At 69.7% G+C, this 57671-nt stretch carries 48 protein-coding genes, 1 tRNA gene and 3 pseudogenes (2 of these 52 cut by a window edge); 35 read left to right on the top strand and 17 right to left on the bottom strand.

Features of this window, described 5'->3' with window-relative positions:
* The 3 genes in view from MID12_RS13150 to MID12_RS13140 are tightly spaced (each overlapping or abutting the next) and all read left to right on the top strand, a layout consistent with a single transcriptional unit that may run on beyond the window.
* Positions 1-640: the 3' end of a type I restriction-modification system subunit M gene (locus tag MID12_RS13150; RefSeq protein WP_263167203.1), read on the top strand. The gene continues 1001 nt to the left of window position 1, outside the view; the window shows 640 of its 1641 coding nt (coding positions 1002-1641); the start codon falls outside the window, past its left edge; it ends in the stop codon at positions 638-640.
* The gene (locus tag MID12_RS13145) at positions 633-1835 is read left to right on the top strand and encodes a restriction endonuclease subunit S (RefSeq protein ID WP_263167200.1); all 1203 of its coding nucleotides are present in this window, start codon (positions 633-635) and stop codon (positions 1833-1835) included. The genes MID12_RS13150 and MID12_RS13145 overlap by 8 nt, the downstream gene beginning before the upstream one ends.
* Positions 1832-5092, top strand: a complete 3261-nt coding sequence (locus tag MID12_RS13140; RefSeq protein WP_263167198.1) for a type I restriction endonuclease subunit R — start codon at positions 1832-1834, stop codon at positions 5090-5092. Before MID12_RS13145 ends, MID12_RS13140 begins: the two co-directional genes overlap by 4 nt.
* A gap of 40 nt (positions 5093-5132) precedes the next feature.
* Here the strand turns inward: MID12_RS13140 and MID12_RS13135 are convergent, their stop codons facing one another.
* Positions 5133-5519 carry a toxin-antitoxin system, toxin component, PIN family protein gene (locus MID12_RS13135; protein ID WP_263167195.1) on the bottom strand — a complete coding sequence of 129 codons (387 nt, stop codon included), beginning with the start codon at positions 5517-5519 and terminating at the stop codon, positions 5133-5135.
* Positions 5509-5688: a DUF433 domain-containing protein gene (locus tag MID12_RS13130; protein ID WP_263167192.1), complete on the bottom strand. Its 180-nt coding sequence runs from the start codon at positions 5686-5688 to the stop codon at positions 5509-5511. Before MID12_RS13130 ends, MID12_RS13135 begins: the two co-directional genes overlap by 11 nt.
* A gap of 257 nt (positions 5689-5945) precedes the next feature.
* Here MID12_RS13130 and MID12_RS13125 point away from each other — a divergent pair, with 257 nt between their 5' ends.
* The 3 genes from MID12_RS13125 to MID12_RS13115 all read left to right on the top strand — a co-directional run bounded on the left by MID12_RS13125 (position 5946) and on the right by MID12_RS13115 (position 10598).
* Positions 5946-8399 (top strand): AAA family ATPase, encoded by a 2454-nt coding sequence (locus MID12_RS13125; protein WP_263167190.1) that lies wholly within the window; start codon positions 5946-5948, stop codon positions 8397-8399.
* Entirely contained in the window at positions 8396-8803 is a 408-nt protein-coding gene (locus MID12_RS13120; protein ID WP_263167189.1) for a hypothetical protein, read from the top strand. The genes MID12_RS13125 and MID12_RS13120 overlap by 4 nt, the downstream gene beginning before the upstream one ends.
* A gap of 94 nt (positions 8804-8897) precedes the next feature.
* Complete coding sequence (locus MID12_RS13115) at positions 8898-10598, top strand: TIGR04141 family sporadically distributed protein (protein ID WP_263167187.1); 1701 nt, start codon at positions 8898-8900, stop codon at positions 10596-10598.
* Positions 10599-10676: 78 nt separating this feature from the next.
* Here MID12_RS13115 and MID12_RS13110 read toward each other — a convergent pair whose 3' ends face one another.
* Positions 10677-11849 (bottom strand): serine hydrolase domain-containing protein, encoded by a 1173-nt coding sequence (locus MID12_RS13110; protein WP_263167185.1) that lies wholly within the window; start codon positions 11847-11849, stop codon positions 10677-10679.
* A gap of 72 nt (positions 11850-11921) precedes the next feature.
* Positions 11922-12446: pseudogene (locus MID12_RS13105) on the bottom strand (transcriptional regulator); the annotation flags it as partial.
* An 87-nt stretch (positions 12447-12533) separates the two neighbouring features.
* Between MID12_RS13105 and MID12_RS13100 the strand changes: the two are divergent.
* The 3 genes and pseudogenes from MID12_RS13100 (at position 12534) to MID12_RS13090 (ending at position 14224) form a co-directional block, all read left to right on the top strand.
* On the top strand, positions 12534-13421 hold the full coding sequence (locus MID12_RS13100; RefSeq protein ID WP_263167184.1) for a hypothetical protein: 888 nt from the start codon (positions 12534-12536) through the stop codon (positions 13419-13421).
* Between the two features lie 43 nt (positions 13422-13464).
* Positions 13465-13842 (top strand): annotated as a pseudogene (locus MID12_RS13095) (class I SAM-dependent methyltransferase); the annotation flags it as partial.
* A 169-nt stretch (positions 13843-14011) separates the two neighbouring features.
* On the top strand, positions 14012-14224 hold the full coding sequence (locus MID12_RS13090) for a glycosyltransferase (RefSeq protein ID WP_263173593.1): 213 nt from the start codon (positions 14012-14014) through the stop codon (positions 14222-14224).
* A 64-nt stretch (positions 14225-14288) separates the two neighbouring features.
* Here the strand turns inward: MID12_RS13090 and MID12_RS13085 are convergent, their stop codons facing one another.
* Positions 14289-16919 carry a valine--tRNA ligase gene (locus tag MID12_RS13085; RefSeq protein ID WP_263167182.1) on the bottom strand — a complete coding sequence of 877 codons (2631 nt, stop codon included), beginning with the start codon at positions 16917-16919 and terminating at the stop codon, positions 14289-14291.
* Positions 16920-17975: 1056 nt separating this feature from the next.
* Here MID12_RS13085 and MID12_RS13080 point away from each other — a divergent pair.
* From MID12_RS13080 to MID12_RS13070, 3 genes and pseudogenes are all read left to right on the top strand, one after another.
* A pseudogene (locus MID12_RS13080) lies at positions 17976-18662 on the top strand (DUF317 domain-containing protein).
* Positions 18663-19945: 1283 nt separating this feature from the next.
* Positions 19946-20398: a GntR family transcriptional regulator gene (locus tag MID12_RS13075; protein ID WP_263167180.1), complete on the top strand. Its 453-nt coding sequence runs from the start codon at positions 19946-19948 to the stop codon at positions 20396-20398.
* A complete protein-coding gene (locus MID12_RS13070) occupies positions 20395-21297 on the top strand; it encodes a phosphotransferase enzyme family protein (protein ID WP_263167178.1) in 903 nt (300 codons plus the stop codon). The genes MID12_RS13075 and MID12_RS13070 overlap by 4 nt, the downstream gene beginning before the upstream one ends.
* 5 nt (positions 21298-21302) lie before the next feature.
* On the opposite strand, the gene MID12_RS13065 is transcribed toward MID12_RS13070, so the two are convergent.
* A complete protein-coding gene (locus tag MID12_RS13065) occupies positions 21303-22643 on the bottom strand; it encodes a hypothetical protein (RefSeq protein ID WP_263167175.1) in 1341 nt (446 codons plus the stop codon).
* 804 nt (positions 22644-23447) lie between these two features.
* Here MID12_RS13065 and MID12_RS13060 point away from each other — a divergent pair.
* From MID12_RS13060 to MID12_RS13000, 14 genes are all read left to right on the top strand, one after another.
* Positions 23448-23798, top strand: coding sequence for a hypothetical protein (locus MID12_RS13060; protein ID WP_263167174.1), 351 nt, complete (start codon positions 23448-23450; stop codon positions 23796-23798).
* Positions 23798-24112: a hypothetical protein gene (locus MID12_RS13055; protein ID WP_263167171.1), complete on the top strand. Its 315-nt coding sequence runs from the start codon at positions 23798-23800 to the stop codon at positions 24110-24112. Before MID12_RS13060 ends, MID12_RS13055 begins: the two co-directional genes overlap by 1 nt.
* A complete protein-coding gene (locus MID12_RS13050; protein WP_263167170.1) occupies positions 24112-24495 on the top strand; it encodes an RRQRL motif-containing zinc-binding protein in 384 nt (127 codons plus the stop codon). The genes MID12_RS13055 and MID12_RS13050 overlap by 1 nt, the downstream gene beginning before the upstream one ends.
* Before the next feature lie 4 nt (positions 24496-24499).
* The gene (locus MID12_RS13045) at positions 24500-25510 is read left to right on the top strand and encodes a hypothetical protein (RefSeq protein ID WP_263167167.1); all 1011 of its coding nucleotides are present in this window, start codon (positions 24500-24502) and stop codon (positions 25508-25510) included.
* 236 nt (positions 25511-25746) lie between these two features.
* Positions 25747-25995: a hypothetical protein gene (locus MID12_RS13040; protein ID WP_263167164.1), complete on the top strand. Its 249-nt coding sequence runs from the start codon at positions 25747-25749 to the stop codon at positions 25993-25995.
* A 90-nt stretch (positions 25996-26085) separates the two neighbouring features.
* Entirely contained in the window at positions 26086-27630 is a 1545-nt protein-coding gene (locus MID12_RS13035; RefSeq protein WP_263167163.1) for a hypothetical protein, read from the top strand.
* Position 27631: 1 nt separating this feature from the next.
* Complete coding sequence (locus MID12_RS13030; RefSeq protein WP_411576949.1) at positions 27632-29779, top strand: hypothetical protein; 2148 nt, start codon at positions 27632-27634, stop codon at positions 29777-29779.
* A 225-nt stretch (positions 29780-30004) separates the two neighbouring features.
* The gene (locus tag MID12_RS13025) at positions 30005-30310 is read left to right on the top strand and encodes a hypothetical protein (RefSeq protein WP_263167160.1); all 306 of its coding nucleotides are present in this window, start codon (positions 30005-30007) and stop codon (positions 30308-30310) included.
* 22 nt (positions 30311-30332) lie between these two features.
* The gene (gene ssb / locus MID12_RS13020) at positions 30333-30782 is read left to right on the top strand and encodes a single-stranded DNA-binding protein (protein WP_263167158.1); all 450 of its coding nucleotides are present in this window, start codon (positions 30333-30335) and stop codon (positions 30780-30782) included.
* Between the two features lie 145 nt (positions 30783-30927).
* Positions 30928-31830, top strand: coding sequence for a bifunctional DNA primase/polymerase (locus MID12_RS13015; RefSeq protein ID WP_263167155.1), 903 nt, complete (start codon positions 30928-30930; stop codon positions 31828-31830).
* Positions 31831-31904: 74 nt separating this feature from the next.
* Positions 31905-32192 (top strand): hypothetical protein, encoded by a 288-nt coding sequence (locus tag MID12_RS13010; protein WP_263167152.1) that lies wholly within the window; start codon positions 31905-31907, stop codon positions 32190-32192.
* Positions 32189-33451, top strand: a complete 1263-nt coding sequence (locus tag MID12_RS13005) for a DUF3631 domain-containing protein (protein WP_263167151.1) — start codon at positions 32189-32191, stop codon at positions 33449-33451. The genes MID12_RS13010 and MID12_RS13005 overlap by 4 nt, the downstream gene beginning before the upstream one ends.
* A 97-nt stretch (positions 33452-33548) precedes the next feature.
* Positions 33549-33914 carry a helix-turn-helix domain-containing protein gene (locus MID12_RS32450; RefSeq protein WP_411576948.1) on the top strand — a complete coding sequence of 122 codons (366 nt, stop codon included), beginning with the start codon at positions 33549-33551 and terminating at the stop codon, positions 33912-33914.
* A gap of 70 nt (positions 33915-33984) precedes the next feature.
* A complete protein-coding gene (locus MID12_RS13000) occupies positions 33985-35496 on the top strand; it encodes a LacI family DNA-binding transcriptional regulator (protein WP_263173115.1) in 1512 nt (503 codons plus the stop codon).
* A gap of 118 nt (positions 35497-35614) precedes the next feature.
* Here the strand turns inward: MID12_RS13000 and MID12_RS12995 are convergent.
* Both MID12_RS12995 and MID12_RS12990 read right to left on the bottom strand, forming a co-directional pair.
* Positions 35615-35688, bottom strand: a tRNA-Pro gene (locus tag MID12_RS12995).
* A gap of 208 nt (positions 35689-35896) precedes the next feature.
* Entirely contained in the window at positions 35897-36838 is a 942-nt protein-coding gene (locus MID12_RS12990; RefSeq protein ID WP_263167148.1) for a metallophosphoesterase, read from the bottom strand.
* Between the two features lie 616 nt (positions 36839-37454).
* Here MID12_RS12990 and MID12_RS12985 point away from each other — a divergent pair.
* Positions 37455-37922, top strand: coding sequence for a GatB/YqeY domain-containing protein (locus tag MID12_RS12985; RefSeq protein WP_168538064.1), 468 nt, complete (start codon positions 37455-37457; stop codon positions 37920-37922).
* A 472-nt stretch (positions 37923-38394) separates the two neighbouring features.
* Here MID12_RS12985 and MID12_RS12980 read toward each other — a convergent pair whose 3' ends face one another.
* Positions 38395-40665: a transglycosylase domain-containing protein gene (locus MID12_RS12980; protein WP_263167145.1), complete on the bottom strand. Its 2271-nt coding sequence runs from the start codon at positions 40663-40665 to the stop codon at positions 38395-38397.
* Between the two features lie 386 nt (positions 40666-41051).
* On the opposite strand from MID12_RS12980, the gene MID12_RS12975 reads away from it, so the two are divergent.
* Positions 41052-41393 carry a WhiB family transcriptional regulator gene (locus tag MID12_RS12975; RefSeq protein WP_040250196.1) on the top strand — a complete coding sequence of 114 codons (342 nt, stop codon included), beginning with the start codon at positions 41052-41054 and terminating at the stop codon, positions 41391-41393.
* 202 nt (positions 41394-41595) lie between these two features.
* Here the strand turns inward: MID12_RS12975 and MID12_RS12970 are convergent, their stop codons facing one another.
* Positions 41596-42933 (bottom strand): ArsA family ATPase, encoded by a 1338-nt coding sequence (locus MID12_RS12970; RefSeq protein WP_263167142.1) that lies wholly within the window; start codon positions 42931-42933, stop codon positions 41596-41598.
* Positions 42930-43910: an ArsA-related P-loop ATPase gene (locus tag MID12_RS12965; RefSeq protein ID WP_040250190.1), complete on the bottom strand. Its 981-nt coding sequence runs from the start codon at positions 43908-43910 to the stop codon at positions 42930-42932. Before MID12_RS12965 ends, MID12_RS12970 begins: the two co-directional genes overlap by 4 nt.
* A 133-nt stretch (positions 43911-44043) precedes the next feature.
* On the opposite strand from MID12_RS12965, the gene MID12_RS12960 reads away from it, so the two are divergent.
* The 4 genes from MID12_RS12960 (at position 44044) to MID12_RS12945 (ending at position 46774) form a co-directional block, all read left to right on the top strand.
* The gene (locus tag MID12_RS12960) at positions 44044-44199 is read left to right on the top strand and encodes a DUF4177 domain-containing protein (protein ID WP_121791750.1); all 156 of its coding nucleotides are present in this window, start codon (positions 44044-44046) and stop codon (positions 44197-44199) included.
* Entirely contained in the window at positions 44199-44669 is a 471-nt protein-coding gene (locus MID12_RS12955) for a RidA family protein (protein ID WP_040250187.1), read from the top strand. Before MID12_RS12960 ends, MID12_RS12955 begins: the two co-directional genes overlap by 1 nt.
* 163 nt (positions 44670-44832) lie before the next feature.
* Positions 44833-45753, top strand: coding sequence for an NUDIX hydrolase (locus tag MID12_RS12950; RefSeq protein ID WP_263167133.1), 921 nt, complete (start codon positions 44833-44835; stop codon positions 45751-45753).
* A gap of 187 nt (positions 45754-45940) precedes the next feature.
* Positions 45941-46774 (top strand): MBL fold metallo-hydrolase, encoded by an 834-nt coding sequence (locus tag MID12_RS12945; protein ID WP_040250182.1) that lies wholly within the window; start codon positions 45941-45943, stop codon positions 46772-46774.
* Positions 46775-46858: 84 nt separating this feature from the next.
* On the opposite strand, the gene MID12_RS12940 is transcribed toward MID12_RS12945, so the two are convergent.
* Together MID12_RS12940 and MID12_RS12935 are read right to left on the bottom strand one after the other, a co-directional pair.
* Positions 46859-47674 (bottom strand): nucleotidyltransferase domain-containing protein, encoded by an 816-nt coding sequence (locus tag MID12_RS12940; protein ID WP_040250179.1) that lies wholly within the window; start codon positions 47672-47674, stop codon positions 46859-46861.
* A 113-nt stretch (positions 47675-47787) separates the two neighbouring features.
* On the bottom strand, positions 47788-48462 hold the full coding sequence (locus tag MID12_RS12935; protein ID WP_040250176.1) for a Crp/Fnr family transcriptional regulator: 675 nt from the start codon (positions 48460-48462) through the stop codon (positions 47788-47790).
* A gap of 456 nt (positions 48463-48918) precedes the next feature.
* Here MID12_RS12935 and nth point away from each other — a divergent pair, with 456 nt between their 5' ends.
* The 3 genes from nth (at position 48919) to MID12_RS12920 (ending at position 52246) form a co-directional block, all read left to right on the top strand.
* Positions 48919-49977 (top strand): endonuclease III, encoded by a 1059-nt coding sequence (nth, locus tag MID12_RS12930; protein WP_263167124.1) that lies wholly within the window; start codon positions 48919-48921, stop codon positions 49975-49977.
* A 170-nt stretch (positions 49978-50147) separates the two neighbouring features.
* Positions 50148-50897 (top strand): NUDIX hydrolase, encoded by a 750-nt coding sequence (locus MID12_RS12925; RefSeq protein ID WP_263167122.1) that lies wholly within the window; start codon positions 50148-50150, stop codon positions 50895-50897.
* Positions 50898-51046: 149 nt separating this feature from the next.
* Complete coding sequence (locus MID12_RS12920; protein ID WP_040250167.1) at positions 51047-52246, top strand: MarP family serine protease; 1200 nt, start codon at positions 51047-51049, stop codon at positions 52244-52246.
* A gap of 653 nt (positions 52247-52899) precedes the next feature.
* Here MID12_RS12920 and MID12_RS12910 read toward each other — a convergent pair.
* From MID12_RS12910 to acs, 4 genes are all read right to left on the bottom strand, one after another.
* Positions 52900-53838, bottom strand: coding sequence for an alpha/beta fold hydrolase (locus MID12_RS12910; RefSeq protein ID WP_040250164.1), 939 nt, complete (start codon positions 53836-53838; stop codon positions 52900-52902).
* Positions 53835-54332, bottom strand: coding sequence for a phage holin family protein (locus tag MID12_RS12905; protein ID WP_263167114.1), 498 nt, complete (start codon positions 54330-54332; stop codon positions 53835-53837). The genes MID12_RS12910 and MID12_RS12905 overlap by 4 nt, the downstream gene beginning before the upstream one ends.
* 133 nt (positions 54333-54465) lie before the next feature.
* The gene (nhaA, locus tag MID12_RS12900; protein ID WP_263167112.1) at positions 54466-55860 is read right to left on the bottom strand and encodes a Na+/H+ antiporter NhaA; all 1395 of its coding nucleotides are present in this window, start codon (positions 55858-55860) and stop codon (positions 54466-54468) included.
* Between the two features lie 571 nt (positions 55861-56431).
* On the bottom strand, positions 56432-57671 hold the 3' portion of the coding sequence (gene acs / locus MID12_RS12895) for an acetate--CoA ligase (RefSeq protein ID WP_040250155.1). Its footprint extends 719 nt past the window's final position; the window shows 1240 of its 1959 coding nt (coding positions 720-1959); the start codon falls outside the window, past its right edge — the gene reads right to left on this strand; it ends in the stop codon at positions 56432-56434.

Below are 57671 nucleotides of genomic sequence, written 5' to 3'. Positions count from 1 at the left end.
CAACTACGCCTGGCTCCAGCACATCGTCTCCAAGCTGGGGGACAGGGGTAGCGCGGGCGTGGTCCTGTCCAACGGCTCGATGTCCTCAAAGCAGTCGGGCGAGGGCGAGATCCGCGCGGCGATGGTCGAGGCGGACCTGGTCTCCTGCATGATCGCCCTTCCGGGCAACCTCTTCCGTACGACGGCGATCCCGGCCTGCCTGTGGTTCCTGACGAAGGACAAGTCACCGCAGGGCGCGAAGGCGCTGGAGGACCGGCGGAGCCGGGTGCTGTTCATCGACGCGCGCGCAATGGGCACGATGGTCGACCGTACGGAGCGCCTCCTCACGGAAAAGGACCTGGAGAAGATCTCCGACACGTATCACGCGTGGCGGGGCACGAAGTCGGCGAGAGACAAGGGCCTTACCTACGAGAACGTTCCGGGCTACTGCTACAGCGCAACGCTGGAGGAGATCGAGAAGCACGACTATGTGCTGACGCCGGGGCGGTATGTGGGGGCGGCGGAGGTTGAGGAGGACCCGGACGCGGAGCTGGTGGGGGAGCGGATCGCCCGGTTGACGAAGGAGCTGCTTGCTCAGCTAGATGAGTCGGTGCGACTTGGCGCGGTCGTGCGCGAGCAGTTGGAGAAGCTTGATGACTGAATGGACGATGATTCGGTTGCGAGACGCTTGCAATTCCGTTGACTATGGGCTGACTGCAAGTGCTTCGTCAAAGGAAACTGGTACCCGATTCCTGCGGATCACGGACATTGTAGGGGATTCTTTTTCCTGGAATGATGTTCCTTTCGTAGCTGTGTCAGAGGGGCAGGTTGAGAGGTATCGTGTCTCGCCCGGAGACATCGTGATTGCCCGAACGGGGGCGACCACAGGTGTGAGTAGGTGGCTGGACACAGTTCCCAGTGATGCTGTTTTCGCTTCGTATCTCGTCCGGCTGAAAATCTCGGACAGGTATGATTCGCGCTTCATCGGTTATGCACTCAAGGGTGGTCAGTTCTGGGATTACGTGCGCGGTGTGCTCGGTGACAAGTCGGCGCAGCCCAACGCCAGCGCAACCACACTGGTCGCCGCTCCGCTCAGTGTGCCTAGTGATATCGCGGAGCAGCGGAGGATCGCGGGTGTACTCGGGGCGCTGGACGACAAGATCGCGGCCAATGAGCGCATCGCCGTCACCGCGCTCGACCTTGCCGAATCGCGTTACCGAGCCGCAGCTGATTCCGACAGCTGGCGCGCTGTCACACTCGGTTCCGCCGCGCGTTGGCTCTCTGGAGGAACGCCGAAGACGAGCGAGTCATCCTATTGGGGTGGAGGCATCCCTTGGATTTCGGCACTCAGCCTCAAGTCCCCATGGATCGACGACTCGGATCGCAAATTGACTGATCTGGGGTCGGTTTCTGGAACCCGGATGGTTCCCGCAGAAACCATCATCTTTGTGGTACGTGGCTCAAGTTTGAAAAGTGAGTTTCGCGTTGGCATTACGCAGTGCGAAGTTGCCTTTGGGCAAGACTGTAAGGCGCTGATCCCGGACGCATCAATTGACCCAAACCTGCTGTTCCATGCCGTTCGGTCAAATACATCGAAAATCATGGAAATGGTCGATGAGACCAGTATTGGTGCTGGTCGCCTCTCGACCGATCTCATCTCAAAACTTGAGGTCCGGGTACCGGAGATGCGCGACGATCCTACAGCGGCCGAGCTTCGTATGCTCAATGAACTGGCCGCTGGACGGCAGAGAGAGTCCCGCGCCCTTGCCCTCCTCCGAGACGCCCTCCTCCCCCAACTAATGTCCGGCAAGCTCCGAGTCCGAGACGCCGAGAAGATCGTGGAGGACGCCGTATGACCACCGAAGGCAACAGCGACCCCACCCCCGCCCACCTCGACGCCAAAATGACCGAGTCCACCTGGGAGCACCTGGCCCTGGACGAACTCGCCCAACTCTCCTGGGGGACCAAGCCCGGCAAAGACCTGGCCCCCGGTACCGGCCACCGCCGCGACTGGGACGACCTGATCCTCCACGACGAGCTCCAGGCAGCCATCGAGAAGCTGAACCCGGAGCTGACGGCCGCCGCCGTACACGAAGCCCTTCGCATCGCCACCGACCCCACCTCCCGAGAGGCGTACCCGGAGAACAAGCAGGCGCACGAGTATCTGACTACCGGCATCCGCCTCACCTACACCGACGAGTTCGGTGCCGAGCAGACTCCCACCGTCCGCCTCGTCGACTTCACGGACCCTGAAGCGAACAGCTACCTCGCTGTCAACCAGGTCACAGTCAGAGACAGGGACGGCAGTCACCGCCGCTTCGACATCGTCCTGTACGTCAACGGCCTCCCCCTCGCCGTCATCGAACTCAAGAGCGCCTCCGACGAGAACGCGACCCTCAAGTCGGCGCACGCCCAACTCCAGGCGTACGTATCGGAGTTCCCGATCGCGTTCCGCTACAACGTCCTGTGCCTGGCCTCGGACGGCATAACCGCCAAGTACGGCACAGCGTTCACGCCGTACGAGCACTACGCGCCCTGGAACGTCAACCACGCGGGCAAGCCCGTCGACACCAACGAGCCCGGCTACGACGGCCTCGACGCGCTGAACCTGGCCCTCCATGGCCTGTTCACGCAGGACCGGTTCCTCTCCCTCACCCGCAACTTCGTCAACTTCCCCCCGCCCAAGCCGGGCGAGCCCCTGACCGGCAAGCGCATCGCGAAGCCGCACCAGTACTTCGCCGTGAACAAGGCCGTGGACGCCGTCGTCGAGGCGGCACGGACAAACGGTCAGGCCGGCGTCGTCTGGCACACGCAGGGCGCGGGCAAGTCGGAAGAGATGGTGGAGACGGCCGCGCTCGTCCTCCGCCACCCGGCGCTCAACAACCCCACCATCGTCGTCATCACCGACCGCAACGACCTCGACGATCAGCTCTACGACACTTTCCTCGACAGCGAGTCCCTGCTGGAGGCGAAAGCTCAACAGATCGACACCCGCGAGGAACTGCGCGCCGAGCTGACGGGGCGCAACGTCGGTGGGATCGTGTTCACCACCCTCCAGAAGTTCGGCCTGAGCCAGGAGGAGAAGGCGGCTGGCAAGTCCCACCCCCTTCTCTCCGAGCGCCGCAACATCCTGGTGATCGTCGACGAGGCCCACCGCTCGCACTACGACAGCCTCGACGGCTACGCCCGCCACCTGCGGGACGCCCTGCCGTACGCCACCCTGCTCGCCTTCACCGGTACGCCGATCTCGAAGGCCGAGGCCGACACCCGTGCCGTCTTCGGCGAGTACATCGACATCTACGACCTGAAGCGCGCCGTCGACGACGGGGCCACGGTCCGTGTGTTCCACGAGCCGCGTGTCATCAAGGTCGACCTGCCCAAGGACGTCGACCCGAACACGCTCGACGAGCAGGCCAACACCCTCACCGAGGGCATGGACGACGCCGAGCGCCGCCGAGCCATCCAGTACGCCACGACGATGAACACGCTCTACGGCGCCGAGGATCGCATAGCCAAGCTCGCCGACGACCTCATCGCCCACTGGGAGCAGCGCCGCGAGCTGGTCAAGCCCGACATCGGCTCCTCCGGCAAGGCGATGATCGTGTGTGCGACCCGCGAGATCTGCGTACGGGTCTTCGACGCTCTGGCCGAGCGGCGGCCCGGCTGGGTCAGTGACGAGGTCGACAAGGGTGTCATGAAGATCGTCTTCCATGGCGACCGCTCCGACCCCGAGCACCTGCGCGAGCACTCGCTGCGCAAGTCCCAGCAGAAGGTCGTCCAGAAGCGCGCCAAGGACCCCGACGACGAGCTGGAACTGCTCATCGTCCACTCGATGCTGCTGACCGGCTACGACGCCCCGCCCATCCACACCCTGTACATGGACCGCCCGATGCAGGGCGCCAACCTGATGCAGGCGCTCGCCCGCGTCAACCGCCGCTTCCGGGGCAAGCAGGACGGCCTCCTCGTCGGCTACGCGCCCCTCACCGACAACCTCACCAAGGCCCTGCGCGAGTACTCGGACCAGGACCGCAAGGACCAGACCCTCGGCGCGGACATCGAACGGGCCGTCACCGAGGTCAAGAACGAGATCGCCACCATCAAGGGCCTGCTGGCCGGGAGCCGTTGGAAGGAGTGGCTGGCCGACACCGGCCGCCCCGACACCCGCAAGCGTGCGCTGCGCCTGACCGCCGATTTCCTGCGCGACCCGAAGAACCCGGGGAACAAGGTCGAGCCCCCCGCCAAGCCGCTCTCCGTCCGCTTCAAGGACAGCGCCGCCCGGCTGGATCGCTTCTACCGGGTCTGCGCGATGAGTAAGGAGATCGCCGAGCGCTGCGAGGACCTGGACGGCTGGCGCCGCGACATCGCCTTCTTCAGCGAGGTCCGCGCCTGGATGATCAAGCTCGACGCCGCCCAGCGCGAGGCGAACGGAGAGCCGCTCAGCGCCGAGGTCCAGCGCTACCTGCAAGCCCTCGCCGCCTCGGTCGTCGACGCCGACGGGATCACCGACCTGTACGCGGAGGCTGGCATCGGCCGGCTGGACATCACCCGTCTCAACGAGGCGCAGCTGCGACAGCTGGAGAACTCCGAGACCCCGCACCTGGTCACCGAAGCCCTGCGCCGCATGATCCAGCAGAAGATGCGCGAAGTGACCAAGCACAACGTCGTCCGCAACGAGAGCTTCACCGAGCGCCTGAACGACCTGATGCGGCGTTACATGCTCCAGCAGCTCACCAGTGCCCAGGTCATCGCCGAACTCGCCGCCCTGGCACGGGAGGTGTCGGCGGAGGCCCGCCGCGGCGAGCGGTTCGACCCGCCGCTGAGCCACGCCGAGCTGGCCTTCTACGACGCCGTCGCCCACCGCGACATGGCCGAGGTGATGGAGGGCGGCGACGACAGCCTCGCCGAGATCGCCCGTGCCCTCGTCAAGGACATCCAGAAGAACCTCTCCGTCGACTGGCTCTCCCGCGAACCCGTCCGGGCCAAGCTCCGCACCCGCATCCGCCGCGTGCTGGCGATGTTCGACTACCCGCCGGAGGAGGAGCGCGAGGCGGTCGACCTGGTCCTCAAGCAGATGGAGATCGTGGCCGCCCTCTGGGCGCCCTCGGCGAAGTAGCAACGCACATGGGAGGGCGGTCACCAGGAGCACCCTCCCGTCACGGCCAGGTGCGCTCGACACGGCCGTGCCGTACGGCGTATGCCGCCGGGCCGCCCTTCTCGACGGCCCGGTGGATGGCGTCACGGCACACGACGAGACGCTCGACCACCTCGACGGTGCGAAGCTGCTGGTTGTCCAGGTAGAACAGCACCGCCTCGCGCTCCAGGGCGGGCTGGATCTCCAGATTCCGGGTCTTGATCCGCCCGTCCTCCGACAGCGGGACCCAGGACCGGCCGAGACCGTAAGTGATCCACTCCTCGTCCGGAACGTCCTGCCCGTCGTCAGGAAAGACGTCCCCGATGCGGTGAACCGTCCACCCGCAGGCTCTCAGTCCTTCCGCGACACGGCGACCGAGGTTCCGGTCGAGGAAGAACTCAGGCGGCAAGGTGCACCACGGCCCGGCAGAGCGCGTCCACCTGCTCAGGCGTCATGTCGTCGTCGTACGCGGTGTCCTCGACCGTTTCCCCGGCCTCCCACAGGTCGGTGATGGCCTGGACCGCGACGCGGTTGGCGGCCACCACGGGGAGACCGTGGCCGAATCGCGGGTCGATCACGATGGGACGGAGGCCGGGTACTGCCTCAGCCCCAGCCGCGCGGAGTTGGTCTTTGGCTCGGAACTCCTGGAAACGGCCTATCGTCAATGGTGTGGCTAACTCGATAACCCTGGTTATCAGTGAAAACATGGATTGACTAACTTCCCCGCCTCTAACGTCTGTTCCGTCACACCGGGCTCGCACAAAGCCGGAGGCTCACCCTCTCGCTCACCGCAGGAGGCCGGACCCGGAACCGACCGCGGAGGGCGGAGAGCACTATGACGGAACACCCCGCACAGAACGAGCCGAACGGAACGGACGACCAGGGCCGAGGCGCCTCCTCGACGCTCTCGCGCCTGACCGCCCGTCTCGAAAGCTCGGCGCTTGCCGAGGAACCTCGGGCACTCCTGCGCGAGGCTCTGGGCGCCACGGCGACGGAGTCCTCCGGCACCCCCGCCGCTCCGCACCCGGACCAGCGGGTGTTCCTCGACTCCATCAGCGTCAACGGCTTTCGCGGCATCGGCCGCAAGGCGCGTCTTCCGCTGACCGCGAAGCCCGGCGTCACCCTCGTCGTGGGACGCAACGGTTCGGGGAAGTCCAGCTTCGCCGAGGGCGCCGAGACGGCGCTCACGGGCCGGACCGCCCGCCTGGACAAGCAGCGGGGCGAGGTGTGGCGTCGGCACTGGCGCAACCTGCACGACGGGGCCGACCCGAAGGTCGAGGTCCGCCTCGCTCTCGCGGGTGACCCCCGGCTGTCCGCTCTGACGTGCACCTGGCCCGGCGACGACGTCACTGCCCCCGAGGTCGAGTTCAGACGGCCGGGCCACGGCCGTCGGCCCTTCGCCGGCATTGGGTGGGAGCGGGCCCTGAAGGACTACAGCCCCTTCCTGTCGTACGCGGATCTCGACAAGGTTCTCAACGGCAGGCCCAGCGAGCAGTACGACTCGGTCGCCGCCATCCTCGGACTGCGCGAACTGACCGACGCGGACGAGCGGCTCCAGGGCATCGAGAAGACGCTCGACTCCGCGCTGAAGCAGGTCGCGGCCGAACGGCCCGCACTCGCCGAGGCGTTGTCCACACTGGACGACCCGCGGGCGGTACGCGCGCTCGCGGTCGTCGGCAAGGCGGGCGACCCCGACTTCGCCGAGCTGGACGCCCTCGTGACCGCGCTGCCCGACGCGGACGAGGGCCGTCTGAGGGAACTGCGCGCGACCGCCGCGCTGGCCGGACCGGACCTCGGCGCGGTCGGCGCGGCCGTGGACCGGCTGCGCGAGGCCGTCGCCGTACTCGACGACGTACGTGCCTCGGGTGCCGAGGACGCGCACCAGCGTGCGGAACTGCTGTCGAAGGCCCTGGAGCACAGCCGTCGGCACCAGGACGAGGGCACCTGCCCGGTGTGCGGGTCCGACCAGGCGCTCGACGAGGCGTGGGCCGAGCGGGCCGCCGAGCAGGTGGCCGGTCTGTGGCAGGAGGCCGCGACCGCGCGGGAGGCCCGCACCGAACTGCGGGACGCGGTGGACGCCCTCCGCTACCTCGTCACGCCGGTCCCCGCGTGGCTGCCCGCCCCGCTCGTGGACCCGTGGGAGGAGTGGCAGGCGTGCCGGGTGCTCGACGACGCCGAGCGGCTCGCCGCCCGTGCCGAGACCGCCGCGCTCGTCCTCGCCGACGCCTGCGCCGCGCTGCGGGAGGAGGCGCTGCGGGAGCTGGAGAAGCTCGACGAGGAGTGGCGCACCTGTGTCACCTGCCTCGACCGGGCCCGGCCCGCGTACGCCGGAAGGCCCCGGCTGCGCCAGGTCAGGGCGGCCCGTAAGTGGCTCAAGGAGGCGCGTGCCGAGCTGCGCGAGGAGCGGCTGCGGCCGTTCGAGGACCTCTCGCAGCGGATCTGGGAGGAGCTGCGCCAGCAGAGCAACGTGGACCTGCGTTCCGTACGCCTGACCGGCAGCGAGAAGGCCACCGTGCGCAAGCTGGTGATGGACGTGTCCGTCGACGGCACCGAGGCGGCGGCCCTCGGTGTGATGAGCCAGGGCGAACTGCACTCCCTCGCGCTCTCGCTCTTCCTGCCGCGCGCCGCCGCGCCGGACAGCCCCTTCGGGTTCGTCGTCATCGACGACCCCGTGCAGTCCATGGATCCCGCCAAGGTCCACGGCCTCGCGAAGGTGCTGCACGACCTCGGGGAGACCCGGCAGGTCGTGGTCTTCACCCACGACACGCGGCTCCAGCGAGCCTTCACCAACCAGGAACTCCCGGTGACGGTACTGGAGGTGGAGCGGACGGGCCGGTCCGTGGTGACCGTGAACCGGGTGACCGATCCGGTCGGTCAGGCACTGGCCGACGCACGCGCCCTCATCCGCACGCGAAACCTCCCGCCGGTCGCGATGACCCATGTACTGCCCAGCCTCTGCCGCGCTGTCCTGGAACGGGCCTTCTCTGAGGCTGCGTGGCTGCGGCTGCACCGGGCGGGGCTGGCCGAACACGAGGCGGAGAAGACCGTCGCGGGGGCCGTCACGCTGATGGACATCGCCGCCCTGGGGCTCTTCGGGGACCCGGCGAAGAGGGCCAGTGACGTCTACCGCGAGCTGCGCAGGCGGTGTGGCCCCAGGGCAGTGGACGTTGTCCGGCAGTGCCAGGAAGGTGCCCACCCGTCGGGCACCTCGATGCCGGACCCCCACCGCTTCGTGGACGACATCAAGGCCGTCGCCCTGACGGTACGCAAGCCCGAGGAGGGGCCGTGAACCAGACGATCCGCCAGCTGCTCGACACCGCCGACCTGCTCCTCACGGACACTAGCGAGCCCGCCACGCCCGCTGCCACGACCGTACCCGCCGCGTCCGCTGCCACTACGGCGAGCCGGTGTCGAGGTGCCGCCTTCGCCCTCCGTGTCGCGCTGGAGAGCGCGGTCGCCGACCGCCTCACCGTCCACCGGGCGCCGTGCGCGATCCGGGAGGGCACCCAGCGGGCCGCGTTCCTCTGGCTCCGCGGTTGCGCCGAAGCAGGAACGGCCCGCCGCGCGAAGGCCGTGTGGAGCCAGCTCTGCCTGGGATGCCACTACCACCAGTACGAGATCGGTCCGACGGAGGACCAGGTCCGCGACTGGCGTACCGAAGTCGCGGCGATCATCGCCCTGTTGGCCCTCTGACCCGCATCGGCGCCAGGAGAGTCGCTGCCGGGAGGAGACACACGTGAGAACGACACCACGAGGACGGCTATCGCGGCCGTCCACAAAGACCAGAATGAGGAGCAGCACCATGACGGCCCGTACGTCCAAGCGAACCCTGTACCGGCTCAGAGGCGTGCCTCCCACTGTCGACGCGATGTTCGACGCCCTGGACGCGGACCAGTTGGAAAGGGTCCACGCGGACTTCGACGTCCCCGAGAACCTCGGTGTACCGGCGATCCTGGTCACCGGCAGCTTCGAGCAGCCTGTGGCGAGCTGGTGCGACGAGATCTTCCGAACGACGGGTATCGAGGTGTCACGGCCCGTCAACCGCTCGGCCGGCCTGCTGATGCTGGCCGTCGACGGTGAGGTGTACGCGATCGGTTACGACCAGGGCTTTCGCCTGGTGCCCGACTACCTGAAGGACCACCGCTTCGGGCTGAGTTTCGCGTCCCGCCGGGTGGACCCCGCGAAGATCCGGGACCTGGTATCGCACACCCCGGGCGGAGGGCGCACCGACATCACCCTGATCCCGAGCGGAGCCTCGGTGTGGAGCCTGGGCATCGTCGAGCACGCGCAGATCGTGCGCCGCCTCGGCGGCCACCTGGACAACATCCCGCTCACCATCTCCCGGGACAACCCGGGGAAGATCTCCAGTGCCGAGGGCGGCGCCGGCCTGCGCATGCGGCTCGGTGTGGAGGGCGCCGACCTGATCGCCGACATCCGTGCGATCGCCCGCGTCCTGCGTGAGGAGAAGCCGAGTCCGGAGCTGGAGTTCGTCGAACACGTCGTGCCCGTCGACGACCCCAGCCTTGTCACCCGCCTGGAAGCCATGCTCGACGACCTTCTGGGTCAGGAACCCGACGGGAGAATCAGCCTCGCCGTCCCCGCCGACCATTGGGACGACTACATGGCCGCCCGGGCGTTCAGGGCCAGGATCAACAGCTCCTCGGCCGGCCGGTCGACCGACGACTTCGACCTTGAGTACGTCCTCTGCCGTGCCCGCATCCAGCGTGCAGGCAGCCGCGTGGCCGCGCTCCGGGAAGGAACCGTCACGCTCTATCGGCACAACCGCGTCGACCGGGCCGACGAAATCTGGACGTCCAGCGCGCTCCGCTGGATCGAGGCGGAAGTGTTTCTCGACTCTCGCCGGTTCTTTCTGATGGACGAGCACTGGTACGAGATCGACCAGGAGTACCTGAAGGCGATCCGCTCGCACGCCGAACGGCTGATCACCGACACCCCGTCTGTCGACCTGCCCCCGTGGGTCCTGGGAGAGAAGGAGCGCACCTACAACGCGTCCGTGCCGGACCAGCGGCCCGGGTATGTCTGCTTCGACCGCGACAACGTGCAGACCGAGCTGCACCGTGGGAACGGTGTGGAGATCTGCGACCTGCTGAGCCCGGACAATGTCCTGGTCATGGTGAAGCGTGCCAAGGGCTCCGACGCGCTGAGCCATCTCTTCGGTCAGGCGCTCGTCGCCGTACAGACGCTGCGGAACTCCCCGGAGGGGAGGGAACGGTTCGCCGAGAAGGTGGCCGCCGCCCGGCAAGGGCGCGGTCTACCAATTGACTTCCGGCCTTCGAAGGTCGTCTTCGCAATCCTGCTGAAGGACGGCGCCGACCTCACTGCCGACACCCTGTTCCCGTTCTCACAGGCCACATTGATACAGACGGCCAGGACGCTCGAAACATGGGGTGTCCAGGTCGAGGTCGTCGGCATCGCCTCCACCCCGTCGGCCGCCACCTCGACTGGCACTCGGCGGTTGGCGGCGTAGCCGCCGCGCACCGTAACGACGTACACCGACGTGGCTGGCGAGCCGTTCCGGATCTCGGCGCCACAGCGATGCCAGCTGTTACGCCAGCGACTTTCGCACCGCGTCGACCAGTGACGTCGCACGAAGGTCGTCGAGGCCCCCGATGATGTTGTTCATCGCATAGCCGAAGGCGATGCTGTGCTCCGGGTCGGCGAGACCAAGTGAGCCGCCTCTGCCCGTGTGACCGAAGGAGTTTGGCCCGATCATGGGGTTGGTCTCGGTAGGCAGCATGTACCCGGAGCTGAACCGGCTCGGGATCAGCATCACCTGGTCCTTCCCACTGGCCTGTTCCTTGGTCGCCGAGGCAAGGGTCTCCGAGGCCAGCAGGCGCACGCCGTTCACGTCGCCGATCAGCCCGGCGTACATGCGCGCCAGTCCGTGTGCAGTGCTGATGCCGTTGGAGGACGGGAGTTCCGCGGCCTGCACGTCGGGCGAGCCGAAATCGATCGCGGCGGGGTAGGTAACTGCGTATGCCCTGTTGCTGAATGACTCCGGATCCCGCCACGCGGCAACCTGCTCGCGGAGTTCCTCGGGAACCGACTCGGCGGGCACGGTGGTGAGGTCGACGGCCGGTCGCTGGTACACCATGCGGCTGACCCGGTCGCGTTGATCCGTCGGCAGTCCGATGAAGAAGTCCAGTCCGAGGGGTGCGGCGATCTCGTCGGCGAAGAAGCGGCCCGGCATCTGGCCGGACACCCGGCGGATCACTTCGCCGACGAGCCAGCCCCAGGTTCGACCGTGGTATCCGTGCGCCGTTCCCGGAGTCCACTGGGGACGCTGAGCGGCAAGTGCGGCCGCCATCGGGTGCCAGGCCAACGCCTCGTTCAACGGCACCGGTTGGTCCAGTGCGATCAAGCCGGCCTGGTGGGACAGCAGCCAGCGCACTGGAATGTCCGCCTTGCCGTTCGCAGCGAACTCCGGCCAGTACTTCGCCACCGGCGCGTCCAGGCCCAGCACGCCGCGCTCGGCCAGCATGTGCGCCGCAGTCGCGGTCGCCCCTTTGGTAGCCGAGTAGACGAGTTGCAGCGTGTCCCGCGTCCACGGCTGACCGGTTTCGGGGTCGGCGATGCCACCCCACAGGTCCACCACCGGTCGGCCGTACTGGTACACGCACACCGCCGCGCCGATGTCCCCGTGCTGGGAGAAGTTCGTCGCGAACGCCTCACGCACCGGTTCGAACCCAGCCGCGACCTCACCGTAGATCGTCGTCATGCCACCCATCCTGGCATTCGGACTACTACCTCCGAAGGGGTGGGCTCGGCGCCGAAGTCCGAGAGGTGACGGTCACGCCGCGACGGGCACGGCCTGAAGCCGATCGCGGAACTCACGGACATCGGGGACGGACTTGCGCGGTTCGAGGTGTGCGGAGAACTCCTTCAAGCGGTCCAGTGCCCGTACGGAGCTGACGCTGCTCTCCAGGAGTTCGGTGCCGTAATTGGCGGCGTCGAGCGCCCCGTCCAGGTCGCCGCCGGCGTGCCGGGCCTCGGCCAGGCGGCTGGAGCGTACGGCCTTGTCCCGAGGGGCCGCGCTCTTCACGGAGGTCTCAAGGGAGCCCGTCGCGCGCTCCACCTGTCCGGATCGCAGCAGGACCTTGCCCTCGGTCGACTTCAGCTGGGCCTCGCCGAACCAGTTGAGCCAGTCCGGGTTTTCCTCCGTCGTGTGGTGCTCCCAGTGGGACACGGCGCGGTTGAGCGCTGTTCCGGCCTTCGCGTGGTCGCCGTCGCGGGACAGCGCCTCGGCCTTGTGCAGGTAGAGGAAGGACTGGGCGTACGGCGACAGCGTGCGAGGGGCGTTGTCGATGGCGGTGGAGTCGACGGCCGGTTCAAGCCGTCGTACATCACGAAGACCATGGCGGAGCTCATCGGTGTTGCTGCCGACTCCCCCGCGGAGCACTCGGTGATGACGCTGAGCCGGTACCACCAGATCTACAACGAGAAGGTCGTTGCGTCGCTCAGGGAGCGGATGGAGCGGTGGGAAGCGCCCCTGACTTCCTTCCATCTCCGGGCCGCCGGCGGTGTGTGGAACCTCCAGCGGGAGTTCGAGAGCCGCGATGATCACCCGTACAAGTACGGCTACGGGATGATGATGCACGGCGCGTACCACTACGTGGATCTCGCGACCCAGATCCTGTCGCTCAACGCGGAAGTGTTCCCCGAGCGCCAACTCAAGCTGGAAGTCAGCTCCTTCGGCGCCTTTCCGATCGACCAATACCAGCGCATCTCGCAGCTGATCGCCAGCGGCTTCCAGGACGGCGGTGCATGGTGGTCGGCGGACTCGGATGCGGGCTTCCGTTTCGGCGAGACCGATGTGACCTCCGCGTTCCGCCTCGTGGATGCGGCGACGGGGAGGACCATCTCGCTCGGGACCTTGTCTTTCGAGCAGACCACCCCCTCCATCCGGAGCTGGGGCGACCTTCCGGACAGCCTCTACAACGTCAACGGCCGCACGTCGAGCGTCGATCTGGAGGCCCAGCTGTCGACGCTGTTCTCCACCCACGTCCACTGCTACGACATCCCGCGCGGCGCCAGCGCGGACGGGATCGACGCCTTCGCCCGCGTCACCACACGCGCCAACGCCGCGCTTCTCCCCGAGGAGCAGTACGTGTCGGAGGAGTCGTTCGACGGGCTGTTCCACAGCGACAGCAACCGCCAGCTGATGGAGCACTGGCTGCGCGGCTCCGAGCAGCGCAGTTCCCTCGCGAGCCATCTGCGGCCCATGCAGGTCACCGAGGCCCTCGCCTCGTCGGTGCTCACCCCGGGGCACCTGGTTGCGGTGCCCTTCTAGGTCCCGGCTGCTCCAAACCAACGAGGCCACAGAGGAGTTACCCATGAATCAGCCAGTTTCGAAGGCATCTGTGCATGCCTTCTACGCGGACGCGATCCTGCGCGGCCGGAACACCGCGGAGAACCTCCAGGCCGCCACCTCGGAGCGGTTCAACATGCTCCTGGAATCCATCGGAGACGGGACCCCACGTACCGCTCTGGATCTGGGGTACGGGGCTGGCACCTACACCATCGCCTTGGCGCGCGCAGGATTCCGAGTCGTAGCCGTCGATCAGATCCCCAGCAACTCGCTTCTTGAGCGGATCGACGAAGGAAGTGATTGGGCCCACCGGATCGAAGCACGGGAATGCCTCGCCGAACACTTCGCCTTCGATGAGGACTTCGGAGTCGTCGTCGCCAAGGACGTCCTGCATTACCTCGCGAGACGCGACGTCGAGTCCCTCCTCGCTGGCGCGATCGCTCACGCGCGCGGGGCGAACTACCACTACCTCGAGGTCTTCACGGGGATCACCCGCAGGTCCGCGGACGGCCGACTGCTGCCACCGTCATCGCCGCCAACCGGACAGCCTGATCGTGGACAGGGAGAATGCCGTGAAGTCGAGCATGCCCGAGGGGATCAGCTTCGTCATCCCCTGCTTCAACTCGGGGGGCTACCTCCTGGAGGCCGTCGAGTCCTTGATCCAGCAGCCCCGGCTCGTCGACCTGATCCGGATGGCCGAGTTCGACCTCGAACAAGCCCTTACGGTCGCCTGCCAGCGGCAGTTCTCGCTGTCGAGCCCCTTCGAGGGCTTGGGAATTCCGTAGCAGTGCCCAACGTATGAAGGAAGCCCCGGACGATGGTCCGGGGCTTCCTTCACTGCTCTGGCTACTACGCCGGCGGCAGGTTGCTGATCTGGTTCTGCAGCCGGACGATGTCCCCTTCGGCCTTCGCGAGACGGGTCCGAATCTTGTCGACCACGTTGTCCGGCGCCTTCGCCAAGAACGCCTCGTTGCCGAGCTTGGCCTCCGCCTGGGCCTTCTCCTTCTCGGCCGTGGCAAGGTCCTTGGCCAGCCGCTTGCGCTCGGCCGCCACGTCGATCGTGCCGGACAGGTCGAGCGCGACCGTGGCGCCGGCGACCGGGAGGGTCGCCGTGGCACTGAAGCCGTCACCCTCCGGCTGGAGCCGGAGCAGCTGCCGGATGGCGGCCTCGTGGGCGGCGAGCTGCGTACCCGACAGATCCAGACGGGCGGGAACCTTCTGGCCGGGCTGCAGCCCCTGGTCCGAGCGGAAGCGCCGGACCTCGGTGATCACCTGCTGGAGGCTCTCGATCTCCGCCTCGGCCGCAGCATCGCGGAACCCGCTGTCCGTCGGCCAGTCGGCGATCACGACGGACTCGCGGCCGGTGAGCGTGGTCCACAGCGTCTCCGTCACGAACGGGACGATCGGGTGGAGCAGCTTCAGCGTCACGTCCAGGACCTCGCCCAGGACGCGTGCCGAGACCTTGGCCGCATCCCCGCCAGCCATGAACGTCGTCTTGGACAGCTCGACGTACCAGTCGAAGACCTCGTCCCACGCGAAGTGGTACAGGGCATCGGCGAGCTTCGCGAACTGGTAGTCGTCGTAGTACGCGTCCGCCTCGGCCACGACGGTGTTCAGCCGGGACAGGATCCAGCGGTCAGTGGCCGACAGCTGCTCGGCCGGGGGCAGTTCGCCCTCGACCGTGGCGCCGTTCATCAGCGCGAACCGCGTCGCGTTCCAGATCTTGTTGGCGAAGTTCCGGGACGCCTGGACCCAGTCCTCGCCGATCGGCACGTCGGTACCGGGGTTGGCACCCCGCGCGAGCGTGAACCGAAGAGCGTCGGAGCCGTACTTGTCCATCCAGTCCAGTGGATTGACGGTGTTGCCGAACGACTTCGACATCTTCTTGCCGTGCTCGTCACGGACCATGCCGTGGAACGCGATGGTGTGGAAGGGGATCTCGCCGTCCATCGCGTACAGGCCGAACATCATCATCCGGGCGACCCAGAAGAACATCAGGTCGTACCCGGTGACCATGGCCGAGTTCGGATAGAACTTGGCCAGGTCCGCGGTCTTCTCGGGCCAGCCCAGGGTGGAGAAGGGCCACAGGCCGGACGAGAACCAGGTGTCGAGGACGTCGGTGTCCTGCTCCCAGCCCTCGCTGCTCGGCGGCTGCTCGTCGGGGCCGACACACACGGTCTCGCCGTTCGGGCCGTGCCAGACGGGGATCCGGTGGCCCCACCACAACTGCCGTGAGATGCACCAGTCGTTGAGGTTGTCGACCCAGTCGAAGTACCGCTGCGACAGGTCGGTGGGGTGAATGTCCACCCGGCCGTCGCGGACCGCGTCACCCGCGGCCTTGGCGAGCGTCTCGACCTTCACCCACCACTGCAGAGACAGCCGCGGCTCAAGGGTCGTCTTGCAGCGCGAGCAGTGGCCCACCGAGTGGACGTACGGCCGCTTCTCGGCGACGATCCGGCCGTCGGCGCGCAGCGCGGCGACGATCGCGGAACGCGCCTCGAAGCGGTCAAGCCCCTCGAAGGGCCCGTGGGCCGTGATGACACCGCGCTCGTCCATGACGGAGAGCGACTCCAGCCCGTGGCGCTGGCCGATGGCGAAGTCATTGGGGTCGTGGGCGGGCGTGACCTTGACGGCACCGGTACCGAACTCCGGGTCGACGTGCGTGTCGGCGACGACGGGGATGGTGCGGCCCGTCAGCGGCAGCGCGATGCGCCTACCGACGAGGTGCTTGTAGCGCTCGTCGTCGGGGTGAACGGCGACGGCGGTGTCACCGAGCATGGTCTCCGCACGCGTGGTGGCGACGACGACCGTGTCGTCTCCCTCGCCGTACTTGATGGAGACGAGCTCACCGTCGTCGTCCTGGTAGTCGACCTCGATGTCCGAGATCGCCGTCAGACAGCGCGGGCACCAGTTGATGATGCGCTCGGCGCGGTAGATCAGGCCGTCGTCGAACATCTTCTTGAAGACGGTCTGGACCGCACGGGACAGGCCCTCGTCCATGGTGAAGCGGTCGCGGCTCCACGCGACGCCGTTGCCCAGGCGCCGCATCTGCCCGGCGATCTGACCGCCGGACTCGGCCTTCCACTGCCAGACCCGCTCGACGAACGCCTCACGGCCCAGGTCGTGACGGGACTTGCCTTCCTTGGCGAGCTCCCGCTCGACGACGTTCTGGGTGGCGATACCGGCGTGGTCCATGCCCGGCTGCCACAGCGTCTCGTAGCCCTGCATGCGCTTGCGGCGGGTGAGGGCATCGATCAGCGTGTGCTCGAAGGCGTGGCCCAGGTGGAGGGAACCGGTGACGTTCGGCGGCGGGATGACGATCGTGTACGCGGGCTTGTCGCTCTTCGCGTCAGCCTCGAAGTAACCGCGCTCTACCCAGCGCTCGTACAGCGTCCCCTCTACCTCGGCCGGCGTGTACTGGGTCGGCAGTTCGGGGGCGCTGTTCGGCCCGCTGTCGGGGCGCTGAGTGTTGTCGGTCACGACGGCCATTCTATGGGCCCGGCGTCCCTACACTTGCCTGGCTTTTCGCCTCAAGATCGACAGGGGGCAGGGTATGCAAAAGGCCGCACGGATGCGATTCAAGTGTGACCAAGAACACTCCCGTACGGCCACTCTTAGTTTACCGCCTTCGAGGCCGCTCTTCTGCAGGGTGGTGGCGAATTACCTAGTTGGAGGAGCTCGTCGTCGGCTGCGGCTGCACGCCTGTCATCTGCTTGGATCATGGGGCGGACGTGGTCGCCGCTGTTGTCCTCCTCGGCCGCTGACGAGCAGGGCTGCTGCCATGACCCCGGTCATCAGGGCCGCGGCTCGAACAGGATCTGCGCGAGACGCTGCCGCACTTCTGGTCGAGCGAGAGCGTTGCCGGTGCTGAAGAACGTGATGTTGCCCGAGTCGCTGAGGAGCTGGGGTGCGAAGTACTCAAGCCCAGGGTGTTTCCGCACCACGGGGCACGTCGGTTCGTGTGGCAGGCGGTGGCCTCCCCGCCCAGCGCACGACGTGCAGCGGCCGGTGGCGTCTCGTCGGCGCCCCTCTTCAGGCAGCGGCGTCACCCACCCTTCGCCTTTGCAGTCCTGACAGATGCTGCCCTTCGCAGGGCAGCAACAAGCTTCGGTGGTTTCGGCGACCTGTGACTTCATCGGGGGACGGTAGCCAACACGACTTGGCCAGAGGTGGCAGATCCGGAGAACGGCTATGGCGATCAAACTCACCTGGTAAACGGCCAAGATCGCTTGTCAGAGGAAGGCCGAGCAAGCCAGTCGCTGTAGGTCGCAGGGCCCGGAACGCAGCGGTGTCACGCGACTGAATAGACAGCGAAGCTAGTTCTAGCAGGTCAGCGGCTTTCGTCGGACTAACTTCCTGTCAACGGACGCCAGTTCGCCGGGGGCAGACAGGAAAGATCCCAAAAGGACTGGTGCGCTGGGGCACGGCATGTCAACGTACAACGCTCTGCCGGAAGAACTGGTGCCTGAGCCCACGGAGGCGCCGCTGCACCCGCACCACCCCGGCGACCCTTCTCGTTCCGACTTGCCGGACCCGATGTACTGGGTCACTCCGCGCCACCTGGCAGGTGACGACGGCGCGCTTGCCGAGCGGATCGGCGACACCTTGATCGGCCTCGGTTTGGAGTATGTGGCCCACCTCCCGCCACACCCTGCTGTATGTGAGTCCGGACGGGCTGCGTGGCGCAGAGTGGATCCTCGCGGCTTACCCATTCGAGCTGGGCGGATTGCCCGTTGCTTGGCAGCTGAGCGCTCGCCCGCATGCTGCCTCCGCGATGACGGAGTGGAACGCGTACTCCACCGCTGGCGTCCCGTGCGAGGTGCTCGCTGATCTCATCGTCGCGCTCGACGCCCGTGAGGTGCCGGACGCTGGCTTCGAAGGGCCCGAGACGGTCATCAACGCAGTCGGTGCCCAAGCCTGGATCCGTGACGTGGACTCTCCCCACGCCACTGCCATGGACCCCGGGTTCTCCGCCACCGTCTCCCTGGGGCTGCAGCCGCTGCTTGTTCAGGACGCGGATCCGTGTCCTGACTTGATGGGTGGCAGGCGTGGGCGGAACCCGTTCTCGGCGCTCCCTATCTGTGGTGCGCCAGCTTCAGTGCCAGCGTCCCTCATGACCTGGTCGAGGCATTCGCCTCCTCGCTCGCCTCACCGGTCCCGGTGCCCCGCCGCACCGTGCCCAAGAGCGCAGAGGGCCGGCTCAACGTCGTCCGCCGCAGCTGACGATCCGCGCCCGGCAGTGCTTATTGTGCTGTTCGTCGCCAATTCCCTTGAGTTGCACGTTCGTTTCCTGTGCCCTTCAGATGACAGAGATGGAGACCGTATGTCCCGATGTACTTCAGGTGGTACCCGTCCGGAGCGCACTGCCGTGCTGCGCCGAACGCCCTGCGATACCGAGCCCGCTCCTCGGCACTGGGGTCCGGGGTCCGGGGTCCGAAGGGATCGTCCGGACTCCTGCACCTGCGCGATGAGCGCTGGCCCGACAGCCGCCGGCGACGGGCGCGGAGGTTTCACGGCACGCTTCGAGACGGGCTTCGTCTCCGTCGGCGGATCGGCATCCTGCTGAGGGCCAGCGGCAACCGGCGTCTCGGCTTCCGACGCCGCCGCGCGAGGCTTGCGTGGAGCCAGCTCCGGGCGGTCGGGATGATGACCGTGCTCCAGGTAGAAACGACCCGCTTCGGTGATCTCCGCCTGCCACCTCCCCTTCTTCCTGGGCATGATCACCAAGCCCCGGTCCCTGAGCGCACGAGCCGTGACTGCGAGCTCGGGGCTGTCAGAAGTGACGGGGTCGGGCCCGTCTCCGATGCGGGTGAGGAGTGCGAGCTGCCGGTCATTTGACGGAAACCAAGGGTGCATAGCGATCGTCGCACCGTCTCAGGTCTGCTTGGCACAAGCCGTGCAGTGACTCACTCGGGGCGCGAGGTGTACGTCGCGCTAGGAGGCGGCGGAAGGCCACTGCTCGGGAGCCAACCTGGGAGCCGACTCCCGAAGATCACACCCAGTTGGCTCCCAAAACAGGGTCGAAACGCAATCAGGCCGGGTACTGATCTCTCAGTACCCGGCCTGACCTGGTGTTTCACTGTCGGGGTGGCGGGATTTGAACCCACGACCTCTTCGTCCCGAATAACGTGCGGAAAGATCGCTGACCAGGATCGTTGCGCATATGTGCAGGTCAAGGCCTTGGTGTGCGTTGGTTGGCGTGGGTGAGGCGCGGCATCATTTTCTTGATCCACTCCCCGTTCACTCCCCAAGGTGTGGCCCTCTGAGGAACTGATCGCATGGCCCTACGGGGGCTGTTCGCAAGGGTTCACGTGGCAGGTCAGACAGTGCGCGCGTACGGCAGTGAACGGGGACGTCCGTCCGCGCACTGGACAAGGACCAGGACAACGAGCGGTGCTGAACGGAGCAGGGGAGACAAGACCATCGGCCGGTTGCATGGGACGTGGGAAGCTGGAATCTGTGAGGCGCCATCGGGACGCCGGCGAGGTCGAGGAAGGGGAGGCCACGTGCCGCAGGGCAGTCCGCGAGGTACGTACCGGGAGGTCTCGGAATCTCTCCGCGAGAAGATCAGGAAGGGCAAGATCACAGAGTCGCTGCCGTCCCAGTCGGCTCTCATGAGCGAGTACAGCGTGAGCCGGAGCACCATCGAGCGGGCGCTTGCGGCACTCAAGGCTGACGGCGTGATCGAGTCGGTACAGGGAGCCGGTTGGTTTGTGGCGGGGACCGGTGACCGCCGGCCGTTGGTCGAGCAGGTGACCGACCTGTTGCGGGCCGACGGGGCCAAGGTCGGCGACCGCTTCCCCACCGAGAAGGAGCTGTGCGAGCGGTTCGGAGCGTCGCGGACTGCCGTCCGTTCCGCCATTGCGCAGATGGAGGGGCAAGGGCTCATCGGTAAGGGGGCCGCGCGAGGGCGGGAAGTCCGCGCGCTGCCGGTCGGACGGGGGACTCAGACGGCATGACGACGACCGAGCGCACCGAGTTCGACGCGGACGCGGCGGCGACCATCCTGCGCAAGGCGTGCGAGGTTGCCGACGTGGACCCGGACGGAATCGAGATGCTGAGGTTCGGGGACCATGCAGTGTTTCGTGTGGACGGCGGCCGTATCGTCTCCCGGGTCGGCCGGAGCCCCGATCGCCTCACCTCCGTGCGGAAGGAAGTGGCCGTAGCGGAATGGCTCGCGGCTGAGGAATATCCGGCGGCGCGACTCGTCACGGCGGCCGAACAGCCGGTTGTTGTCGAGGGTCACCCCGTGACGTTCTGGGAAGGGCTTGCCGACGGGGAAAAGTACGCGAGTACGGGCGAGATGGGTGTCCTGTTGCGGCGGCTTCACGAATTGGAGCCGCCGCCTTTTTCGCTGCCACTCCTTCAGCCTTTCGATAGAGTCGCACAGCGTCTGGAGCGCGCTACGATCCCGGACAACACCCGCGCATTTCTCCGGTCCATGGCTGACGATTTGGCGGTCGAGTACGGCCGTCTTCAGTTCGCACTTCCGGCCGGTCATCTGCACGGCGACTTCAACGTCGGCAACGTCCTCCATGACGCAGCCGACCGCCCCAAGGTCATCGACCTGGACGGGTTCGTCACGGGGCCTCGCGAGTGGGATCTCATGCAGACGGCTATGTACTACGACAGCTTCGGTTGGCACACGGAGGCCGAGTACGCCGATTTCGTCGCCGGGTACGGATTCGACGTGCGGAAGTGGTCGGGATATTCCGTTCTCAGGAGCGTCCGCGAACTGCTGATGGTCACATGGCTCTCGCAGAACGCTGGAACCAATTCGCGCGCCGCCGAGGAAGTTGAGAAGCGCGTCGAAAGCCTGCGCTCTGGCGGCTCTCGCCGAGACTGGGCGCCCTTCTAGAACCGTCAGGCGGTCTCTTGCCAGAGGCGGAATCCACGGGCCTGTTCCTCGAATTGGTGGAACTCCGTGGCCCGCCTCATCCCGCCAGTGACGCGCTCTTGGAACTCGCGCACGTACTGAACGCAGCGGGCTGACTTCAACCCTTCGCCGAGTTGCAGCGCACTCAGGGCGAACTCAAAGCCACGGCCAATCTCCCCGTGGATGATGTATGACTCGGCCTGCACCATCGTCGCAAAGAAGTCACTTCGGTTGTTGAGGCCGTCGCCGAAGATGGAGCCTGCTCCGCGCTCCGTGGCTTCGACGGAGCGCCCAAGGTCGCGGAAGCAGTGGCCTATCTCGGCTGCAAGCTCGACTTCGTCGAAGTAGGCGATGTATGACGGGTCGCTGTCGGCCGTCCTCTGGCTGAGCTTGCGTTCCGCCTCCGCAAGGGCGACGTCACAGCCTCGCTCATCCCCGAGACGGGCGAGCGCCCGCGCCTCCATCGCCAGATGATGCGCCGCCATCGTCGGCCCCAGACTGCCGGCCGGGCCCGCGATCGCAGCACGGGCGAGAGTCGCAGCATCCTGGTACCGCCCGAGGAACGTCGCCTGATGGCTCATCGCAGAGAGGATGCTGCTGCCGAGAAGCCGGTCACCGGCCGCCTGCGTCATACGCAGTGCCTGGATGAAGTACCGCTGTGCGATGCCGTGCAAGCCGCTGTCGTACGACATGAATCCGGCGAGCAAGAGCGCTTCGGCAACAGCAGAGTGGAGTTGCTTGCCCACGGCATCGGAGTATGTCCCGTCCAACATCGGCCGGACATCCGTGTGCAGGTACTGGATCAGTGCCCGCCGGGCGTGGCCGCCGCCGAACTTCCCGTCAAGCATGCTGAACGCGTCGGCTGTGGAGCGCACCATGTCCACGTCCACCTCACCGACTGCTCGGTTGCCGGCCCGCGCCAGTTCGCCGTCCGGAGGGGCCACGATCCAGCGCAGGGACGCTGTGTTCCAAGCTGCGGAATCGGGGAGCGCCCGAACCAGCGTCTCAGCGTCGGCCAGGTCGGCACGCCAGAGGTCAGCAACGGTCTTGGCCGTGCTCTCCGGCCTGTCCGCGAAGTCAAGTCCCAGCTCCGGCTGTACGGCGGATACCGCCGCGTCGCCCATCCCGATGTCGTCGATCGTGAGGTGGCGGCCCAGTTTGCGGCCGATTGCGTCGGCGATGAACTGCGGCATGTTCCCGCGCGGGATGGAGCCCTTGAGCCACCTGGTCACGTACGTGTGATCACAGGTGATGTCCTCACCTGACCGAGCGGCAGCGGCTACCACCGCGCGAGCAAGCGACTTGTGCGAGAAGTCGGCTTCCTGCATGAGTGCGGCCAGTCTGGCGTTCCGGTCTGCCATCGAACCCCCAGGAAGCGGCCGTACTACTAGCTTGACTCACCGTCACTCTACGCAGGTCAGGGCTGGTGTGCAGTGGGTTTGCACGTAGGAGTGCACGAGTGCACCCCCAAGTACACGCTCCCGAAGCGCTCGCCGTCTAGCGACAGTTGAACCACCACCGCACGGGGCAGGCCGGCGGTTCCGAGTCGAAAGCCACGGGTTGACGGCGCGGAATCCTTCTGCCAACGTGAGTGGTAGGTAATACACACCACGCTTTGCGGGAGTGTGGCACCGCTGCACGCCTGCCGCACATACGCAGCAGGGCCCCGCCGGACCCGCTTACACGCGGTTCGAGCGGAAGGGGAGACGTAGAAGTCCGTCGTCTTCACGGATCGATCGGTGTCATCGGCTAAGCCGTTGGTCTGACCCTCGGGCGTAGACCCAGGGACCGGATCGCGGGGATCCCGGTGATTGGGCTGCACCCGGTCCATGACACCCGGAAGGGATGGGCGCTTCCACTCAGCGAGTGACGACTGAGTGACGCGGTGACAGCGCGCCGACCAAGCGAAAGGGAGTAAGGCGCGTACGGAACCGCGAGACGACAGTGACGGGCTTGCCCGTCACTCGTCATGCGGGCAGGGCGCCGGCATCACGTCGGTGGCCTGCCCGTTTGATGAGCACTTCGAAGCTTCCACCCGCGCCACATCCTGGCGCGGTTCCTTTCCCGCGGCGCGCGCCTGTTGAGGCATCTCCGGGCGCACTCGGGCCGCTCCAATGTGAGGAGAGACCTCCATGAAGTACATCGTTGCCGGTCATCAGGCCGTCACCGACGCGGAGTTCGCGGAACTGGCGCTCGGCACCCCGATTGAGCTGTGGCTGGGGGTGGAGGGCGAGCCCAGCGAGGAATGCACGCCCTGCAAGAACCGTGACGAGGGCGACATGCTGTGCACGGCCTGCGCAGAGCGTGCGGCCCGCATCGACGCGGCCCGTGACATCCTCGCGGACCCCGAGTACCGGGAGCTCCCGGACGACCTGGTCCGCCTGGCCGCGCGAGTCGTTGAGGACCACCCGGACCTGTTCAACGTGGTCCCGCTGGTCCGCCCCGCCCGCCGCCGTCCGGTCCGCCGGGGGGTGGCTGCGTGATGACTGCGACGCTTGCCGATCAGGCGGCCACGCTGGCCTGCCTGGCCAACCTCGCGGTCGGCCACCCGAACCTCCCCGCCGCCTACATCACGACCAGCCGCTTCACGCCGCGGGAGTTGAGTGTGCAGCTCGACAGCCCCGGCAAGGTGGAGGCCTGGCGCGAGGCGCTGGGCATCCCGGCCGAGAGCGTCTTTGAGAGCCGGATCGGCAACCGGCAGTCGCTGGAGTTCCGGGCAAGCGCGTACGGCGTGCTGTTCCACGTCTACGCCGCCTATCTGCCGGCCACCGTCGGCAATACGCCACAGGCCGCGTGATGGCGGCGCTGACCAAGTGCTTTGACCCGGACGGCGCCCGCCACGGCATCCCCACCTACCCGTGGCGTTGCGCGCCGGACGGGCTGGCCACCAGACGGCAGTTACGAGCTCGTGGCCTGCGCCCCGGCGGTCAGCCGATCGCCGCGCAGGCTATGCGTCCGCGCTACCGGCGCCCACCGCTGGTCGCCTACTTCTACCGCATCGACCTGGCCAAGCCCGTCCGGCCGATGACCTCGCGCAAGTGGGGCGCGCTGGCGCTGGCGATGCTCGCCCGCCGCACCTGCCCGCAGTGCCGCACCGACGCCGGATACGTCATCCCCGCCTCGCTCGGGGTGTGCGTCCCCTGCGCGTACCCCGACGACCAGCATCACGAAGGGAAGTGATCACATGGATTGGAAGGAAGCCGCCCGCAGGGCGGTGCACTGGAGTCTGCCGGTCGGTCTGACCGGCCTGTCACTGGGCTGGACCGTGTACGCGGTGGGGGAGATCCTCTCCCGCCAGGCTCCGGAGCCGCTCGCGCTGACCGTGGCCGGTATTTACGACGCGGTGTGGCTGTACGCGCTGGCCATGGAGACCGCGCACCGCCGGCAGGGTTCCAACGGCAGGTTGCCCGCCGTGCTCGGCTGGGTGTTCCTCGTGACCTCGGTCGGCGTGCTCTTCACGCACGGTCTGATGTACGCGACGCCGGTCGTGGCGGTCATCGGCGCGGTGGTGCCGGCCGCCGCCAAGGCGACACTGATCATGGCGGTGGAACGGGATTCCACTCGCATTTCGGGTGCGGCGCAGAAGCAGATCGATGCGGTGCGCAGTGCCACGCGAGATCAGGTGGCGATCGGCCGTGCCGTGACTCGGGCCAAGGTCGACCGGCAGAAGACGGCGGCCGTCCTGGAGCGCGAGGAGCGCAAGGCCCGCGGGCAGGCGCAGAAGGTGCGCCACGAGGCAGCCGAGGAGCTGGAGAAGGTCACCGCGGAGCACCCGGTGGACGACGTCCCGCAGGAGGTTCCGGCGCTGTTCTCGGATGAGGACCTGGCCCAGGTGCTGGGGCAGTGGTCGCACGGGGGTGTGTCCCCGGGTGTGTCCCCTGTGTCCCCGCAGGTCGGACCCGTGTCCCCGACACCGGAACTCCCGTCGTCGCAGGGTGCGGGACACACCCCTCTCGACTGGGCGGCGCTTGCCCGGGTGGCGGCCGTGGCTGGCGTCGAGACGCCTCAGCCGGGGGAGCCGCTGAGCGAGGAACAGCTCACGGTCGTCCTGCGGTGGCTGCGCCACTCGGAGAACCCCCCGCTGTCCTACCGCAAGGCTCTCGCTGCGTATCGCGCGGCGGGCTTCTCCGCGAAGGAAGAGCGGGTGCGCAAGGCGTACGCCGCCCTGATCGACGCGGAGAACACGCAGCCGTAACAGCCGTCCGGCACGACGCAATGAAGGCCAGCCCAGGACTAGTGGGCTGGCCTTCGTCGCGACTGCCGGAAGCAGTCGACGCAACCAGTGAAGCAGACCCGGTGAGCCCCCGGCGAGCGGCACCTTCGCAGACCCGGTGAGCAGACCCGGAGAGCTGATCACCCACACCGCGGCGGACCGCCCGCCGCCCACAGCACTGCGCCTCCAATCCTGCTGATCAGAAGGGAACTTCCCTGGTGAACCACACCACTGCCACGACCACTTCGGCCGGCACCGGCACCATCCGTCAGGACACGCACTTCTGGGTGATGTCCATCGAGAAGCCGGGACTGGCGTCCGCCACGCAGAGCGGTACCTACATCCGGCGTCCCGGCGACACCCGGCAGGACGCCTACAACGAGATCTACGGCGCCGTCACCGACGCGCACCCGACCTTGCGCGGGGCGACGGTCTTGTTCTTCTCGCTGGAGCCCAACCAGCTCTGACCAGCACCTTTCAGCGCAGGAACCCGGACGCTCAGCCGTCCAAAGCACGCGTCCGGGCCCTGCTCTCCTCTATGAAGGAGTGGCCTCAGCATGACCGACACCACTACCGAACCGGTAGCCCACCCGGCTGCCACTGCGCCGCCGCCCGAAGCACCGCCCTCGCCTCCCGAGAAGCCGTCAACTCCTGCTGTGCGGCAGGAGTTGGCGCACACGTCGGGCGGGATCCCGGTGCTGCCGCTGACCCTGTCCGGCACCAACGGCGCCGTCGGTGCGGTCAGCACCGTCGCCCTGGTCGGCGGCGGGCCGGTCGCGCTCGCGGTGGCCGCCGGCGGCGCCGCCGTCCTGGGCGCCACTGCCGCCCTCCGCGCCCGCCGCCGCACCAGCAGCAACAGCGGTCGCGGCGGCGGGGGTTCGGTCGGCTCCAGTCGGCTGAGCAACAGGGGCCGCACCTCTCGCTCGCCCTCCACTTCGCGCTCGCGCGGGAGTTCCGGCCTGTTCTCCGGTGGCCGCGGCGGGGGCGTCAAGGCCCGCACCGGCAGCGGTGCGGGAAAGTCGGGCCTGCGCTCCGGCAGCGGGGCGGGGCGTCACGCATCCCGCCGCGGAGGGACGCGGCCGGGCACGGGCCATGGCGGTGCCGGGCGTCTCGGACAGGTACGCGCCCTGCGCAAAGACAGCCGCACCCAGACGCCGACCCGATCGGCGGCCAGGCAGCAGACCACCGCGGCCCGTCGCGCGGTCGCCGACGCCCGCCGCGATGCCCGCGCCGCCAACCGTGCCGCCAAGACGACGGCCTCGCGCGGCCCGCTGAAGCGGGCTGCCGGTTGGGCGGCGGGCAAGGCCGCCTCCGGCAGCCGCGCCCTGGTCAACAAGGCCCGCACCGCGCGCGACCGCAACACCGGGGCCGAGGTCGGCGCCAAGCGCGCGGCCGTGCGTAAGGCGCCCGCCCGCCGCAAGGCCCGCCGGGGCCTGCTCAAGTCCGCGGCCCGGTTCCAGGGCCGTCGGCTGCTCGCCGCGCTCGCCGGTGGCGCCTTGGGCGGGCTGGGCTGCCTGACCACCCCGCTCGGCAAGAAGCTGGGCTGGTCCTGGTTGGTCCACCCCGGACGGCGCCTGTACCGGCGGCTGTTGCTGTCCGCGCGCGAGGCACGCGCGGCCCGCGACGAGAAGATCCGCGCCGCCCGGGCAGCCGAAGAGGCCGCCGCCGACGCGTCCACGGACGAGATCGGCGACCGCGTCGAACGCCCCGCCAGCCTCATCCCCACCGCTCCCACCGCAGCTTCGGAGGTCATCAACGTGTCCGGTTTCAAGTTCGAAGAGGCCGCCGCCGAGATGGAGAACGCGGCCCGCACCTACGACCCCGACGGGAACATGGAAGTTCTCGGGATGATCGACAACCTGCCCACCGCGCTGCTGTCGATCGCGAACACCTTCCGCATCCTGGCCGAGCGCTCCGACGAAGAGTTCGCCTTCGAGAAGGACGTCGCGGACGGGTTCGACGACATCCACCGCACCCTCCTCAACGCCGTCGACGCAGGCGAAACCCTCGTGCCGCTGTTCCGCAACGTCCACGCACAGGACATCGCCCGCCACGAGGACCCCCGCAACGGCACCGAGGCCGAGAAGGGCTGGAACGTCTGAGATGACTGCCACCGAGGCCACCATGACCAAGCAGGACAGCAAGAACCCGCAGGCGCAGGCCGTGAGTGGTCCGGTGTGGGACTGGGCAGCCGGTCACGGACCCGTGACCGGCGCCCTGTCCGCCACCACCGGCGCCTTCGCCGTCGCCACCACCGGAGCCGCCACCGCCATGCCGCCCGGCTGGGCCCTCGCCATCGGCACGGCCGGAGCCATCGGCCACACCGCCGCCGGCATACGGCTGCGCAACGCCGGCCGCACCATCGCCGCGCGTGCCGCGTCCTGGCTGATCGGCGCGGGCTGGACCACCTGGGCCATCACCAACGGGCCGCTGACCTGGCAGGCGCTCGGCTCCCTCGCCGCGATCGGCGTGGGCATGGCCACCGCCACCCGGTCGACGAACCTCTACGAGGAGGCACGCGAAGAGGAGGCGATCGCCGCTGAACAGCGGGCTGTGGCCGCGGAGTTGTCCGCGGAGCGGCGGGCGATCGCCGAGGAGTGGGTCGACCGCATCAAGCGGGTGTGCGGCGTCACCGTGCGCGTGCTCGCTGTCGAGCACTGGGCCACGGGAACCGGGTTCACGCTCGATGCCGAACTCCCGGGCGGGACGACGTACGACCAGATCGCCGCCCGCGCCGCCACGCTGTCGGCGGACGCACACCTGCCGCACGGCTGCACCGCCACCGCCACCCCGGGCGTCCACCAGGGCCGCACCCTGATCGACGTGGCCACCGTCAACGCCCTGGAAGCCGAGCGCACCTACCCCGCCGACTACGCCCCGCTGTCCCTGCTCACCGGCATCCCGTGGGGCTACCGCTCCAACGCCGAACAGATCCAGACCTACCTGCGCGAGCAGTGCGCGCTGGTCGTCGGCCCCACCGGATCGGGCAAGACGAACATGGTCCACGTCATCCTGGCCGGCTTCGCCCGCGCCACCGACGTGCTCACCTTCGTCATCGACCTGAACGCCGGATCCGCCGGCCTGTCCTGGGTCCTGCCCGCCCTCACCCACCAGCCCGCCCCCGGCGAGCGGCCATTGCGGCCCGGCATCGACTGGCTCGCCGGGACGGTGGACGAGGCGCAGACGATGCTCGATGCGGTGCTGCGGATCGGCAAACAGCGCAAGATCGCCTATCAGTCGCTGATGGCGCGTGAGGACACCGACCTGTTGCCGATCGGCCCGACGATCCCGCAAATCATGCTGGTCATCGACGAGGGCGCGGAGATCCTCACCAGCATGGACAAGGCCATGAAGAAGCTGGCCGCGAAGATCCTCGAAGTGATCCGGATGCTTCGGGCGATGGGCATCCGCACCGTGCTCACCGCACTCGGCTCCACTGGCTCCGTGCTCGGCAACCTCATGATCCGCCGTGAGGCCAAGGTCCGCGTCGCGCTGACCGGCGGGGAGAAGGAAGGCATGGACCTCGGCAAGCTCTTCCCGGGCAGCCGTGGCCTCAAGGTCGATCAGGCCCCCTACAAGGGTGCCGGGTTCATGGGCACACCCGAGTCGCCCGCCGCGCTGTTCAAGACCTGGCGGATCCTGCCCAGCCAGATCCGCGAGATCGTCGCCGCCACCAGCGACCGCCACCCCGTCCTGGACACGGTGTCCGCCGACGCGGCCGGGGAGGCCTACGCGCGACGCTGGGACGCCGATCGCATCTCCTGGATGCACAACCCCCAGCCCACCCCCGACGCTGGCAGCGACGGGGAACAGGAGCGGCGCGGGCTGAAGCTGACCGCTCTGCGCGATCAGCCCGCCGTTCAGCCTCAGCCGAGTTCAGAGGCGGACCGGCTCGTAGACACGCTCATGGGCGAGATTGACGAGCAGTTCGGCACCACCAGCGAACCCGACCGCACCCGTCCCCAGCGGGAGCGGACGCAGCGCGAGGGGCTGAACTTGTCCGCCCTGCGCGACACCCCGCCCGCCGACCCCGCTCCGGGGCGGGAGGCTGGGCCGGACTGGCTGGCGGACGCGATCGCCGCGATCACCGAAGCAGGTGCGACGGGCATGAAGCCGTCCGCCGTCGCCGACCGCGTGAGCCGCAGCCGACAGGCCGTGCGCGACGCGCTCAAGGCGGCTGCCGAGCGAGGTGAATTGGTCTACCGGGACAACGGACCGCACTCGGTCTACGTCCACCCCGACCACGCCTGAACGCTCACACACGGCTACTGACTACTGGCTACCGCAAAGTTGCCACTAGCCGGTAGAACACCCCGCTACTGGCCATCAAGGGCCCCTCAACAGGCCTTTCCGGCTTACCAGTAGCCACTAGCCAGTAGTCACTACAACCACACACCGTAACCATCAGGTGCCCGCCCGGAACCTCTCCGGGCGGGCACCTTCATGTCCGCCGGAACGGCCGGAAGGGAGCACCACATGCACCACCGCGAACCGCCCGGACACCTCGCCCCGCACATCCCCGCCGACGTCTGGAACCGAGCGCAGGCCACCGGACAGCCGATCGTCATCGTCGTCCACGGCACCCGCCGGAACGACATCCCGTGGCGACGCTTGCTGATCCCGTTCGCCATCGCCGGCGCCGCCGCGCTCGGCACGTGGGGCGTCGTCGCCGCCCTGGCCTGGCTGCTCGACATCGCCGCCCACACCGCCACCGTCATCGCCGGCGCCGCCGGACCCATCGGCGTCGGCGGCATCACCCTCAAACTCGCCCGCTCCAAGTGACCTTGAACTGAGGAGACCAAGCATGTCGTTCGGAGAGACCCCCGTGACCCTGGTCGGCAACCTGACCGACGAACCGGAGCTGAAGTTCACCGAGGGCGGCGCCGCGCTCGCGAAGTTCACGATCGCTGTCACCCCCCGCTCTTTCGACCGCACCTCGAACCAGTGGAAGGACGGCACGACCGCCTTCTACCGCTGCGCGGCCTGGCGCACCCTCGCGGAGCACATCGCCGACAGCCTCAAGAAGGGCTCCCGCGTCGTCGCGTCCGGCCGGATGCGCCAGCACGACTGGAAGACCCCCGAGGGCGAGAACCGCTCCATGCTCGCCGTGGAAGTCGACGACATCGGCGCCTCGGTCCGCTTCACCACCGTCCAGATCAACGGCAAGCGGCCCGCACAGAACAGCCCGGCCGGCGACGACCCGTGGAACACCCCGGGCAACCCCGCAGAGCCGGGCAACGAGCCGCCGTTCTAACAACGCCCGGGGCGACCGCCCGATCTCGCCAAAGACACGCGGTCGCCCCGGCCAACCAGTCCACAACAGACCTGTTGGAGGCATCCAGCATGACCCAACCTGTCCCCATCCGGCGACCCCACGCCCGTGTGCTGGGGGTGGCGCCATGACCAGCCTCGCCCTGCTCGCGTGGGCCCTGGAGCCGGTCCGCCGCGGCTGGCACGTGTTCCCGCTCCGTCCCGGCGACAAGCGGCCCGCCGGGCACGCTGAGCGGCTCTGCCCCGGCACCGGCCGGTGCGCCGGCGGGCACCGCAAGCCCGAACAGCGCGCCACTACCGACCCGGACATGGTCATGGCGGCGTGGTCGCACCAGCCGTACAACATCGGGATCGCGACCGGCCCGTCTGGGCTGTTGGTCGTCGACTTGGACGTGTTGAAGCCGGACGAGCAAGAAGGAACGCCTGACGGCGTCCAAAGCCTGTTGGCGCTCTGCGAGCGCGCCGGACAGGAACTCCCTGCCACGTACCAGGTGCGGACCCCCAGCGGTGGCCAACACCTGTACTTCACCCAACCCGAGGAAACGCGCCTGCACTCGACTGCGGGCACTGTCGGCCACCACATCGACACCCGCGGCTGGGGCGGCTACGTCGTCGCTCCCGGCAGTACCACCCCGCAGGGCGCCTACACCGTCACCGACGACCGGCCTCCGGTGCCCCTGCCGCAATGGCTTCACAGTGCGCTGAGCGTTAAGCCGAAGCGCACAGCGCACTACGCCATCGCGACTTCCGCGGAGTGCCGCAGCGGGTACTCCGCAGCCGCTCTGCGGGGCGAGGCGCACAACGTGGCCACCGCCCCCGACGGCAAGCGCAACGCTGTCCTGCTGCGGGCCGCGCGGGCGCTGGGGCGGCTGGTGGCGTCCGGCGACCTCACCCGCGAGGAGGCCGAGGAGGCTCTTAGTAGGGCGGTGGCGGGCAACGCCACACAACCGCAGCGCTACTACGACGACGTCATCGCACGCGGTCTGGACTGGTCCATCGCCCACAACCCGCAGCGGAGGACCACCGCATGACCAATCCCCCGCCTACTAAGAGCCCCCACCCCGCCGTGATCAGGGCTCGCTCCGCCAACAGGACCCCTAGCCCGTTGGCCGTGGTGCGGCCGAAGGACGACGCCGAAGGCGTCCTTTCATCCCTTCCCTGCACCGTCCTCACCGAGGACGACACCACCGCCCCCGCCGTCCCGCGGGTGATCGGTGCGCTTGAGATCAGGACGCCGTACCGCCGCACACCGACTGCGCGTTCGTGGTGTTCGTGCGGACGCGACCGCACCGTCAGCGGCGCCGATGCCGTACGCGAACTGATCGACGCCCACGCCTACCACCGCACCGTGTGCCCCCTGCACAACCTTCCGGAAAGGAGGGCCGCCGCATGACCCAGACCACGCCGGCCACGCCCATCGACGGCGCCGCCCTGCTCGACGAAGTCGAGGGATTCCACCGACGCTTCAACGTCTTCCCCACCGAACACGCCTACGTCGCCGTCACGCTGTGGGACGCTCACGCCCACCTCATGGACGCGCTGGATGGCACCGCCCGCCTCGCTTTCCTGAGCCCCGAGCCGGGATCGGGCAAGTCCCGTGCGCTGGAGATCGTGGAGACGCTCACGCCACGCGCGGCGACCACCGTCAACGCTTCCGCCAACGCCCTCTTCCGATTCGTGTCCGCAGAAGACAGCACCCCCACACTCCTCTTCGATGAGATCGACACCGTCTTCGGGCCCAAGGCCGGCGGGAACGAAGAGGTCCGCGGGTTCCTCAACTCCGGATACCGGCGCGGCGCCAAGTCCCTCCGCTGCGTCGGCGACGGATCCGATCAGAAGGCAGGGTTCTTCCCCTCGTTCTGCGCCGTCGCCATGGCGGGACTCGGCTCCCTGCCGGACACGATCCTGACCCGTTCCGTCATCATCCGCATGCGCAAGAAGGCGCCCAACGAGAAGTGCGAGCCCTACCGGCGCCGCGTCCACGAGAAGCAGGGCCACGCCCTGCGCGACCAGCTCGCCGACTGGACCGCCACCATCCACGACGAAATCGCCGCAGCGTGGCCGGAAATGCCCGAGGGCGTCACCGACCGTCCCGCCGACGTGTGGGAACCGCTGCTCGCGGTCGCCGACGCGGCCGGCGGGCACTGGCCCCAGCGCGCCCGTGCCGCCTGCGTCGCACTCATCAAGGCAGCCCAGGAAGGCGACGAAGCCTCTCTCGGGGTACGCCTGCTGACGGACCTGCGCGACAAGGTGTTCTGCGGCGCCGACCGCATGCCCACCGCCGCCATCCTCGAAGTCCTCCACGGACTCGACGACGCCCCGTGGGCCGACCTCAGCGACGACGGACAGAACAGCAAGCCGCTCACCGCACGCGGCCTGTCCAAGCTCCTAAGCCAGTACGTCCGGCCCGACAACAGCCCGATCAAGCCGCGCGGCATCCGCGTCGGCAGCGGCACCCCGAAGGGCTACTACGCGGAAGATCTGCGCGACGCGTGGGCTCGCTACTGCCCCCCTACCCCCGAAAAGTCCGCAACATCCGCAACATCCGCAACACCGCAGGTCAACAGGGGTGAATCCGTGGCGGAAGACCATTCCGAGAGCCGCCACATGTCCGCGGAAACCGACACACGCCAACTCCGCATCGCGGGCTGACCACCCCCACCCCCATAGGTGCCGCCACGTTCACGCGTGGCGGCACCTATCCGCAACACAAACGGCATCCGCCACAGATTCAAGCCGCTGACCAGCAATGTTGCGGCGTGGCGGATGTTGCGGATTCCCCAGAAGGCAGAGAGGAGTCACGAAGGTGCCGAAAGAGAGTGGACTTCCCCTGAGCTATTCGGCGGCGGAGGTAGCGAAGTCACTGGGGTGCTCGGAGTGGTGGGTGAAGGAACAAGTCCGCCGACGGCGCATCCCCTACCTGAGGAGCGGTGGCGGGTACCGCTTTACCAGCGATCACGTTCGAGAGATCTTCCACATTCTTGAAGAGCGGCCCAGCCCGGCAAACGCCATAGAGGGCGAAGCCGTGCCCCGGCGCCGCACTACGGCGCAGCCGGTACGGCCAGTAGCGAGTCTCCGTGCGCGCCGTCCGCGTCGCGCACAGAACGCCGCTTGACAGAAGATCCGATCATGAGGGGTGGAGGCCAGCCATGGTCTCCACCCCTCGCTTGTTGCGAGAGGTAACCATGGGCTACGGCGAGAAGCGCGCCGATTACTACCGAGGCCGGTACTGGATTGCACCGGGCGTGCTCCGAACTGTGGTGGACGCCAACGGTGCCACGATCAGATTCGCCACCAAGCGCGAGGCCGCGAAGGCAGCGAATGATGCGGAGGCCAAGGTCCGAGAGGTCGGCTATCGCGACCCGAATGCAGGGAAGGAAACCTTCGGCGAGTACGTGAACCGCTGGTATGCGGCACAGGAGTTGGCCGCATCGACTATGCAGAACTACAAGCGGCACATCGAGGAGCACCTCCTTCCTGCCTTCGAGGACAAGGCCATCGCCGATATCCAGCCCACGGACGTCGGCGCCTGGGAGAAGAAGGAGCGCAAGCTCTACGCCACGTCCAGCGTGAAGACCTGGCACGGCACGCTGCACCTAATCCTTGCCGATGCCGTGGATGAAGGACTTCGCGATTCCAACCCAGCCACCAAGCGGCGCGGCCGAGGCAAGCGCGCCGGCCGCTCCCGGAACCGCGGCCCCGAGAAGGTGGTGACCGACGCTCTCGGCATCCTGATGACAGCCGAGCGCGCTTCGCTGCTGTCCGGCCGTGACGACGAATTCGTAGCCGTGCTTCTGAAGGGCTACACCGGCATGCGATGGGGCGAAATCGTCGGCCTGGAGCGCAAGTTCGTCCGCCCCGCATCGGTACGAGTGGAGTGGCAGCTGTACGAACTCGACTCGGGGGAGTTCGAGCGCTGCCCGCCCAAGGACGACTCCTACCGGACCATCGACACGCCGAAGTGGCTGTCTGGCTTGGTCGCAGGCCATATCGCCCGGACCGAGTCGGCACCCTGCCCGTGCCACGAGCACACCTACGTGTTCCGTGGCCACGGTCCCGCCAACGGCGCTGCCCGGCACGTCGGCGCAAAGCTGGTCGACGTCGCCCGCCGCGCTGAGGTCTCTACGGCAACGGTCTCGAACGTGCTGAACCGTCCGGACATGGTCGCGGAGCGAACGCGGATCAAGGTGGAGACAGCCATCGCGGAACTCGGCTACGTCCGTGCGGGCCAGTCAGCACAGACGGCGGCGCACTGGCGGCGGACCGGATTTGCGACCTGGTTGTTCCAGCCAGCCACGACGGGCTGGTATCCGAAGAAGGCCCCGCAGGAGGCGCGTCCTGTGCCGGTGATGGCGGATCCCTGGCCGGGAGTGCCGGCGCGAGGCCGGAACGCCTCTGGCAGGGCGGACGCGTGCTGGCTTCCGATCGCGCGAGGCCTCACTCCGCACGGGCTCAGGCACTCCCATAAGACAGTCATGGAGGAGCTCGGAATCCCGCCCAAGCTCATGGATGAGCGCCTCGGGCACGAAGACGGTTCGGTGCAGGCGCGTTACTCGCATATCACCGCGCGAATGAGGAATCGGCTCATGGATGAACTGACCGAGCAGTGGGAGGAGTCGTTGGAGGCGCGATCGGCCATGAATCCTCGGTCTCCTGTGCGTGCGCTCGATGCCTTGCTGCGAGCCTGCCAGGGGTGACGCTCGGGGAGTGGATTTTCCTTGATCCACTCCCCATCCACTCCCCAGTGACCCCAGGGAACGAGTCAGGGCCGGATTCCCGTGAAGGGAAACCGGCCCTGACCTGGTGTTTCAGCTGTCGGGGTGGCGGGATTTGAACCCACGACCTCTTCGTCCCGAACGAAGCGCGCTGCCAAGCTGCGCTACACCCCGATGTCGCTGCTTCGCTGTGCACGTCGCGGCGACATCGATTACTTTAGCGGACCCGCGCCCGGAGACGAAATCCGGTTTCCGGGCCCCGGCCGGTGCGGACCGACCGGCGGCCTCCCTAGCTCAGCAGCTCAGCCTGCGGCTCTCGGGCCCCCGCGCCAGTACCCCCGGACAGCCGCCCCGCACGGTGCCTCACCCCTGCGTGGTGACCTCACTCCGTCGCCGTTCCCGGCCCCGCCACCAGCGTCAGCAAGGTCGCCTCCGGTGGGCAGGCGAAGCGGACGGGGGTGTAGCGGTTGGTGCCGCAGCCGGCGGAGACGTGGAGGTGGGCGGTGTGGCCGGCGGTGGTGTGGGTGGAGAGGCCCTTGGCGCGGTCGGTGTCGAGGTCGCAGTTGGTGACCAGGGCGCCACGGAACGGGATGCAGAGCTGGCCGCCGTGGGTGTGGCCCGCGAGGATGAGCGGGTAGCCGTCCTCGGTGAAGGCGTCCAGGGAGCGCAGGTACGGGGCGTGCACGATGCCCATGGAGAAGTCGGCGCCGGAGTCGGGGCCGCCGGTGACCCGTTCGTAGCGGTCGCGTTTGATGTGCGGGTCGTCCAGGCCGGTCAGGCCGATCTCGACGCCCTCGATCTTGAGGGTGCCGCGGGTGTTGGTGAGGTTCAGCCAGCCCGCCTCGTCGAAGCCGTCGCGCAGGTCTTCCCAGGGGTTGTGGACGGCGGCGACCGCCGGGGGGTTGCCGTTGAGGCCGTGCTTGCCGGCGGCCTTCTCCAGGAGGTAGCGGGCCGGGTTGCGGAGCTTGGGGCCGTAGTAGTCGTTGGAGCCGAAGACATAGGCGCCGGGGAACTCCATCAGCGGGCCGAGGGCGTCGAGGACCTCGGGGACACCCTCGGGGTCGGAGAGGTTGTCGCCGGTGTTGATCACGAAGTCGGGGCGGAGCCCGGCGAGCGAGCGCAGCCACCGCTGCTTCTTGCGCTGGCCGCCGACCATGTGGATGTCGGAGACCTGGAGCATCCGCAGCGGGCGCATCCCGGCGGGGAGCACCGGGACCGTGACCCTTCTCAGGCGGAAGGAACGGGCCTCGAATCCGGCGGCGTAGGCCAGTCCCGCCACTCCGGCGGCGGTGATGCCCAGGGGTACTCCGTATCGCGCGCGCATCTCCCCATCGTCGCAGACTCCGCGGGGCCCCGGCAGCGCGGGCGGGAGGCGGGGCGGGGCTCCGGGGCGCGGGTGACGGTCCGGGAAGTACGTCGAGAGGTACGTACGGTACGGGGCCGGGATCGGACCGCGGCCAGGCATCGCCGGTCGGCACGGTGTCCGGGCAACTGCCGTGTGAGCGGCCGGGGTTGATCACCACTGAGCCGCCTGCCTTCGTTCCCTTCCTGTCTTCGTTCCCTTCCTGCTCTTCTCCTGTCTTCGTTCTCTTGCGGGGCACAGGGCACAGGGCAGGCGCGGCGGGAGCCGAGGTGTCTCGCGGCGTCTTCGCGATGCTCTCGTGCTCGCGTCGGTACGGGGGCAAGTGCGGCGGAGGCAGAGCTGCTGTCGCCGCGCCCTTTCGCTGCGTTCGTGGTTCTCCCGCGGTGCTTCCGCATCGCCTTCGCGGTGGCCCCGTACCGACGCCCCGGGCCGGAGCGCGGTTGTCGTGGACCGGCGCTCGGCCACCGGCGCCCGCCCCGGGGAAACCTGTGCGCGCCCGCCCCGGGGAAGCCCGCGCACGCTCGCCCCGGGGAATTGGGCGGGCGCTGGGGGCCGCGTACCTGCGACACTGAGCCGCATGACCACGCTCAAGTCGAAGTTGCAGGAAGACCTCACCGCGGCGATCAAGGAGCGCGATGAGTTGCGCTCCTCGACGCTCCGGCTGACCCTCGCCGCCGTCACCAAGGAGGAGGTCGCGGGCAAGACCGCGCGTGAACTCTCCGACGACGAGGTGCAGAAGGTCATCGCGCGGGAGGCGAAGAAGCGCCGGGAGGCCGCCGAGGCCTTCGCCAAGGGCGGCCGTCCCGAGCAGGCCGAGCGCGAGCAGGCGGAGGGCGTGGTGCTCGACTCGTACCTGCCCAAGCAGCTCAGCGACGAGGAGTTGGGCGAGATCGTGGCCCAGGCGGTCGCGGAGGCGAAGGCGGCGGGTGCCGAGGGTCCGCGAGCCATGGGCCAGGTCATGAAGATCGTCAACCCGAAGGTGGCGGGGCTCGCCGAGGGCGGCCGGGTCGCCGCCGCGGTGAAGCAGCAGCTCGCCAACGGCTGACGGCGGTGGCCTGCCCCCGGTCGCAGCTCGCCACTAGCTGACGGCGGCAGCCCGGCCCCGGTCGCAGCTCGCGAACGGCTGACGGCGGCAACTCGCCCCAGCCCCACCTCGCGAGCACCCGACCGCGCCAGAGCAGCCCCAGCCCGCGTACGGCGGCAACCCGCGAACCCCGGGCGGCAGTAACGCGCCCCGCCCACCGCACCCGAAGAGGGGCGCTCCCCGGAACCCACCCCGGGAAGCGCCCCTCACTCATGTCACCACTCGACTCAGGTCACTGCTCAGGCACCACTCGTGCCACCGAGCCGCGCTCACGGCACCGCGCACTCAGGTCATCGCACGACCGCGGCGACTCCGGCCCGGCGCGGACCCGCGGACCCGCGGACCCGGCCGACCCGAGCGGCCTGTCCCTCACCGCACAGCCGAGGACCGAGGACCGAGGACCGAGAGCCGGGAACCGAGCCCCCGGCCCCCCTCACCGCAACGGCCCCCCGCCGTTCCCGTTGCCGTTTCCGCCGCCGTTGCCGTTGTCGCCCCCGCCGCCGTTGCCGCCGTTCCCCCCGCCGCCGATGAAGTCGGGCGGGAGGGAGATGCCGGGCCAGGGGCTGTCGTCGTCGCCGTTGCCGTCGTCGTCGGGTTTGTTGGGCTTGCCGCCGTCGCGCGGGGGCTTGGGGCGGTCCTGCTTGTCGCCGGGGATGTGGACGTCGGTGAAGCCGGGAGCCGGTTTGCCGTTCAGGGCGCCGGTCATGGCGTCCTTCCAGATCGGGCCGGGGACCTCGCCGCCGAAGACCTTGTCGTAGGGGACGCCGCCGATGCTGATGCCGACCATCCGGCGCTCGTGCTTGGGGTCGCCGACCCAGACGGCGCCGGAGAGGTTCGGCGTGTAGCCGACGAACCAGGCGGCGTAGCGGTTGTCGGTGGTACCGGTCTTGCCCGCGCTCGGGCGGGCCGCGCCGAGGCCGGCCTGCTTGCCGGTGCCGTCCTCGACCACGCCCTTGAGCAGGGCGCTGACGGTGTCGGCGGTCTTCGGCGACATGGCGCGGGTGCAGGTGGACTTGGGCACCCGCATGGCCTTGCCGTCGGGGCCGGTCACCGAGCCGATGGCGACGGGGGTGCAGTAGGTGCCGCGGGAGGCGAAGGTCGCGTAGGCGTTCGCCATCGTCAGGGGGGACATCTCCGAGCTGCCGAGCGCTATCGACGGCGTCTGCGGGATGGGCTGTCCGTTGGCGGGCTGCACGCCCATCCCCTTGGCCATCTCGATCACCGGGCAGATTCCGATGTCCGAGATCATCTGCACGTAGTAGGTGTTGACCGACTTCGCGGTCGCCTCCTTCATCGTGTAGGGGCCGCGCTCGGACTCGTTCTCGTTGGTGAGCTTCTCGTTGCCGTAGTTGTTCCACCGCTTGCCGTCGCACTGGGCGACCGGGCTCGGATAGGTCATCTCGTACGGCGAGGAGTAGCGCTTGCCCGCGGGGGTGCCGCGCTCCAGGGCCGCCGCGGCGACGATCGGCTTGAAGGTCGAGCCGGGCTGGTAGCCCGCGCCGCCGCCCATGCCGTGGTCGACGGAGAGGTTCATCGTCGTCTCGTCGGACTTGAAGCCGTACGGGCGGGACTGGCCCATGGCGAGGATCTTGCCGGTGCCGGGCTCGACCAGGGTGGCGGCGGTGGCGACCTCGTCGGACTGGTTCACATGGGCGCGCACCGAGTCCTGCACGGACTGCTGGGACTGCGGGTCGAGGGTGGTGCGCACGGTCAGGCCGCCCTGGTTCCACACCTTCACGCGGTCCTTGCGGGTCTTGCCGAAGACCCGGTCGTTGAGGAAGACCTCGCGGACGTAGTCGCAGAAGAAGCCCGCGCCCTGCACGGCGGTGATGCAGCCGTTCTTGGGCTGGCTGACCTTGAGGCCGAGCGGCTTGGCCTTGGCCGCCTTCGCCTCGGCGGCGGAGATGTCGTGCAGCTCGGCCATCCGGTCGAGCACGGTGTTGCGGCGCTTGGTCGCCTCCTCGGGGGAGGCCACCGGGTCGTAGCGGCTCGGCGACTGCACGAGTCCGGCGAGGAGCGCGGCCTGCTCCACGCCGAGGTCCTTGGCGGAGGTGGAGAAGTACCGCTCGGCGGCGGCCTCGATGCCGTAGGCCTGCTGACCGAAGAAGGTGATGTTGAGGTAGTTCTCCAGGATGCGCTTCTTGCCGAGCTCCTCCTCGACCTGGATCGCGTACTTGAGCTCGCGGATCTTGCGGCCGATGTTCTGCTGGGTGGCCTCGGCGACCTTGTCGGCGTTGTCGCCCGCCTCCTCGACGAAGACGTTCTTCACGTACTGCTGGGTCAGCGTCGAGGCGCCCTGGGCGACGCCGCCGCTCTGCGCGTTCTCGTTGAGGGCGCGCAGGATGCCCTTCATGTCGACCGCGCCGTGCTCGTAGAAGCGGGCGTCCTCGATCGCGATGATCGCCTTCTGCATGTACGGGGAGATCGACTTGAGGCCGACGACGGTGCGGTCGCGTTCGTAGACCGTGGCGATCTTGCCGCCCTGGTTGTCCAGGATGGTGGTGCGCTGGCTCAGCGGCGGGTGCTTCATGTTGGCGGGGATGTCGTCGAAGCCCTCGACGCTTCCCTTGGCCGCGAGTCCGAGCGCGCCCGCCGCGGGCAGCGCGACACCGGCCATCAGTGCTCCCGCGAGCACGCTGACCCCGAGGAACTTGGCAACCTGCTGGGCGGGGGACAGGCCGGAGCCCGGGCGCTTCTTTCCCATGGGGGCCAGCCTACGTTCCCAATCGCCGGACAGGCGTATATGCCTTGGCCTAAGCTGCTCTCAACTGTCACGGCAATGAGGCCTTGTGGCGCCCCTCCACCGTCCCCGAATCCGGTGGAGCCTGCCCCGAATCGCACAGTGCGTCACGAAGCGCCGGATTTACTCGCGTTGAACTGCCCTGCTATGCCGGGCTTGTCGCATATGCCCTCGGCTCACTCCGTTGGGTGATCTGCCGCGTACCCATAGTCCGTTCGGGCCATGCAAGATTGGGCCCGCAGGGGGTGTTGCGCTCTGCCCACGTTCCGTAACGTCCTCAACTGGCAGCGGTGCATATGCCGCTGTCGCCGTGGTGGGGGAGCCTCGATTCGGGAGAGGACGGCGCCGGTATGGGCTGGGTTACCGACTGGAGTGCGCAGGCGGCCTGTCGCACTACCGATCCGGATGAACTGTTCGTTCAAGGAGCAGCGCAGAACAGGGCCAAGGCGGTCTGCACCGGGTGTCCGGTGCGCACCGAGTGCCTGGCCGACGCGCTGGACAACCGCGTCGAGTTCGGCGTGTGGGGCGGGATGACGGAGCGGGAGCGCCGGGCGCTGCTGCGCCGCAGGCCGACCGTCACGTCCTGGCGCAGACTCCTGGAGACCGCGCGCTCGGAGTACGAGCGCGACGCGGGCCTGCTGCCCGTCGGCGAGGAGGACGAGGTCTTCGAGAGCTACGCGGCGGTCGGCTGACCGCCGCGGGGATCCCGCGCCGACCGCCAAGTGGTCCCCGGCGTCCGGCACTTGAGGCCGGGACGCGCTGCGGCGCGGCCCCATGCCGGCCACGGGTGCCTGCGGCCGCCGACACCTCCCGCCACGGACGGCCCGCGGGCGCGGCCGCGCACGACGCGGCACCCCATCGGCGCGCCCGTGCGTCAGGCCGCGCGCCCGTGCGTCAGGACGCGGCCTCCTCCGCGCCGCTCGCCGCGAGCCGCTCGCCGATGGTCCGCAGTCCGTCGAGGTCGTGTACGTCGCCGGGCAGCGCCGCCACCTCGGTCACGGCGACCTCGGGGTGCAGGGCGGCGAAGCGGTCCCGGGTGTGCTGTTCGCGTGCCAGGAGTTCCATGCGTTCGGCGTGCAGGCGCAGCAGTCCGGCGGTGATCTCGTCCACGCTCGGTCCTTCGGCGGGGGAGCCCTGGTCCTCGGTGGCCGTACCGGCGGCGCCCGCTGCCGGGACGGGATCGTCCGAACCGGCTTGCCGCGCGGGGGAGGCGGAGCCGGATCCGGTGTCGCCCCGGTCAGCTTTCCCGTCCCCGAGATCCACAATGCCGGCCTCGGAGAGGTTTTCCGCCGCCGCCAGCGCCCGCCGCGCCGACAGCTGGGCGGCCCCGCTGGTGTGCACCCGGTTCAGCACCAGACCGGCGAGCGGCATGTCCTCCGCGGCCAGGCGCTCGACGAAGTACGCCGCCTCGCGCAGCACGTCCCGCTCCGGGGCCGCGACCACCAGGAAGGCGGTGCCCGGCGCCTGGAGCAGCCGGTAGGTGGCGTCCGCGCGGGTGCGGAAACCGCCGAACATGGTGTCCATGGCGGCGACGAAGGTCTGCACGTCCCGCAGCAATTGGCCGCCGAGGAGCTTGCCGAGGGCGCCGGTCATCATCGACATCCCGGCGTTCAGGAACTTCATCCCGGCCCGGCCGCCGACCTTCGCGGGCGCCATCAGGACCCGGATCAGCCGGCCGTCCAGGAAGGAGCCGAGCCGCTTCGGGGCGTCCAGGAAGTCCAGGGCCGAGCGCGAGGGCGGGGTGTCCACCACGATCAGGTCCCACTCCTCGCGGGAGCGCAGCTGGCCCAGCTTCTCCATCGCCATGTACTCCTGCGTACCGGCGAATCCGGCCGAGAGCGACTGGTAGAAGGGGTTGTTCAGGATGGCGGCGGCCCGCTCGCCGTCCGCGTGCGCCTCGACGATCTCGTCGAAGGTGCGCTTCATGTCCAGCATCATGGCGTGCAGTTCGCCCTCGCCCTTGATGTCCGGGACCCGCCGCGGGGTGTTGTCCAGCTCGTCGATGCCCATCGACTGGGCCAGCCTGCGCGCCGGGTCGATGGTGAGGACGACGACCTTGCGGCCGCGTTCGGCGGCGCGCAGGCCGAGGGCGGCCGCCGTGGTCGTCTTGCCCACCCCGCCGCTGCCGCAGCACACCACGATGCGGGTGCCGGGGTCGTCGAGCAGGGCGTCCACGCCGAGCGCGGGCGGGGTCTCGTCCAGGGGCTCCGGGGCCGCGTCGTCCAGGGTCATGCCACTCCCTGCTTCCGCAAGATCTTGGCGAGCCGGTAGAGCCCGGCGAGGTCCAACCCCCCGGCGAGGAAGGGGAGTTCGTGCAAGGGCAGGTCGAGCTCGGCGAGCACCTCGCGCTGGCCGCTCTCCAGGGCGAAGCGCTCCGCGTACTCCCCGGCCTGCTCCAACAGCGGGGTCACCAGGCGCTCGGCGCCGCCGCCCCGGCGCGCCCCGCCGAGCCCGGCCGCCGAGAGCGACTTGGCGAGGGCGGCGCGCGGCGGCGTCTCGCGCACCCGCCGGAGCGCCGCCTCGTCGAGCACCTCGGGCCGGACCATGTTCACCATCACGCGGCCCACCGGCAGCTTCGCCGCGCGCAGTTCGGTGATGCCGTCCACGGTCTCCTGCACCGGCATCTCCTCAAGGAGGGAGACCAGGTGCACGGCGGTGTCCCGGGACTTCAGGGTGCGCATCACGGCCTGCGCCTGATTGTGTATCGGGCCGACCTTGGCGAGCCCGGCCACCTCCTCGTTGACCCCGAGGAAGCGGGTGATCCGGCCGGTGGGCGGGGCGTCCATCACCACGTGGTCGTAGGCGTACCGGCCCGCCTTGTCCTTGCGGCGGACCGCCTCGCAGGTCTTGCCGGTCAGCAGCACGTCCCGCAGCCCGGGGGCGATGGTGGTCGCGAAGTCGATGGCGCCGAGCTTGCGCAGGGCCCGGCCCGCGCCGCCCAGCTTGTAGAACATCTGGAGGTAGTCGAGGAGGGCCAGTTCCGGGTCGATGGCGAGCGCGAAGACCTCACCGCCCCCGGGCGCCACCGCGATCTTGCGCTCCTCGTACGGCAGCGGGGCCGTCTCGAAGAGCTGCGCGATGCCCTGCCGGCCCTCCACCTCGACGAGGAGGGTCCGCTTGCCCGCCGTGGCGAGGGCGAGCGCGAGTGCGGCGGCCACCGTGGTCTTGCCGGTACCGCCCTTGCCGCTGACGACCTGGAACCTGCTCACACATGCGAGCCTAACCAGTGCCGCGCCCCGCTACGCACCGAGCGGGCGGCGGCGGGAGGGGGATCACACCGCCCGCGGCCCCGCGGCCCGCGCGGCGGCGGGCCCGGCCCGGCTTGCCGATAGGCTCGCCCCCATGACCAAGTGGGAATACGCCACCGTGCCCCTTCTCGTGCACGCGACCAAGCAGATCCTGGACACCTGGGGCGAGGACGGCTGGGAGCTCGTCCAGGTCGTGCCCGGGCCCAACGCCGAACAGCTCGTTGCCTATCTGAAGCGGGAGAAGTCCTGATGAGCGGCGCAGTCGAGGCCAAGCTCGCCGAGCTCGGCCACCGCCTTCCGGAGGTCGTCCCGCCGCTCGCGGCCTACCAGCCCGCCGTGCAGAGCGGGGTGTACGTCTACACCTCCGGCCAGGTGCCGATGGTCGACGGCAAGCTGCACGTCACCGGCAAGGTCGGCGCCGAGGTGACCGCCGAGGAGGCCAAGGAGCTCGCCCGCGTCTGCGCGCTGAACGCCCTGGCCGCCGTCAAATCGGTCGCCGGGGACCTCGACCGGATCGCCCGGGTCGTCAAGGTCACCGGCTTCGTCGCCTCCGCCGCCGACTTCACCGGCCAGCCCGGCGTCATCAACGGCGCCAGCGAACTCCTCGGTGCCGCCCTCGGCGACAAGGGGGTGCACGCCCGCAGCGCGGTCGGTGTCGCCTCGCTGCCGCTGGACGCGCCGGTCGAGGTCGAGGTCCAGGTGGAGCTGACCGAGGCCTGAGCCGCGGTCCGCAGCGGTACCCCGCCTGCCGTACGCCGCATCCCGCATCCCGTACGCCGTACGCCGTGTCCCGCACGGCGTACGGCGCGAGGCGGCGGAGCACCGGGAGTCTCCGGTTCCGGGGCCTCTCGAACATCCGTCCCGCAGCGGATAGCCTCCGGCCATGGCGAACGCAGAGTCCGACGAGCCGCAGTCCCGGAGCCAGGCCTTCCCGCCCGAGTGGCCCGCCCGCATCCGCGCGCTCGCGGCCGGGGAGCTCACCCCGGTCACCCCGCGCCGCGCCGCCACCGTGATGCTGCTGCGCGACGCCCCCGCCGGCGTCGAGGTGCACATGCTGCGCCGCCGCACCTCGATGGCCTTCGCCTCCGGCGCCTACGCCTACCCGGGCGGCGGCGTCGACCCCCGCGACGACGAGGCGCACGTCCGCTGGGCGGGCCCCGGCCGCGCCGACTGGGCCGCGCGCCTCGGCGTCGATGAGAGCACCGCCCAGGCCATCGTCTGCGCGGCGGTACGCGAGACGTACGAGGAGGCGGGCGTGCTGCTCGCCGGGCCCGAGGAGGGCACCGTCGTCGCCGACACCACCGGGGCCGACTGGGAGGCCGACCGCGCCGCCCTCATCGCCCACGAACTCTCCTTCGCGGAATTCCTCGACCGGCGCGGCCTGGTGCTGCGCTCCGATCTGCTCGGGGCCTGGACCCGCTGGATCACCCCGGAGTTCGAGCCCCGCCGCTACGACACCTTCTTCTTCGTGGCCGCCCTCCCGGCCGGGCAGCGCACCCTCGTGCACGGCCGGGGCCCCGAGCGCACCGAGGCCGACCTCTCGGTGTGGATCCGGCCCGAGGAGGCGGTCGCCGGGCAGGAGAAGGGCGAGATGGTGATGCTGCCGCCCACCCTCGCCACCCTGCGCGCCCTCGTCGGCCACCCGAGCGCGGCCGACGCGCTGGCCGCCGCCGCGCGGCAGGACCTGGAGCCGGTGATCGCCCGCGCCCGCGTCGAGGACGGCGAGGTGGTCCTGACCTGGCCGCGGCACGCCGAGTTCACCACCCGCATGCCGGCCGCGGAGCCGGGGCGGCCGACGGGCTGAGCGCGGCGACCGGGGCCCCGCGGGCGCGCCCCGGAAGAACACCGTGTGACAAGTTTCCGACGGGAGCCCGCGGGGGCTCGCGCGCCGACCACCATGGGAAACGGGCCGCCCGCCGCGACCCGCGCCCCGTACCGCCGCTACCGTCGTAACCGCCACCCACGCACGCCCGACCGGGGGGATCCCGCCCATGACCGACGCCGCAGCCCTTCCCGGCCAGCCCCGCGGAGGCGTGCTCTCCGGGCCGGCCACCGACCGCGCCGTGAACGTCCTCGCGCCGAACCCCTCCGCGATGACCCTGGACGGCACCAACACCTGGCTGGTCTCCGAACCGGACTCCGAACTCGCCGTCGTCATCGACCCGGGGCCGCTGGACGAGAGCCATCTGCGCCGGGTCCTCGACGCCGCCGAGCAGGCGGGCAAGCGCGTCGCGCTGACCCTGCTCACCCACGGCCACCCGGACCACGCCGAGGGCGCCGGGCGGTTCGCCGCGCTCACCGGTACCAAGGTCCGCGCGCTCGACCCGGCGCTGCGGCTCGGCGACGAGGGCCTGGCGGAGGGGGAGGTGGTCGCCCTCGGCGGCCTCGAACTGCGGGTGGTGGGGACCCCGGGCCACACCGCCGACTCGCTCTGCTTCCATCTGCCCGCCGACCGGGCGGTGCTGACCGGGGACACCGTCCTCGGCCGCGGCACCACGGTCGTCGCCCACCCCGACGGCCGCCTCGGCGACTACCTGGACTCCCTGCGCCGGCTGCGCTCGCTCACCGTCGACGACGGCGTCCACACCGTGCTGCCCGGCCACGGCCCGGTCCTCCAGGACGCCCAGGGGGCGGTGGAGTTCTACCTCGCCCACCGCGCCAACCGGCTCGCCCAGGTCGAGACCGCGGTCGAGAACGGCCACACCACCGCCGCCGAGGTGGTCGCGCACGTCTACGCGGACGTGGACCGCTCCCTGTGGCCCGCCGCCGAACTCTCGGTCCGCGCCCAGCTCACATACCTCCGCGAGCACGGGCTCATCGGCTGAACACCCCCGGCCGCCCTGCTCCCTTTGCGCTCCCCTTGTTCGGCCTGTCCGGACTGTTCGGCTGATGCGGCGTGTTCAGCTCGTTCAGCTTGCCGGGTTCTCCTCGGACTTCACCCCGTGCACCCGGGCGTACTCGGCGGCCAGCCACGGCCCGAGGTCCTCGGTGAAGGCGGCGAGCAGGGCGCGGTCCGCGAGCGGTTCCCTGGCCACCGCGGCGGCCCGCCGCATCTGGGCGCCCCGCTTCGGATAGCACTCGCCGAAGGCCAGGGCCGAGGCGTCCAGCTCACTGGTCCAGGCGTTCAGCCGGGGCATCACGAGCGTGAACCCGGTCCGTACCAGCTTGCGGGCGAAGGCCCGGCACAGCAGGCGCAGTTCGGCGTCCGTACGGGCCCGCGCCACCCGCTCGCGCCAGAGCGGCAGCCGGGCACCGAGATCGCCGTTGGTCTCGCGGGCGAGCAGCGAGGAGGGCCGGTAGCGCGGCAGCAGCGGTACGTGGTCGGTGCCGAACCAGGGGGTGCACAGACAGGCCAGGAACCAGCCGCCGTCGTGGCGTTCGGCGGGGCTCAGCAGGCGCTCCCGGCCCATCAGGAGGATGCCCGCGCCGTCGATCTGCCGGAACTCCTCGTCGAGCCCGGCTTCCAGCTCCCCGGCCGCCGCCCGGTCGGCGGGCCCGGGCTCCCGGGTGAGGACGAGCAGCAGGTCCAGGTCGCTGCGGCCGGCCCGCGCGGTGCCGCGCGGCACCGAACCGTACAGATACGCGCCGTCCAGCCGATCCGCGAAGGCCTCTTCGAGCCGGGGCCGGGCAGCGGCGAGCACCGCGTCGAAGGGCGGTTGCACCCGCGAGAGCGCACCCTCGGGTACGAAGAAGCCCTGGTCGTCGAGTCCCGTTCCGGCGCGCATGCCCCCACTCTGCGCGAGAGCGGGGGCGGGGCGCGCCTGCTTTTCCGGGGCTGTCGGGCCAGGGCCTTCGGTGCGGGTGGGGCCGGGCGCCGGGTGCCGGGCGGTCCGGGGTGTCAGCGCGAGCGCTTGGCCAGCCGCTCCACGTCGAGCAGGATGACCGCCCGCGCCTCCAGGCGCAGCCAGCCGCGTCCGGCGAAGTCGGCGAGCGCCTTGTTGACCGTCTCGCGGGAGGCGCCGACGAGCTGCGCCAGCTCCTCCTGGGTGAGGTCGTGCACCACGTGGATGCCCTCCTCGGACTGCACGCCGAAGCGGCGCGAGAGGTCGAGCAGGGCGCGCGCGACGCGGCCGGGGACGTCCGAGAACACCAGGTCGGACATCTGGTCGTTGGTCTTGCGCAGGCGCCGGGCGACGGCGCGCAGCAGGGCGGCGGCCACCTCGGGGCGGGCGTTCAGCCAGGGCTGGAGGTCGCCGTGGCCGAGGCCGAGCAGCTTGACCTCGGTCAGCGCGGTGGCCGTGGCCGTACGCGGGCCCGGGTCGAAGAGGGACAGCTCACCGATCAGCTCGCCGGGGCCGAGCACCGCGAGCATGTTCTCGCGCCCGTCCGGGGAGGTCCGGTGCAGCTTCACCTTGCCCTCGGTGACCACGTAGAGGCGGTCGCCGGGGTCGCCCTCGTGGAAGAGGGCGTCACCACGCGCCAGCGTGGCCTCGCTCATGGAGGCGCGCAGCTCCGCCGCCTGCTCGTCATCGAGCGCCGCGAAGAGCGGGGCGCGCCGCAGAACGTCGTCCACGAGTTCTCTCCTTGTCGGCTTGTCAGGGGACCTTGCTCCCCTTTTGCCGGAGGGTTGCGGGAGGGTCCGCACAGTGCGATCAGTCACAAGTCTGCCGCACGGGCGTGCGTTGCCGTGCAGGAGGGGGCCAATTGGGGGCCCGGGCGCCCCGTGGCCGCCGGGTGTCCGTACCGGCCGGTAGACCGAACGGGTGCCGCAAAACCCCGGTGGGAGCGCGCCCCGGGCGGCCTCGCCGCGATCCGGCGGCGCGAATTCCGCTCTGGGCGAACAGCCCCTCGCCCGGGCGCCAAGAGGCCCATTCTGCGCGCTCCCGGACGGCGGGGGTCGGGTTTCGGACAGCGGTCACGGTGGCGCGGGTACGGAGCGGGAGGCCGCCGGGGTGTGGGGCCTCCTGGTCCGGAGCCCCCGCCGCCGGTTTCCGCACCCGCTGTCACCGGCGGCCCGTAGGCTGCCCGCATGGTGAAGAGTTCCGAGTCCGGGACGCAGGCCCGGCCCGCGGCGGAGAAGACCGGCGGGAAGAGAACGGCGGCAAAGAAGACGGCGACGAAGACGGCGACGACGGCGAAGAAGACCCCGGCGGCCAAGAGCGCTGCCGCGAAGAAGAGCGGTGCCGCGAAGAAGAGCACCGCCGGGAAGAAGACCGCGGCGCCGAAGAAGGCCGCGAAGACCACGGCTTCGAAGACCACGGCAGCGAAGAAGACCGCGGCTGCCAAGAAGCAGGCCCCCGCGGCCGGTGCCGCCGCCCGTGCGCCGGAGAGCCACACCGCCCTGGTCCGCCGGGCGCGCAAGATCAACCGCGAGCTGGCCGAGGTCTACTCGTACGCCCATCCCGAGCTGGACTTCGAGAACCCGTACCAGCTGCTGCTCGCCACCGTGCTCTCCGCGCAGACCACCGACCTGCGGGTCAACCAGACCACGCCCGGGCTCTTCGCCCGCTATCCGGAGCCCGAGGACCTCGCCGCGGCCAACCCGGAGGAGGTCGAGGAGCTGATCAGGCCGACCGGCTTCTTCCGCGCCAAGACCAAGTCGATCATGGGTATCGCGCGGGCCGTCCGGGACGAGTTCGGCGGCGAGGTGCCGGGACGGCTAGAGGATCTGGTGAAGCTGCCGGGCGTCGGCCGCAAGACCGCCTTCGTGGTCCTCGGCAACGCCTTCGGGGTGCCCGGCATCACCGTGGACACCCACTTCGGGCGGCTGGTGCGGCGCTGGCGGTGGACCGAGGAGACCGATCCGGACAAGGTCGAGCGGGCGGTCGGCGCGCTCTTCCCGAAGAGCGAGTGGACCGAGCTCTCACACCGGGTGATCTTCCACGGCCGCCGCATCTGCCACTCCCGCAAACCGGCCTGCGGCGCCTGCCCGATCACCCCGCTCTGCCCGGCGTACGGCGAGGGCGAGACCGACCCGGAGAAGGCGCGGAAGCTGCTCAAGTACGAGATGGGCGGCATGCCGGGCCAGCGCCTGAAACCCCCGCCGGACTACCCGGGCAAACCCGCCCCGCCGCTCGGCGCCGCCTGAGTCCCCGACCGCCCGCCGCGCCCGCCGCACTCCGCGGCCGGGCGGTACGGAGCACGGGCCGTACAGGGAGAGGCGGAACGAAAGGCGGGTGGCGGGGCGTTGGGGACTGGAGAGCCGGGGACCGGGAGACGGAGGCCGGAACAGGCCGGGGAACGAGGAAGGGGGTGCCGATGACACACGCGAGCCAGGCCGGACACGCTGCCCCCGCGGGGCGGCCGCGCGGCCCCGGGAGACAGCCGGTGGGATCTGAGGAGCCGGTGCGGTTGCGCAGGGAAGGGCTGCCGCGCTGGCTGGACCCGGTCCTCGATGCCGTGGACACCGTCGAGCCCACCCAGCTCAGCCGCTTCCTGCCCCCCGAGGACGGCGGCGGCCGCCAGTCCGCCGTGCTCATCCTCTTCGGCGAGGGCGAGAACGGCCCCGAACTGCTCCTGATGGAACGCGCGGGCACCCTGCGCTCGCACGCCGGCCAGCCCTCCTTCCCCGGCGGCGCCCTCGACCCGGAGGACGGCGACCCGCACGGCGAGGGCCCGCTGCGCGCGGCCCTGCGCGAGGCCGAGGAGGAGACCGGCCTCGACCCGGCGGGGGTGCAGCTCTTCGGGCTGCTGCCCAAGCTGTACATCCCGGTGAGCGAGTTCGTGGTCACCCCGGTGCTCGGCTGGTGGCGGGCGCCCTCCCCGGTCGGCGTGGTCGACCCCGCCGAGACCGCCCGGGTGTTCACGGTGCCCGTGGCCGATCTCACGGACCCGGCGAACCGCGCGACCTGCGTCCACCCGCGGGGCTTCACCGGCCCTGCCTTCCTCGTCGCCTCCGCTCTGGTCTGGGGTTTCACCGCCGGAGTGATCGACCGGCTGCTGCACTACGCGGGCTGGGAGCGCCCCTGGGACCGGGAGCGGAAGATCCCGCTCGACTGGCACTCATGACAAGGTGGCCCCCGTCATGTGTACGACCGGGACCGCGCCCCGCCGCGGCCCCGGAACGATTCTCCCGGCACGGCGGCCCGCCCCCGGACCCCGCCGGACGGCCCGGGCGCGGGACCTGAGGATCGCGAGGTGAGGCGAGGCTTGATTCGGTGAACGTGCTGGACTTCCTGCTGGCGGCGGCCGCCGTGTGGTTCGCGGTGATCGGCTACCGCCAGGGCTTCATCGTGGGCATCCTGTCCGTCGTCGGCTTCCTCGGCGGCGGACTCGTCGCGGTCACCGTGCTGCCCCTGCTCTGGGACGCCGTGACCGACGACGCCGAGGTCGGCACCACCACCGCGGTCGTCGCCGTGGTGATCGTCATCGTCTGCGCCTCGATCGGGCAGGCCTTCACCACCCACCTCGGTAACCGGCTGCGCCGCCACCTCACCTGGTCCCCGGCCCGCGCCCTCGACGCCACCGGCGGCGCCCTGGTCAACGTCCTCGCGATGCTCCTGGTCGCCTGGCTCATCGGCTCCGCCCTCGCCCGCACCACCCTGCCCACCCTCGGCAAGGAGGTCCGCGGCTCCCAGGTGCTGCACGGCGTCTCCCGCGCGCTGCCGCACGAGGCCGACACCTGGTTCAACGACTTCTCCTCGGTCCTCGCCCAGAACGGCTTCCCGCAGGTCTTCAGCCCCTTCTCCGAGGAGCCCATCAAGGACGTCCGGCCGCCCGACCCGGCGCTCTCCGGCAGCCCGGTCGCCGAGCGCGCGAAGAAGTCCATCGTGAAGGTGGTCGGCACCGCCCAGGGCTGCGGCAAGGTCCTGGAGGGCACCGGCTTCGTCTTCGACGAGCGGCGCGTGATGACCAACGCCCATGTCGTCGGCGGGGTCGACGAGCCCACCGTCCAGATCGGCGGCGAGGGCAAGCTCTACGACGCCAAGGTGGTCCTCTACGACTGGCGCCGCGACATCGCCGTACTCGACGTGCCCCGGCTGAAGGCGCCCGCCCTGGAGTTCACCGACTCCGACGCGGACAGCGGCCGGAGCGCCATCGTCGCGGGCTTCCCGGAGAACGGCGCCTACGACGTCCGCCCGGCCCGCGTCCGCGGCCGCATCACCGCCAACGGCCCCGACATCTACCACCGCGGCAGCGTCCGGCGCGATGTCTACTCGCTGTACGCGACCGTGCGGCAGGGCAACTCCGGCGGACCGCTGCTCACCCCGGACGGCAAGGTCTACGGAGTGGTGTTCGCCAAGTCCCTGGACGACCCGGACACCGGCTACGCCCTCACCAACGACGAGGTGCGCGAGGACATCGACCGGGGACGCACGGCCGGCCAGGAGGTCGACAGCGACAGCTGCGCGCTCTGAGCTGCCCTGCTGTCTCGTCTGTCTCGTCGTCCGTGCTGTCCGGTCGTGCGAGTTGTCCGGTCGCCCGAGCTGTTCGGCTGTCCGTGGTGTCCGGCTGTCCGTGCTGTTCGGCCGTCCGAGTTGCCGGTCGTCCGTGCGTCCGGTTGCCGGAGCTGTCCGGTCGTCGGGGCGTACGTCAGACCGCCCGCGCGGGACGGTACGTCAGCCGTGCGGGCCGACCGGTCTTCGGCGGCGGCTGCCGACCCTGCCGCAGGGGCGGGCGCGGCCGGAAGGCGGCCCGGGCGGACAGCGCCGGACGGAGCCGCGGGAAGCGGGGAGCACCGCGGCCTCAGCCGCGGCTGGGATGCCGCAGCCGTGCCGACACCCAGCGGGCGCGTCGGCGCAGAATGCGGGGAATGCCGATGTCGGGAGAGCCGGAACCCCGGTCCCCCTTGGGCGGCCCGGCCTGCTGACGAGGGGTCAGAGAGGCTCCTGAGCCGCGGCGGCGTGCTGCGTCACTGTAGTCGTGAGTCCAGCCCATACCCCGACGTCTGCCCGGGCCTCAAGGTCGGTAACCGCGGCTCGCACACCCAAATCGGTCCCGAAAACCGGTTCGGTGGACGGGAGTTCGGACCGGGCGGCAGGGCGGTCCCGGACCGGGTGCCGCCGGGCGCTCAGCGGTCCGGCTCGGGGTCCTTCAGCCAGTTCACCAGCTCGGTGGAGAAGGCGACCGGGTCCTCCTCGTGCGGGAAGTGCCCGAGCCCGTCGAACAGCCGCCAGCGGTACGGGGCTTCGACGTACTCGCCGGAACCGGCCGAGCTGCGCACCCGCATCACCGGGTCGAGCGAGCCGTGCAGATGCAGCGTCGGCACCCGCACCGGCCGCTTCATCCGGCGGTTGAACTGGAAGCCGTCCGGCCGCAGCAGCGAGCGCACCATCCAGCGGTACGGCTCGATCGCGCAGTGCGCCGCGGAGGGGATGCACATCGCCCGGCGGTACATCCGCACCGCCTCCTCCTCCAGCGGCACCGGCCCCGACCAGTCCCGCATCAGCTCGCCGACCAGGGCGCCGTCGTCGGCGACCAGCTGCCGCTCGGGGATCCAGGGCCGCTGGAAGCCCCAGACGCAGGAGTTCGCCGCGGACTGCCGCGCGTCGCCGAGCATGGCGCTGCGCCAGCGGCGCGGATGCGGCATCGAGGTCACCGCGAGCCGGCGCACCAGCTTCGGCCGCATCACCGCAGCCGTCCAGGCCAGATAGCCGCCCAGGTCGTGGCCGACCAGCGCCGCGTCGGGCTCGCCGAGGGAGCGCACCACACCGGTGATGTCGAGCGCCAGGTTCGGCGGGTCGTAGCCCCGGGGGGTGCGGTCGCTGCCGCCCACTCCGCGCAGGTCCATTGCCACCGCCCGGAATCCCGCGTCCGCCAGGGCGGTCATCTGATGGCGCCAGGTCCACCAGAACTGCGGGAAGCCGTGCAGCAGCATGACGAGCGGCCCCTCGCCCAGTTCCGCGATGTGGAAGCGTGCGCCGTTGGCTGCGACATCGCGGTGGGTCCAGGGGCCGTCGACACGTACGACCGAGGCCGGCTGCGCCGAGTGGGTGGCAGGGTCTGTCATGGAGTCGAGCGTGCCACAGCCTTCCGTTCACCGGCGCTCGGCAGCGCCGTCGCGTCGGTGGCACCGATCGCACGCGGGTGCGGCTTGGCGTGCTGCAGCACCGCCGCCGTCTCCTTGGCGGAGGCGACCGCCTTCTGCGGGCCGCCGCCCTGCTTGGCCTTCTTCAGGAAGACCACGCCGACCAGCGCGATCAGCCCGGCGAGCAGCACGCTCGCGGCGAAGGACAGCAGGAAGCAGACCGACAGATGCCAGTCGCTCCAGGCGTGGATGCCGTAGGCGAGGGCGAAGCTCAGCATCGGCAGCGAGAAGATCAGCAGCGCGCCCGCCACGGTGAAGGCAGCCGAGCCCACACCCGCGCGCTTGACGTCCTGTCGCAGCTGGGCCTTGGCGAGCGCGATCTCGTCGTGCACCAGGGCGGACAGCTCACCGGTCGCGTGCGCGACCAGCTGGCCGAGACTGCGTTCTGCGCCGACGGGGCCGTCGGTGTGGCTCATCGCGTTCTCACTTTCCTTGGCGTTCCCTTGCTTCCTCGGCGTCCGGCCGGTGCGGGCGGCGTGCTCCCGCCTTCGCCGGACAGGCCCGTCAGCTACGGGAACTGACGTGCCGTAGAACGTTTCTGGTCACAGATCATGCCGGACGCTCGTCCGCGGCGCTTCCCCCGCCCGCCACTTGGGCACGCCTGCGGTGTTCCGCGGCCCTCTTCTCCAGGAGCTCCGCCATCCGCAGGTGGTACTCGGGGTCGCCCGTCTCGTAGATGTCGGGGATCCCGTCCTGGTCCTCGTCGCGCTCCTCGTCCTCGTACATCCCGCGGTAGCGGGCGTTGCGGATCTTCAGGAGCACTGTGGCGCAGACCGCGGCGATCAGCGAGCCGGTGAGTACGGCCGCCTTGACCTCCTCGGTGAGCGCCGGGTCCCCGGTGAAGGCCAGCTCCCCGATCAGGAGCGAGACCGTGAAGCCGATCCCGGCCAGCACGGCGACCGCGAACACATCGGGCCAGGCCAGCTCCTCCCCGAGTTCCGCCCGGGTGAAACGGGCCGTGAGCCAGGTCCCGACGAAGATCCCCACCGTCTTGCCCACCACCAGGCCGAGCACCACGCCCAGCGTCTCAGGGGTGCCGAACACCTCCGCGAGCGCGCCGCCCGAGACCGCGACCCCGGCGCTGAACAGGGCGAACAGCGGCACCGCGAGCCCCGCCGACACCGGCCGCACCAGATGCTCCACGCGTTCACCCGGGGAGCGCTCCTCGCCCTCGCGCCGCGTGCAGCGCAGCATCAGGCCCATGGCCACCCCGGCGATGGTCGCGTGCACGCCGCTGTTGTACATCAGCCCCCAGATCACCAGCGCGAGCGGTACGTAGAGGTACCAGCCCCGCACCTCGCGGCGCAGCAGCAGCCAGAAGACGGCGAGGCCCGCGGCGGCCCCGCCGAGCGCGGCGAAGTTCAGCTCGCCGGTGAAGAAGACCGCGATGATCAGGATCGCGAAGAGGTCGTCCACCACCGCGAGGGTGAGCAGGAAGGCGCGCAGGGCCGAGGGCAGCGAGGTCCCGATGACGGCGAGTACGGCGAGGGCGAAGGCGATATCGGTGGCGGTGGGTACCGCCCAGCCGTCCGCCGAACCGCCGCCCGCCGTGTTGACCAGCAGATACACCAGCGCGGGCGCCGCCATGCCGCAGAGCGCCGCGATCACCGGCAGCATCGCGGCCTTCGGGTCGCGCAGATCCCCGGCGACGAGTTCGCGCTTCAGCTCGGCACCCGCGACGAAGAAGAAGACCGCGAGCAGCCCGTCCGCCGCCCAGTGCTGCACCGACAGGTCCAGGCCCAGCGCGCCGGGCCCCAGGTGCGCGGTACGCACGGACTCGTAGCTGTCCTTGAGCGGGGTGTTCGCCCAGATCAGGGCGGCGATCGCGGCGAGGAGGAGCAGGACTCCGCCCACGGTCTCGGTGCGCAGCGCGTTCACCACGAAGTTCCGCTCGGTCAGCGAGAGCCTGGCGAGAACCTTGGGGCGGGGGGTGGGCGCGGCCATGCGGAGGGCCTCCGGTCGGTCGGCGAAAAGGGAACGCTGAAAGCGCTGCCGACCAGACTTCCCGGCACACCATGAAATTCGGCGCCCCTACTCGGCGGGTCTTGGGGGAGAGGGCGCGGGGTTCAGTTGTAGGTGGGGCTCAGTTTGCGTGGGCTCAGCTTGGGTGGGGCTCAGCTTGGGTGAGGTTGAGCTTAGACGGGGTTGAACTTAGACGGGTTGAGCTTAGTGGGTGAGGGGTGGCGGGGGAGGGGTGGAGAGGGGGCTGGAAGTGGCGGAGGTGATGGAGGTGCCGGAGGTGAAGGGGGCGGGGTGGCTGACAGGTAACAGATGACGGATGACAGATTTCAATAACTGTCATCCGTCATCCGTCATCCGTCATCCGTCATCTGTTATTTGTCAGCCGTCAGCCGTCAGCCGTCACCATCAACTGCCATCCGCCAATCGCCAGCCATCACCCATCAGCAGCGAAAGCCCTACCCCGCCGACCGTCCAGTCCCCGCACACACCACAGGGGCCACCGGATACCCGGCAGCCCCTGCGGCAATGGGCCCTTGTCGGTGCCCCCGAGCCCTCAGTCCTCGCTCGGCGCCGAAGGCAGCTTCGACTGGATGAGGTCCATGACGGAGGAGTCGGTCAGCGTGGTCACGTCACCGAGCTGGCGGTTCTCGGCGACGTCCCGCAGCAGCCGCCGCATGATCTTGCCGGACCGCGTCTTCGGCAGCTCGGCGACCGGCAGGATCCGCTTGGGCTTGGCGATCGGGCCGAGGGTCGCCGCCACGTGGTTGCGCAGGTCGGTGACCAGCCCCTCGTCCTCGTTCGCGCTGCCGCGCAGGATCACGAAGGCCACGATCGCCTGGCCGGTCGTCTCGTCCGCCGCGCCGACGACCGCTGCCTCGGCGACCGAGGGGTGCGAGACGAGGGCGGACTCCACCTCGGTGGTCGAGATGTTGTGCCCGGAGACGAGCATGACGTCGTCGACCCGGCCGAGCAGCCAGATGTCGCCGTCCTCGTCCTTCTTCGCGCCGTCGCCCGCGAAGTAGCGGTTCTCGAAGCGGGACCAGTAGGTGTCCAGGAAGCGCTGGTCGTCGCCCCAGATGGTGCGGAGCATCGAGGGCCACGGCTCGGTGAGCACCAGGTAGCCACCGCCGCCGTCCGGGACCTCGTTGGCCTCGTCGTCGACGACGGTCGCCGCGATACCCGGCAGCGCGCGCTGCGCGGACCCCGGCTTGGTCTCCGTCACGCCCGGCAGCGGGGAGATCATCATCGCGCCGGTCTCGGTCTGCCACCAGGTGTCCACGATCGGGCAGCGGTCGCCGCCGATGTGCTTGCGGTACCAGACCCAGGCCTCCGGGTTGATCGGCTCGCCCACCGAGCCGAGCACCCGCAGCGAGGACAGGTCGAACTTGGCGGGGATCTCGTCGCCCCACTTCATGAAGGTACGGATCGCCGTCGGCGCCGTATAGAGGATCGTGACCCCGTACTTCTGCACGATCTCCCAGAACCTCCCCTGGTGCGGGGTGTCCGGGGTGCCCTCGTAGATGACCTGGGTCGCGCCGTTCGAGAGCGGCCCGTAGGTGATGTACGAGTGGCCGGTGACCCAGCCGATGTCGGCCGTGCACCAGTACACGTCCGTCTCCGGCTTCAGGTCGAAGACGGCGTGGTGGGTGTACGAGGCCTGGGTGAGGTAGCCGCCGGAGGTGTGCAGGATGCCCTTCGGCTTCCCGGTGGTGCCGGAGGTGTAGAGGATGAACAGCGGCTGCTCGGCCTCGAAGGCCTCCGGGGTGTGCTCGGCGGACTGCCGCCCGGTGACC

It is taken from the genome of Streptomyces sp. SCSIO ZS0520 (assembly GCF_025643355.1).
GTDB classification, from domain to species: domain Bacteria; phylum Actinomycetota; class Actinomycetes; order Streptomycetales; family Streptomycetaceae; genus Streptomyces; species Streptomyces physcomitrii.
This window is presented reverse-complemented; position numbering and strand designations above follow the sequence as displayed.

What these genes read in the sequence shown, in the direction of transcription:
- MID12_RS13125 (WP_263167190.1), top strand. Translation starts at nt 5,946, where the DNA reads ATGACGGAACACCCCGCACAGAACGAGCCGAACGGAACGGACGACCAG.
- MID12_RS13045 (WP_263167167.1), top strand. Translation starts at nt 24,500, where the DNA reads ATGGATTGGAAGGAAGCCGCCCGCAGGGCGGTGCACTGGAGTCTGCCG.
- MID12_RS13015 (WP_263167155.1), top strand. Translation starts at nt 30,928, where the DNA reads ATGACCAGCCTCGCCCTGCTCGCGTGGGCCCTGGAGCCGGTCCGCCGC.
- MID12_RS13005 (WP_263167151.1), top strand. Translation starts at nt 32,189, where the DNA reads ATGACCCAGACCACGCCGGCCACGCCCATCGACGGCGCCGCCCTGCTC.
- ssb (WP_263167158.1), top strand. Translation starts at nt 30,333, where the DNA reads ATGTCGTTCGGAGAGACCCCCGTGACCCTGGTCGGCAACCTGACCGAC.
- MID12_RS12925 (WP_263167122.1), top strand. Translation starts at nt 50,148, where the DNA reads ATGACACACGCGAGCCAGGCCGGACACGCTGCCCCCGCGGGGCGGCCG.
- MID12_RS13025 (WP_263167160.1), top strand. Translation starts at nt 30,005, where the DNA reads ATGCACCACCGCGAACCGCCCGGACACCTCGCCCCGCACATCCCCGCC.
- MID12_RS13035 (WP_263167163.1), top strand. Translation starts at nt 26,086, where the DNA reads ATGACCGACACCACTACCGAACCGGTAGCCCACCCGGCTGCCACTGCG.
- nth (WP_263167124.1), top strand. Translation starts at nt 48,919, where the DNA reads ATGGTGAAGAGTTCCGAGTCCGGGACGCAGGCCCGGCCCGCGGCGGAG.
- MID12_RS13070 (WP_263167178.1), top strand. Translation starts at nt 20,395, where the DNA reads ATGACGACGACCGAGCGCACCGAGTTCGACGCGGACGCGGCGGCGACC.
- MID12_RS13115 (WP_263167187.1), top strand. Translation starts at nt 8,898, where the DNA reads ATGAGGAGCAGCACCATGACGGCCCGTACGTCCAAGCGAACCCTGTAC.
- MID12_RS12940 (WP_040250179.1), bottom strand. Translation starts at nt 47,674, where the DNA reads ATGCGCGCCGGAACGGGACTCGACGACCAGGGCTTCTTCGTACCCGAG.
- MID12_RS13140 (WP_263167198.1), top strand. Translation starts at nt 1,832, where the DNA reads ATGACCACCGAAGGCAACAGCGACCCCACCCCCGCCCACCTCGACGCC.
- MID12_RS12910 (WP_040250164.1), bottom strand. Translation starts at nt 53,838, where the DNA reads ATGACAGACCCTGCCACCCACTCGGCGCAGCCGGCCTCGGTCGTACGT.
- MID12_RS32450 (WP_411576948.1), top strand. Translation starts at nt 33,549, where the DNA reads ATGTTGCGGCGTGGCGGATGTTGCGGATTCCCCAGAAGGCAGAGAGGA.
- MID12_RS13110 (WP_263167185.1), bottom strand. Translation starts at nt 11,849, where the DNA reads ATGACGACGATCTACGGTGAGGTCGCGGCTGGGTTCGAACCGGTGCGT.
- MID12_RS12970 (WP_263167142.1), bottom strand. Translation starts at nt 42,933, where the DNA reads ATGACCCTGGACGACGCGGCCCCGGAGCCCCTGGACGAGACCCCGCCC.
- MID12_RS13055 (WP_263167171.1), top strand. Translation starts at nt 23,798, where the DNA reads ATGACTGCGACGCTTGCCGATCAGGCGGCCACGCTGGCCTGCCTGGCC.
- MID12_RS13050 (WP_263167170.1), top strand. Translation starts at nt 24,112, where the DNA reads ATGGCGGCGCTGACCAAGTGCTTTGACCCGGACGGCGCCCGCCACGGC.
- MID12_RS12955 (WP_040250187.1), top strand. Translation starts at nt 44,199, where the DNA reads ATGAGCGGCGCAGTCGAGGCCAAGCTCGCCGAGCTCGGCCACCGCCTT.
- MID12_RS13065 (WP_263167175.1), bottom strand. Translation starts at nt 22,643, where the DNA reads ATGCAGGAAGCCGACTTCTCGCACAAGTCGCTTGCTCGCGCGGTGGTA.
- MID12_RS12960 (WP_121791750.1), top strand. Translation starts at nt 44,044, where the DNA reads ATGACCAAGTGGGAATACGCCACCGTGCCCCTTCTCGTGCACGCGACC.
- MID12_RS13000 (WP_263173115.1), top strand. Translation starts at nt 33,985, where the DNA reads ATGGGCTACGGCGAGAAGCGCGCCGATTACTACCGAGGCCGGTACTGG.
- MID12_RS13060 (WP_263167174.1), top strand. Translation starts at nt 23,448, where the DNA reads ATGAAGTACATCGTTGCCGGTCATCAGGCCGTCACCGACGCGGAGTTC.
- MID12_RS12950 (WP_263167133.1), top strand. Translation starts at nt 44,833, where the DNA reads ATGGCGAACGCAGAGTCCGACGAGCCGCAGTCCCGGAGCCAGGCCTTC.
- MID12_RS12975 (WP_040250196.1), top strand. Translation starts at nt 41,052, where the DNA reads ATGGGCTGGGTTACCGACTGGAGTGCGCAGGCGGCCTGTCGCACTACC.
- MID12_RS12905 (WP_263167114.1), bottom strand. Translation starts at nt 54,332, where the DNA reads ATGAGCCACACCGACGGCCCCGTCGGCGCAGAACGCAGTCTCGGCCAG.
- MID12_RS13145 (WP_263167200.1), top strand. Translation starts at nt 633, where the DNA reads ATGACTGAATGGACGATGATTCGGTTGCGAGACGCTTGCAATTCCGTT.
- MID12_RS12945 (WP_040250182.1), top strand. Translation starts at nt 45,941, where the DNA reads ATGACCGACGCCGCAGCCCTTCCCGGCCAGCCCCGCGGAGGCGTGCTC.
- MID12_RS12985 (WP_168538064.1), top strand. Translation starts at nt 37,455, where the DNA reads ATGACCACGCTCAAGTCGAAGTTGCAGGAAGACCTCACCGCGGCGATC.
- nhaA (WP_263167112.1), bottom strand. Translation starts at nt 55,860, where the DNA reads ATGGCCGCGCCCACCCCCCGCCCCAAGGTTCTCGCCAGGCTCTCGCTG.
- MID12_RS13030 (WP_411576949.1), top strand. Translation starts at nt 27,632, where the DNA reads ATGACTGCCACCGAGGCCACCATGACCAAGCAGGACAGCAAGAACCCG.
- MID12_RS12990 (WP_263167148.1), bottom strand. Translation starts at nt 36,838, where the DNA reads ATGCGCGCGCGATACGGAGTACCCCTGGGCATCACCGCCGCCGGAGTG.
- MID12_RS12980 (WP_263167145.1), bottom strand. Translation starts at nt 40,665, where the DNA reads ATGGGAAAGAAGCGCCCGGGCTCCGGCCTGTCCCCCGCCCAGCAGGTT.